The following is a 57,671-nucleotide window of genomic DNA, read 5'->3' on the forward strand; positions in this document are numbered from 1 at the left end:
CCCGCCTCGTATACGGCCAGTCCCTCGGCGGCACGGCGGGCGACCTCGGCGACGAGCCCGGGGTCCCCGGGACGCACGACGTCGGCGTGCCCCAGCAGGAAGCGGAGCAGCCACGCGCGGTCGTGATAGGCGATCTCGACGTCCAGATCGCCGTCGGGGCGGCGGACCACCGTGTGGAAGCGGAACTCGTCGAGGAACCACGCCGCGGCAGCCGGGACGCGGGCGGCCTCCAGGCGGACGTCCCCCTCGCCGTCGTCCTGTGGTTCGGGGCCGAGCGCGCGGCGCGGTCCCACCTCCTCGACCCCGCTCATCCGATCCGTGCGGAAGGTCCGCCACTGCCCGGACGAGCGGTCCACGCCGTGGAGGTAGGAGTGACCGTCGGCGACGGACAGGCGGGCGGGGTCCACGACGCGCGTGGTGGAGGTGTCAGAGCTCGCCGAGTGGTAGACGAAGCGCAGCGCCCGGCCGTCGTGCACCGCGGTCCGCACCACGTCCGCGTCGGAGTCCGCCGACTCGCGGCGCGTGTCCGCGGTGACGCGGGCGTCTTCGCCGGTGGCTGCGCGCAGCGTCGTGAGCAGGTCGCGTAGCGCGGTCTGGTCGATCACCTCGGGTTGGCCGAGGAACACGGCCAGCCCGGTCTCCAGGGTGACCGCCTCGGCGGCGGTGAGGCGCACGGGGCGGTCGATGCCGGCGGTGAACGTCACCTCGACCATCTCGGCGTCGTCGAGGTCCTCGGAGGAGAAGGCCAGGTCGATGAGATCACCGGGGCCGTAGCCGGGCAGGCCGCAGGACCACAGTTGCCACAGGGCGTCGCGGAGTTGCTTCTCGCTCATGCCGAGGTCGCGTGCGGCGTCGGTCACCCGGACGGGACCGCGGGTGTGGAAGTACGGGACAACGCTGAGCAGCGTCGCGAGCGGGACGGTGCGGGGACTCATCGGACGGCCTCCTCGGCGGCGCTGAGGATCGACACGACGCGCACCCGCAGCTCCGCCGGTCCCAGGGCGACGGCATCGGGACCCTGCGCGGCCACCAGCGCGGACAGTTCGCCCAGCGGCGCGGCGAGACCGAGATCGGCGCCCGTCCTGCCGAAGCGCTGTGCGGGCGTGGCTGACCGGGCCATCGCGCGCAGCTCGGCGGCGCGGCCGTCGGCCACCCACACGGTGGCCTCGAGCAGCGGGTTGAGGCGGGAGACGGCGTCGTCGAGCAGCGCCAGGACCTGCTCGGTGGGCGGCACGGGGACGGTCCGGGCGGCGCGCGTCGCCTTGACGTCGGAGATGCGCACGAGCCGGAAGGTGCGGGGCTCGCCGCGGTCGAGGTCGTGGCCGACGAGGTACCAGTGCCCGTGGCGGGAGCCTGTCCACCACGGTTCGACCCGGCGCGTCCGCGGGTCGGAGGCGCCTGCCGGGGTGTGCGAGAAGGTGAGGCCGGTGCCCTCGGCGACCGCCTCGGCCACCAGGGCGGCCGTGGCGAGCTCGGCGGGGTCGGCCACGGAGACGGTGGCGCCGGCGTCGTGGACGGGGTCGATCCCGGCGGCGGTGAGCTTGGCCAGCGCCCCGCCGGCGCGGGCGGCCCTCTCCCCCTCGCGCCACACCTCGGCGGCCACGGCGAGCACGCCGGCCTGCTCCGGCGTCAGCGTGATCTCGGGCAGCTCGTATCCGTGGGCGGGGATGCGGTACCCGGCGGGCGAGCCGGGCGCGAGCGACGCGCCCTGTTCGAGCGGCACGCCGACGTCACGCAGCTCCCGTTTGTCGCGTTCGAACATCCGCAGGAAGGCGTTCTCGGACTCGCAGTCGTCGTAACCCTGGACCATCCGGCGGATCTCGTCGGCCGACAGGAACGCGTTGGTCGACCTCAGACAGATGACGAGGTTGACCAGGCGTTGCGACTTCGAGGTGGACACTGCTGGAACGCTATCGTCCGAGCGCGGCGATGAGATCGTCGACACGCGGGTCGACCTCGGCGAACGGGTCGGTCAGTGCGACGGTGGGTACCGAGCCGTCGGAGAGCTTGAGGTGCACCCAGTCCACGGTGAAGTCGCGCCCGGCCTGCCGTGCGGCGGTGATGAATCGACCGCGCAGCGCGGCGCGGGTGGTCTCGGGGGCGACGCTGCGGGCGCGTTCGACGGCGGCGTCGTCGACGACGCGCGAGACCATCCCCCGGCGTTCGAGCACGGAGTGCAGCCCCCGCCCGGGCCGGATGTCGTGGTAGGTGAGGTCGATCTGCGCGAGGCGCGGGTGGTCGAGGTCGGCGCCCGTCCTGGCCTGCACCTGCCGGATGAGGCGCAGTTTGGCGGCCCAGTCGACGTCGGCGGCGATCGAGTCGTGGTCCCCGGACTCCACGGCGTCGAGGATGCGCTCCCACAGGGCCACGCAGTGTTCGACGTCCGGGCGGTCGTCGCGCTCCCATCCGCCGGCGTCGAGGTAGCGCCGGACCGCGCCCAGGAACTCGCGCTGGATCTCGAGCGCGGACATGGTTGTGCCGTCGGTGAGGGCGACGGGGCGGGTGCCGGTGAGGTCGCGGCTGATCTCGCGGATCGCGCGTATGGGGTGCGCGACGGCCATCGGCCGCAGCTCGACGCCGGCCTCGATCATCTCCAGCACGAGCCGGGTGCTGGCGATCTTGAGCAGCGTCGTGGTCTCGATCATGTTGGAGTCGCCGACGATCACGTGCATGCGCCGGAACCGCGTCGAGTCGGCGTGCGGTTCGTCGCGGGTGTTGATGAGCGGTCGCGAGCGGGTGGTCGCCGAGGACACGCCGTCCCACATGTGCTCGGCGCGCTGGGAGAAGCAGTACACCGGCTCGGAGGTCTCCCCCAGGCCCACGCCGGCTGGGATGCCGGGCAGGATCTTGCCGGCGCCGCAGATGAGCTGCCGGCTGACGAGGAACGGGAGCAGGGTGTTGGCGAGGCCCCGCACCTGGGTGCTGCGGTCGAGCAGGTAGTTCTCGTGGCATCCGTAGGAGTTGCCCACGGAGTCGGTGTTGTTCTTGAACAGGTAGACGCGGGCGTCGATGCCCTCGTCCGCGAGGGACTGTTCGGCGGCCAGGGCGAGGTCGTCGACGATCCGCTCCCCCGCCCTGTCGTGGGCGACGATCTGTCGCAGCCCGTCACATTCGGCGGTCGCGTACTCGGGGTGGGAGCCCACGTCGAGGTAGAGGCGCGCGCCGTTGTCGAGGAAGACGTTCGAGCTGCGCCAGCGCTCCACGACGGGGCGGAACAGATAGCGGGCGATCTCGTCGGCGCCGAGCCCACGAGCGCCTTCACCGCTGACGCTGGTGATTCCGAACTCGGTCTCGATCCCGACGATGCGACAGATCATGGGGGTCTACTGCCCGCCTTTCTGGACGTAGGACTTCACGAACTCCTCGGCGTTGGTCTCGAGGATGTCGTCGATCTCGTCGAGCAGCGAGTCGGCGGTGGTGGTGTCGGCGGACTTGACGAGCTGGCCGGCCTCGTCGTCCGGGTCGGCGGGTCCGCCGGCGTTCTTCTGGATCTGGGACATGGTGTCTCCTCGTGTGTCTGAGCGGGACGGGCCTGTGCGGGCCGTCAGTACGGGTACTGGTCGGGCCCGTCGGGCCCGAGGAAGTCGGGATGGGCCTCGCAGTACTCGCGGGACCCGACGTAGGGGTCGGTGAGGTCGACGTGGCGTTCGTGGCCGCGGGAGTCGACGACGACGACGTGGTCCCACCCGGCGGCGCGGATGCGGTCGCCGAGTTCGGCGAGGAAGCGTCCCCTGGCCCAGGCCCGCGTTCGTGCGGGCGGGGTCGTGACCGCGGCCTCGACCTCGTCGTCGGTGACCAGTCGGCGCATGGCGCCCTTGGCGACCAGACGGTTGTAGAGTCCACGCCGCGGGTCGATGTCGTGGTACTGGACGTCGATGAGGGCGAGCCGGGCGTGGTCCCAGTCCAGGCCGTCGCGGGTGCGGAAGCCCTCCAGCAGCCGGAGCTTGGCGGGCCAGTCCAGTCGGTCGGCGCACGACATCGGGTTCTCCTCGAGCGCGTCGAGGATCCCGCGCCACTCGCCCAGGACCTCGAGCGCCCAGCCCGGGCGGCCCGTGCCGTCGCCGATGACGCCCGCGACCCGCTCGAGGATCTCGCGCTGGAGAGCGAGGCCGGTGACGTTCCGGCCGTCGGGCAGTCCCACGGTCGCCCGGAGCGTGGGGTCGTGGCTGATGATGTGGACCGCCTCGACGGGATCGACGGGCAACAGGTCGGAGAAGTCGCCCCCCGCCTCGATCGCGTCCAGCACGAGGCAGGTGGTGCCGATCTTGAGGTAGGTGGCCAACTCGGACATGTTCGCGTCGCCGATGATGACGTGCAGGCGGCGCCACGTCTCGTCCGGGGCGTGGGGCTCGTCGCGGGTGTTGATGATCCCCCGCCGCAGGGTGGTCTCGAGCCCGGTGAGGACCTCGATGTAGTCGGCGCGCTGGGCGAGCTGGTAGCCGGCCGTCTCTCCGGACTGGCCGATCCCGACGCGGCCGGCACCGCTGAACACCTGGCGGGACAGTAGGTGCGGGGCCAGGCTCACGGTGAGCCCGTCGAAGTCGACGTCGCGGCGCACGAGGTAGTTCTCGTGGGCGCCGTAGGAGGCGCCCTTGCCGTCGACGTTGTTCTTGTAGAGCTTGAGCTCGGCGTTGCCCTCGGTGGCCGTCGACTCGACGCCCGCGCGGTGCATGATCACCTCGCCGGCCTTGTCCCAGATCACCGCGTCGCGTGGGGAGTCGACCTCGGGAGCCGAGTACTCGGGGTGTGCGTGGTCGACGTAGAAGCGGGCCCCGTTGGTCAGCACCCGGTTGGTGACCCCGAACTCGCTGGGATCGTAGGCACGTGCCGCGCCCAGGTCGAAGCCGCGGGCGTCGCGCAGGGGCGACTCCGAGCCGTAGTCCCAGCGGGCCTCGTCGGCTCCCCCGGCGGCCTCGCCCGGGTCGGTGTAGGCCTTGATCACCTGGGTCGAGGTGACCACCGAGCTGAGCAGCGGCTGCCCGACGGCGACGATCCCGAACTCGATCTCCGTGCCGATGACGCGCCCGCGCGGGTTCACCGCCCGTCTCCCCGGTTGGGGACGGAGACCTCGATGACGCGCTCACCTCGGACGCCGGTCAGGCGTGCCCACTCCTGGGGGTTGGACGTGTTGGGAAGGTCCGTGTTCTCGGCGAATTCGGCGTCGACCGCGTCGAGGAAGTCGTCGGTGGTCAGTCCCCGGCCGGTGCCGTGGACGATGTCTTTGATCGCCAGCTTCTTGGCGCGGTCGACGATGTTGCGCAGCATCGCCCCGGAGGTCAGGTCGGCGAGGTAGAGCGACGACCGGCGGCCGGAGGCGTACACGAGGTGCACGTAGGTGGTGGAGGCGTCACGGGTGTAGAGCCGGTCGACGATGCGCTCGATGAGTTCGCGGACATGGGTCTCACGGTCCGTGTCTCCGACCTCGACCGGGTCGAAGCGAAGGTCCGGGGTGATGTACTTGGCGAGGATGTCCGCAGCCGCGTTCCGGTCGGGCCGGTCGATGCGGATCTTCAGATCCAGGCGGCCGGGCCGGAGGATGGCGGGATCGATCATGTCCTCACGGTTGGAGGCGCCGATCACGATGACGTTGCGCAGGTCCTCCACGCCGTCGATCTCGGCGAGCAGCTGCGGAACGATCGTCGTCTCCATGTCCGAGGACACGCCGGACCCGCGGGTGCGGAAGATGGAGTCCATCTCGTCGAAGAAGACGATCACCGGGTTGCCCTCGGTGGCCTTCTCCCGCGCGCGTTCGAAGATCGACCGGATGTGCCGCTCGGTCTCGCCGACGTACTTGTTGAGCAGCTCGGGGCCCTTGATCGAGAGGAAGTACGAGTTCGGGTACCGGCCGTCGCTGACGTCGTCACCCCGGGCCACCGCGGCCGCACGCGCCAGCGAGTGCGCCACGGCCTTGGCGATGAGGGTCTTGCCGCATCCGGGAGGGCCGTAGAGCAGGACACCCTTCGGCGGGGCCAGGTGGAACTCGCGGTACAGGTCGTGGTGGACGAAAGGCAGCTCTATCGCGTCGCGGATCTGCTCGATCTGCGGACCCAGACCGCCGATGTCGGAGTACTCGACCGTCGGGATCTCCTCGAGGAGGAGCTCGTCGACCTCCGCCTTGGGCACCACCTCGTAGGCCACGCCGGCCTTGGGATCCACCAGGACCGCGTCGCCGGGGCGGACGGGTGCGGGGTGCTCGGCCGTGCGCGCACCGCGCAGGGCGGCGGCGAGGACGACGATGTGCTCCTCGTCGTTGCCCATGACCACTCGCGCGCGGACACCGTCGGCGAGCACGTCCCGCAGGACGGCGGTCACACCGGTGACCGGGAGCTCGCTCGAGACCTCCAGGACCGTCATGGCCTCGTTGAGGCGCACGGTCACGCCCGGGGTCAGGTCCGCGACGTCCACGCCGGGGGCGACCGTCAGGCGCATGCGGCGGCCCGCGGCCATGACCTCGACGGTGTCCGCGCCGGCGGGACGGGTGAGGACCACGCCGTAGGTGCTGGGCGGGGTGCCGAGCCGCTCGACCTCGCCCTTGAGGGCCTCGAGCTGGTCGCGTGAGTCCTTGAGCAGTTCCGCGAGCCGGACGTTGCGGGCGCCGAGGGCGTCGATCTTGATCGACTTCTCGCGGTCCGATCGGGCCCCCTCGTCCACGGCCTTGCGCAGCCGTGCGAGTTCGGCGCGGTCGACCGCGACCCTGTCCTCGCCCTGGCCGGCCGGGGAACGTCCCTCGGTCACGCGATCACCTGCCCTCCTGGTCGTCGACGGGTCTCCTCGTCGTCGTCCCCTCCACCCTATCGCCGGGGTGCCACGCGGGTGGCCGCGCCTATCGGCGGGGTGGCACGCGGGTGGGCGCGCCCGCCGCCGGGGCGGGGCACGGGCCGGCGCGCGTCTGGTCAGCCCTTACCGCTGCGACGCTTGGGCTTGAGGGTCGTCACCCCCTCGGCGAGGCGACGTGCGGTCACCAGGAACGCGGTGTGGCCCTGCATGCGGTGCTCGGGGCGCACGGCCAGGCCCACCACGTGCCACCCGCGGTTGATCGACTCCCACGCGCGGGGCTCGGTCCAGCACTGCTGGCGCCGCAGCGCCTCGACCACGTCCGACAGCTGCGTGGTCGTGGCCACGTAGGCCACCAGCACGCCGCCGGGTACCAGCACCTCGCTCACCGTCTGCAGGCACTCCCACGGCGCGAGCATGTCCAGCACCACGCGGTCGACCTGACCGCCCAGCGCCTCGACCGAGGTCTCCGCCAGGTCCGCGACGCGCAGGTCCCAGTTCTCGGGGTGCTCACCGTAGAAGGTGCGGACGTTGCGCTCGGCGTGCTCGGCGTGGTCTTCGCGGATCTCGTAGGAGAACACCCTCCCCTCCGGGCCGACCGCCCGCAGCAGCGAGCACGTCAGGGCCCCCGACCCCGCGCCGGCCTCGAGGACACGGGCGCCGGGGAACACGTCGCCCTCGTGGACGATCTGCGCGGCGTCCTTGGGATAGATCACCTGCGCGCCGCGCGGCATCGACAGCACGTAGTCCGTGAGCAGCGGGCGCAGCGCGAGGTACTGCGCGTCCTTGGTCGAGGTGATGATCGATCCCTCGGGCGCACCGATGAGATCGTCGTGGCGCACCGCCCCATGGTGGGTGAAGAACTCCGCACCCTCGACCAGCACGACGGTGTACTTGCGCCCCTTGGTGTCGGTGAGCTGGACGCGGTCACCCACGACGAACGGGCCGGATCGCTGCACGGGACCTCCAGAGGACGGGGGGTCGGTTGTCCGACCGGTTGTCTACCCTGCCAGGTGTGACGGATCCCCTCGAAATCGGTGGCATCCCGGCGGCGGGCGACGTACCCCTGCCGGAGCGCAAGCCCCTCGCCCTGTCGGCCTCTCGCGCGTCCGACTACCGGCAGTGCCCGCTGCTGTACCGGCTGCGCGCCGTGGACCGCATCCCGGAGCCCAAGACTCGCGCCCAGGTCCTCGGCACGGTCGTCCACTCCGTGCTCGAGGAGCTGTACGGACTCGAGCAGTCCGAGCGGGCGCCGCAGCGCGCCGCGGAACTCGTCCCCGCCGCCGTCGAGCGCTTCTACGCCGAGGAGGACGGCGCGACGGTGGTCCCGCTGTCCGACCGCGCCGACTTCCAGGCGCAGGTCGCGGCGCTGGTCGCGGCGCTCTACGGCGTCGAGGACCCGCAGCGCTTCTCCCCCGCCTCCTGCGAGCAGTACCTGGTCACCGCCACCGCGGCCGGCACCCCGCTGCACGGCTTCCTCGACCGGGTCGACGTCGCGCCCACCGGGGAGGTCCGGGTGGTCGACTACAAGACGGGTAAACCCCCGCACCCGCGCTTCCAGGACCAGGCGATGTTCCAGATGCGGTTCTACGCCCTGATGTACCAGCGCATCCACGGTGTGCTGCCCGCGCAGCTCAAACTCATCTATCTCAAGAACGGCAGCTGGCTCACCTTTACCCCGGATCATGCGTCGCTCGTCGAGACCGAGGCGTCCCTCGACGCGCTGTGGTCGGAGATCGAACGGGCCGGGCAGACAGGCGACTTCCGCCCCCGCACGTCCCGCCTGTGCGACTGGTGCAATCATCAGGCGCTGTGCCCGGCGTTCGGCGGCACCCCGCCCGAGTACCCGGGGTGGCCGGGGACCCGCGTGGTCCCCGCCGGCGCACACGATCTGTTGACCGGGCGAGGAGAACCGAGGAGTTCATGATGACGGAGGCCTACTTCGAGCCGCTGGGATCCGACGACGGCTGGGAGGTCTTCCGCGCGACCCCGCACACCGTCAGCGCCTGGGGCCCGGACCTGCAGCACGGAGCGCCGCCCTCGGCCATCCTCACCCGCGCCATGGAGCGCCTCGACGCCGGCAGCGGCGCACGCATCGCCCGCGTGGCCGTCGATCTGCTGGGGCCCGTCCCGCTCGGTGAACTGCGGACCCGTGCCCGCGTGGCCCGACCGGGCCGCCGGATCCAGCTGCTGGAGTCGGAGCTCGTCGCCGGCGGACGGACCGTCGCGCGGGCGAGCGCGTGGCGGCTGGCCACCGGCGACACCACCCACGTCGAGCAGGCGGCAGAGGCGCCGCGCGTACTACCGGACACCGATCACAACGGCGACTTCTTCACCCGCTGGACGAGTGGCTACATCGACTCGCTCGAGATCCGCGGCGCCGAGGACGGCACCGTCTGGGCCCGGCCCACTCTGCCGCTGGTCGCCGGGGAGGAGCCGACGCCCGTCCAGCACGTGATGTGCGTGGCCGACATCGCCAACGGGGTCGGCGCGGTCCTCGAGCCCGCCGAGTGGCGGTTCCTCAACACCGACCTCGTCACGCACCTCCACCGACCGCCCGTCGGTCGCTGGATCGGCGTGGCCGCCCGGGCGTCGATCGGGCCGGACGGGGTCGGCGCGACCTCCGGGACACTGTTCGACGAGAAGGGCGCGATCGGCGACACCCTGCAGGCCCTGCTCGTCGAGCGGGTGTGAGCCCGAGAATGTACGGACGCGGCTGGTGGACTTCAGAGCCCCGGTGTGCTGCGGTAAGTGTGCTACCTCGTCCGGTAGACCGTGACTTTGCGCGCAGTTCGTTCGAGCCAGAACTCCGTGTGGTACCGCTCGTTCTCAGTCAGCCAGTCGTCGAGCCGGGCTCGCGTCAATCCCCGTCGTTTGAATGCCGACGACTCCATCGCACAGATCTGATTGGTGGTCAGGTAGCCGCCTGGGGCGACCCGCTGGAGGCATTCACGGAGATGTTCCTCGATCGACCCGCTGTAGCTCTTATGTAGCGGAGCCGGCGTGACAGTCGAGCCCCGCGCTGTATTCGAACGGGAGGCTCGCACAGGCCGAGTTGATCGAGGTGGCGATGACGAAGGAACGGAAGCAGTCCCGATACCGCTTATTGGTGCCTTGGGAGGCTCTGTCAGACCGGCGGCTGTCTCCGCAGGCCGTTGGCAGCCGAACCCACTGGTTTCGCCGTCCGGAACGCGGGGGCCCGGGGACACCCGGGCCGGCCGGGTATCTGAGGCGGACGCAGGTTGATTTCCTGCGACCGCCGGGCCGGCCCAGAGGGAGGCCACGCGATCTGCCAACTCCCTCGCGCGTTCGAGGATTTCCGCGCTCCCCCACCGGGGATGCGAGGCGATCTCGACGTTGAGGGCAAGCTTGCTGCTACGCAGAGTCTGGCGTTTGACAGAGAAAGTGTTATTTCCTATCTCGCTGTTTAAACCGGTGAGCGTGAGGTTTCCCAAACAGTGCAGCTGCATCTCCGGATCGATCCCGTCGATCGTCAGGATGGGGGCCTCCCAAGATGACGGCGGCTTCTGCGGAAGGATGTGCTCGATAGAGAGCGACTCCGAGTTAATTAGGCCGAGCTCTTTGTGTCCGTAGGATTCCTCCAGGCCCAGCAGGACGTGACGGAGCGTCGGGTTCCTCGAGATGTTGTACAGCCGTTCGCGGACTGCGTTGTTCCGGAGCTCGTCGTCGTTCGGCCAGCGGTACTGGGGCCGCGACAGTATGAGGCGAATACGCGAAGGGACATGTTCCGCGAAGTCCAGCTCTTGAGGCAATCTAGTGAACAGCCGGTTCAGGCCAGCGGCAGTCAGCCCGGCCAGGGTCCGGCGGACCAAGAACGATTCCGCGTAGTGCAGCGCCAGCGCTACGTCGTCGTCGCTCATCTGGCCCTCCCCGCGGCCTTCGAGCAGAAACAATGCAAGTGGGTGGATGGTCTCGTTTCCGAGGCGCTTGATTCGTCGCAGTGCTGCGGCGACGGTGGGACTGTCTGACGTCTCCGGAGAGAGAATGCTCCGAAGGTAGGTACTCCGGCGACGAAGATCGCGCACGAAGTCGATCACGTCGTCCTCGTCCGCCGCTCGCCGCGTGAGCCTGTTCTTCTGGGCTTGGTAGGTGTTCTTCTTCGACAGTGTCGGAGTTCCTCGCAAGACCATATCCAGGTAAGCGAGATCCTCGATTCGATCGGAGCCAATGTTCCGCTCAATGTCCGCCCACATTGTCCTGTGGACGAGGTCTCCCTGCGTGGGCAGCATCATGAACACATGATTGCGGAGAAGGTCGCCCTGAGTCAGGGAAAGCCCCTTGTCATTCAGCGATTCGAATATTCGAAAAGTATTGTCCTCGGCCGACAGTGAGATTGCGATGATCTCCATTCGAGAGGTGATCACGTTCAGTAGCCTGGAAAGTCGGTCGTCGTCCATCGTGTCGACCAGAGCGCTGAACTCATCGAAAGCGTTGAGGATCTCAGAGGGGCCGTCCGGGCGAGTCGTGCCGTCGACCAAGTGCTCCAGCGCAGTACGGTCCAACTGTGTCGGAAGGAGCTTGAGCCGTGATTCCCCGGTCTCGTGCCGATTTATCAAGTAGACGTCGTTCGTCTTCTCGGCAGCGCCGTTCTGATCTCGCTCTCGCAACCTGTCGCGGATCGCCAGAACGAAGATGTAGAGACTGGTGAGCCTCTGCTGACCGTCCACGACTAGGAGGCGCTGGATCCCGAAGAAGCTAGAACCGGTTGCGGGCGCCAAGACGACAGATCCGAGGAAGTGGTTATCGGGCGTGTCAACATCTTCGAACTTCTCGAAGATGTCGTCGACGAGAATTGCACGTTGCTTTTTAGTCCAGCTGTAAGGGCGCTGGTACAGCGGGACAAGCAACTGCCGCTGTCCATCCACCAATTCGCTGAACGTGCGCTGCTCGGCCTTCACCCGTAGAAGTGTAACAGTGCGAACATTTCATCGAGTTGGGCCACGTTTCGGCTATCGCGGAGCGGCGCATTTCTCGCACACCTTCGGCAGCGGCGATAGTCCTATCCCATGCGGCAGGAGCGGATGTCGGTCGCGATGATCGACTTCGCGCCGGCGGCGGCCAACTCGTCCATGATCGAGTTGACCCGCTTGCGCGGCACCATCGACCGGACCGCGATCCACGCCGGGTCGGCCATCGGGGACACGGTGGGTGACTCGATCCCCGGCGTGATCGTCGAGACCTCGTCGAGGAGGCCCTTGGGGCAGTTGTAGTCCAGCATCATGTACTGCTGGGCGAAGACGACGCCCTGGAGTCGCGCGCGCATCTGCGACATCGCGGCCGTCACCTCGGCGTCCGCGCGCGAGATCAAGACGCCCGAGGAGTCACACAGCACGTCGCCGAACGCTTCGAGGCCGTGGACCTTCAGCGTCCGGCCGGACCCCACCACGTCGGCGATGCAATCGGCCACACCCAACTGGATGGAGATCTCCACGGCGCCGTCCAGGCGGATCACCTCCGCCTCGACCCCCCGCCGCTGGAGATCGCGGCGCACGATGTTCGGGTACGACGTCGCGATCCGGGCGCCGGCGAGTCGGTCGGTCGACCATCCCGCGCCGGCGGGTCCTGCGTACCGGAACGTGGAGTGGCCGAATTCGAGATCCAGGACCTCGTTCACCTCGGCCATCGAATCGGCGGCCAGGTCGCGGCCGGTGATCCCCAGGTCGAGTCGGCCGGAGCCGACGTAGACGGCGATGTCCTTGGGTCGAAGGAAGAAGAACTCGACGTCGTTGTCCGGGTCGATCAGGGTGAGGTCCTTGCTCCCCTCGTGGCGACGGCGGTAACCGGCCTCGGAGAGCATCTCGGAGGCGGACTCGGACAGTGCGCCCTTGTTGGGCAGTGCGACACGCAGCATGACGGGTCTCCGGGATCTGTGAGCGTGAGGATGGACATGGGTCGCGACCCGGACGGGCCGGACCTAGAGATGTCGGTAGACGTCCCCGAGGGTCAGTCCGCGCTTGAGCATCATGACCTGGGTCCAGTACAGGAGCTGGGAGATCTCCTCCGCCAACTCCTCGTCCGACTGGTACTCGGCCGCGATCCAGACCTCTCCGGCCTCCTCGATGACCTTCTTGCCCAGATGGTGGACGCCCTTGTCGAACGCGGCGACGGTGCCGGATCCCTCGGTGCGCGCGGTGATCCGCTCGGAGAGCTCGGCGAACAGGGAGTCGAAAGTCTTCACGCGGCCTATTGTCCCACAGCCGCGCCCACGGGTGACCCCGAGGTGAGCGCGTGGAGCCCCGCGACGTCGACCCCCTCGAGCGTCGAGTGCGTGTGGGCCCCCGCGACGTCGGGTTGACCGTCGGTGGACGGGATGTAGAGGACGCGGCACCCGGCCGCTACCGCCGCGGTGGCCCCGGTGACCGAGTCCTCGACCGCGACCGCCGACCCGGGCTGGACGCCCAGCTCAGCGCAGGCGAGCAGGTACGGGTCCGGCGCCGGTTTCCCCTCGGCCACCATGCAGCCGGTGACGACCACGTCGAACCGGGACCGGTCGATGAACTCCAGCGGCACCACGGCGACGTCGGCGGTCGTGTTGGTCACCAGGGCGACGGGGACCCCGGTCGCGGCGATGTCGGACAGCAGTTCCTCGGCACCCGGGCGCCACCGCATGTCGGTCCGCATGAGCTCCGTGACGCGCGAGTTGAGGCGATGCGCGAGACGGTCGAACTCCTCGCCCTCGATCCGGCGTCCGGTGTATTCGCCGAGGATCTCGAAGAACCCGTGCAGGGAGTTGCCCAGTGTCCGTTCGCGGGTCGCCTCGTCCAGCGGCCGTCCCATGTGCTCGGCGAGCTCGAAGACGGCGATGTCCCACAGTCGTTCGGTGTCGACGAGGGTGCCGTCCATGTCGAGACACACCGCGGCGGGGAGGTGGGCGGTAGAGGTGCTGGTCACGGCCTACTGTCTACCCGAAGCAGGTGAACCGGGGGTGACGCGCGGCAGGCCGCCGGCGGCCGCGACCGGTGACAGTGCGGCAGTCCGTGCGCCGCCCCCGGCGAGGACGGCACCCACCACGGCGAGGGCGGCGGACCCGCCGATGCTGAGCATGACGATCTCCTCAGGCCGGGTGAAGGTGATCTTACCCGCCCGGGATTCGGCCGACGCTCCGTCCGACGGCTCAGACGTTGAAGTACTTCGCCTCGGGGTGGTACAGCACGAACGCGTCCGTCGACTGCTCCGGGTGTAGCTGCAGTTCCTCGGACAGCACCACCCCGATGCGCTCGGGCTCGAGCAGGTCCACGACTACCTTGCGCGACTCCAGGTCCGGGCACGCGCCGTAGCCGAAGCTGTAGCGCGCTCCGCGGTACTTGAGGTTGAAGTAGTCCTGGATGCTGTCGGGGTCCTCGTCGGAGACCGATCCCTCGGGCAGGGTGAGCTCGTCGCGCACGCGTCGGTGCCAGAACTCCGCCAGTGCCTCCGTGAGCTGCACCGACAGTCCGTGCACCTCGAGGTAGTCCCGGTAGTTGTCCCCGGCGAACAGCTCGTTGGCGAAGTCGGCGATCGGCGACCCCATCGTCACCAGCTGGAACGGCAGGACGTCCACGGTCCCCTCCGCCTCGCAGCGCTCGCGGGAGGCCACGAAGTCCGGGATCGCCAGGAAGCGGGAGCGCTGCTGGCGCGGGAAGGCGATCTTGTGCAGCACCTCGGCGTCCGGACGCGGCTCGGCCAGGACCCAGATCTCGTCGCCGACCGAGTACGCCGGGAAGTAGCCGTAGACCACCGCAGAGTGCGACAGGATGCCCTCGGTGGTGAGACGGTCGATCCAGGCGCGCATGCGCGGCCTGCCCTCGGTCTCCACCAGCTCGTCGTAGTCCGGCCCCTCCCCGCTGCGGGTGCCACGCAGGCCCCACTGCCCGAAGTACAGCGCGCGCTCGTCCAGGTGCCCGAGGTAGTCGGCCACCGGGATGCCCTTGGCGATGCGGGTGCCCCAGAACGGCGGGGTCGCTATCGGCTGGTCCGCGGCGACGTCCGAGCGCTCGGGAATGACCACGGGCTCGGCCTCGGCCGCGCGCTTGGCCGCGATCCGCTCACTGCGGGCACGGCGCTCGCGACGCTCGGCCGCCTTGGCCGCGGCCTCCGAGGACTGAGCCATCGGCACGCCGGTCCGCTTGGCCGTCATCACCTCGTCCATCAGCCGCAGGCCCTCGAACGCGTCACGCGCGTAGAACACGTCACCCTGGTACATCCCGGCGAGGTCGACCTCGACATAGGAGCGGGTCAGGGCCGCGCCGCCGAGCAGGACGGGGAACTCACCGGCGATGCCCTCGGAGTTGAGCTCGGCGAGGTTGTCCTTCATCACCACGGTCGACTTCACCAGCAGACCGGACATGCCGATCACGTCGGCCTTGTGCTCGCGTGCCGCGGAGATGATCTCCGAGATCGGCTGCTTGATGCCGATGTTGACCACGTCGTAGCCGTTGTTGGACAGGATGATGTCAACGAGGTTCTTGCCGATGTCGTGCACGTCGCCCTTGACCGTGGCCAGGACGATCCGTCCCTTGCCGTCCTCATCGCTCGCCTCCATGTGGGGCTCGAGGTGGGCGACCGCCGCCTTCATCGTCTCGGCCGACTGCAGGACGAACGGCAGCTGCATCTGACCGGAGCCGAACAGCTCACCGACCGTCTTCATCCCACCGAGCAGGTGGGAGTTGATGATCTCCAACGGGGGGATCTCCGCCATCGCGGCGTCGAGATCCTCCTCGAGTCCCTTGCGCTCGCCGTCGACGATCCGCGCGGCCAGGCGCTCCATGAGCGGCATCGCCGCGAGCTCGGCGGCGCGGGCGTCCTTGGCGCCGGCCGCGGAGACGCCCTCGAAGAGCTCCATGAACACCTGCAGCGGGTCGTAGCCCTCGCGGCGACGGTCGTAGACCAGGTCCAGGGCCACCTCCCGCTGACGGTCGTCGATCTTGCTCATGGGAAGGATCTTGGAGCTGTGCGCGATCGCCGAATCGAGACCGGCCTGGACGCACTCGTGCAGGAACACCGAGTTGAGCACCTGGCGCGCAGCCGGGTTCAGGCCGAAGGAGATGTTCGACAGACCCAGCGTGGTGTGGATCCGCGGGTGCGCCTCGGTGAGCCGACGGATCGCCTCGATGGTCTCGATACCGTCGCGGCGGACCTCCTCCTGCCCGGTCGAGATGGGGAAGGTCAGACAGTCGATGATGATGTCCTCCTCCGCCATCCCCCAGTTCCCGGTGAGGTCGGCGATGAGCCGCTCCGCGATCTCGACCTTGCGGTCGGCGGTGCGGGCCTGGCCCTCCTCGTCGATCGTCAGACCGACGACGGCCGCGCCGTGCCGGGACACCAGACGCATGATCCGCTGGAACCGCGAGTCCGGCCCCGCGCCGTCCTCGTAGTTGACCGAGTTGACCGCGCAGCGACCGCCCAGCTTCTCCAGGCCCGCCCTGATGACCTCGGGCTCGGTCGAGTCGAGCATGATCGGCAGCGTCGAGGACGTGGCCATCCGGCCGGCCAGCTCTGCCATGTCCCCGGAGCCGTCGCGGCCGACGTAGTCGACGCAGAGGTCGACCATCTGGGCGCCGTCGCGCATCTGCTCCTTGGCGATGTCCATGCAGGTGTCCCAGTCGGAGGCCAGCATCGCCTCGCGGAACCGCTTGGAACCGTTGGCGTTGGTGCGCTCGCCGATCATGATGATGCCGGCGTCCGCGCGCAACGGCGTGGAGGTGTACAGCGAGGCGACCGCGTTGACGGGCTCCACCGTGCGCTCGGCCTTGGTCCGTGCGTTCACCTGCTCCTTGAGCCGGGTGATGTGCTCCGGCGTGGTGCCGCAGCAGCCGCCGACCATCGAGAGGCCGAACTCGGAGACGAAGTCGGCCACCTGGGGCGCGAACTCCTCGGCACCCAGCGGGTAGACGGCGCCGTGCTCCCCCAGCTCGGGCAGGCCGGCGTTGGGCATGACCGACACAGGGATCTCGGCGTGCCGCGACAGGTAGCGCAGGTGCTCGACCATCTCGGCCGGCCCCGTGGCGCAGTTCAGGCCGATCATGTCGATGCCCAGCGGCTGCAGCGCGGTCAGTGCCGCGCCGATGTCCGATCCGAGCAGCATCGTGCCGGTCGTCTCGATGGTGACGTGCGAGATGATCGGCAACCGCCGTCCCGCGGCCGCCATGCCGTCCTGGCACCCGAGGACCGCGGCTTTGACCTGCAGCAGGTCCTGGCTCGTCTCGATCAGGTACGCGTCCGCTCCCCCGCGGGCCAGCCCCTCGGCGGCCTTGGAGTACGCGTCTCGGATGTCCTCGAAGGTGGTCTGACCCAGTGAGGGCAATTTGGTCCCGGGCCCGAGCGAACCCAACACCATCCGCGGGGTCCCGTCCTCGGACGGGCCCATCTCGTCGGCGACCCCGCGCGCGATCGCCGCACCCTTCTCGGCGAGCTCGCCGATACGGTCGACGATGTCGTAGTCGCCCAGGTTGGACAGGTTGCACCCGAAGGTATTGGTCTCGACCAGGTCGGCTCCGGCCTCGAAGAAAGCACGGTGAATCCCCGACACCACGTCCGGCCGCGTCGCGTTGAGGATCTCGTTACAGCCCTCGAGACCCAGGAAGTCCTCATCCACGTCGAGGTCGACAGCCTGAAGCATCGTGCCCATCGCCCCGTCACCGATCAGTACTCGCCGACGGGCGGCGTCCAACAGGGGCGAATCGAAATCGACAGACATGGGCCCCAGTGTATGGGTGCCTCCGGATCGGAGGTACGTAGGCTGTACTAATGACTGTCGAATGGAGTCCCGACGGGCATCTCGATCTCGAGAACCCGGTGATGATCGTGGCCTTCGAGGGCTGGAACGACGCGGCGGACGTGGCGACCGGCACCATCGAACACCTCGCGCTCAACTGGGAGGCCCGCCAGATCGCCGAGGTCGGCGGAGACGAGTTCTTCGACTACCTCGAGCAGCGGCCCGTCGTCCGGTTCGCCGGCGGGGTCTCGCGCTCGGTGGAGTGGCCGCGCATCGTCGTCTCGGCGTGTCGGCCGGACGGCGTCGCCAACGACGTCCTGCTGGTGCGCGGGCCCGAGCCGGCCCTGAAGTGGCGGCGGTTCGCCTCCGAGTTCGTCGACCTCGTCGACACTCTGGGCGTCTCCCAGGTCGTGCTGCTGGGGGCCTACCTCGCCGACGTGCCGCACACCCGCCCGGTGCCACTCACCGGTGCGGCGTTCAGCCGTCAGCGGATGACGACCATGGGCGTGTCCCCCTCGGACTACGAGGGACCGACCGGGATGTCGGGCGTGCTGCAGCAGCTGCTCACCGAGGCCGGCGTGCCCACCCTGAGCCTGTTCGCGGGCGTGCCCCACTACGTGGCCTCCCCGCCCAACCCGCGCGGGACCGAGGCGATGTTGTCGTGGCTCGCCGAGAACCTCGGGATGGCCGTGCCGATGGACGCGCTCCGCGTCCAGGCCCGGACGTGGGCCGAGCGTGTCGACGCCGCGGCGAGCGAGGACGAGGACCTGCGCGACTACATCCGGTCCCTGGAGGACCGGCTGGACGAGGAGTCGGGGGTCACGCCGGGCGTGGACCCCGAGCCCGACCGCGGCCGCGCGTCCGGCGGGGAGGCGATGCCACTGGTCGACGGCGAGGCGATCGCCGCCGAGTTCGAGCGCTTCCTGCGGGGTGACCGGGACGAGCCCGACGCCGGCTGACCGGCGTCAGGCGGGGATCGTCGGGATCCCCAGCAGGGCGTCCAGTGCGGTCGCGATGCCGGCCCCGGCGGACGGGTCGGAGTCGTCGCCGTCCAGCGTGGCGGACGCCCACGCGTCGACCACCGCGAGCGCTCCGGGCGTGTCGAGGTCGTCCGCGAGGCGCTCACGCAGCTCCGCGATCACGGGCGCCGCGTCCGCGCCGACTCCGCGGGCGATGGCCCGGCACCACAGGTCGTACCGGGTGCGGGCCCGCTCGAGGAGGTCGTCGGACCACGAGCGGTCGACACGGTAGTGCCCGGCGAACAGTCCGAGCCGGATGAGGGCGGGATCCACGCCCCGGTCGCGCAGCGCCTGCACGCGCACGAGGTTGCCGAGCGACTTGCTCATCTTGACGCCGTCGAGGCCGATCATCGCGGCGTGCACGTAGAACCGCGCGAACGGTCGCCGGCCCGCCGCGGCCTCCGCGTGCGCGGCGGAGAACTCGTGGTGGGGGAACGCCAGGTCGCTGCCGCCGCCCTGGATGTCGAACTCCATCCCGAGCCGGTTGCGGGCGATCGCCGAACACTCGATGTGCCAACCCGGTCGGCCCGCCCCCCAGGGGGACGGCCACGACGGCTCGCCGGGCCGTTCGACCCGCCACAGCAGAGCATCCAGCGGGTGTTCCTTGCCGGGCCGGTCCGGGTCGCCACCGCGCTCGGCGAACGCGACCGCCATCTCGTCGTCGTCGTACCCCGACTCGTATCCGAAGTCGGCGGTGGCTCTATGCCGGTAGTACACGTCGGAGTAGCCGTCGACGTCGGGGTCGATCCGGTAGGCGTGGCCGCGGTCGAGCAGCTCGCCGACCATCTCCACCACCTCGTCGATCGTCTCGGTGGCCGCGACGTAGTCGCGCGGCGGTAGCACCCGCAGCGCCTCCATGTCCTCGCGGAACAGGTCGGTCTCCCGGTCTCCCAGCTCTCGCCAGTCGACCCCGTCACGCTCCGCGCGCTCGAACAGCGGGTCGTCGACGTCCGTGGTGTTCTGGACGTAGTGGACCTCGTGACCCGCGTCCAGCAGTTGCCGGTAGACGAGGTCGAACGTCAGGTAGGTCGCCGCGTGACCCAGGTGGGTGGTGTCGTAGGGGGTGATCCCGCAGACGTACATGCCCGCGACCAGGCCGGGCGCCACCTCGCGGACCTCACCCCCGGCCGTGTCGAACAACTTCAGGGGGACGCCGTCGCCGGGGACCGAGGGGACGACAGGCGAAGACCACGAGTGCATGGGGCCGAGTCTAGAGACCGCCCGGTCAGAAGAGCGGCCAGGGTAACGGGTAGCCCGGCCCCGGGACGGGGAACGTCCGACTCGCCAGCAAGGTGTCGACACGCTCGCACAGCGCCGCGATCTCGGCGTCGGACAGCAGGTCGGAGAGGGTGCGCCGCAGCTCCCCACCCGCCTCCAGGCCGCGACGGACGAGCTCGAGGCCCTCGACCTCGTCACCGTCCAGGGGCTGGCCCGCCCACCCCCACAGGACGGTGCGCAGCTTGGGATCGGTGTGGAACGACAGACCGTGATCGATCGCCCACACCACCCCCGCGGCGTCGACCAGCACGTGGCCGCCCTTGCGGTCGGCGTTGTTCACCACGTGGTCGAACACCGCGATCCGGCGCAGCCGACCGTCGGTGACGTGGGCGACCACCACGTCCTCACCGCGGGAACCCTCTCCGCGCAGCACCACGGCACGGCCGTGCGGCACCGAGTCGGCCGGGTGGACGTCGATCGGGTCGGGACCGGGTGCGTGCTCCCGGTCGACCTCCTCGATCCAGCGCTGCGCCATGCCCGGCCCGCCCGGCCCCTGGGCCGCGACCGTTTCGGGCACCAGGCCCCACCCCGACGCCTCGGACACGGCGTAGGCGGCGATCTCGCGCGCCGCGAGACTGCCGTCGGGGAAGTCCATCAGCGGGCGCTCCCCCGCCGACGGCTTGTACACCCAACTGTCGCCCCACTCGTCGACGCAGTGGTAGACCGCGTTGCTGCCGGACGGGATCCGCGACAGGACGGTGAGCTCGGGGCCCGCCGGGCGGTCGGTCACGGGTCGATGAGGTCGGTGAGCGCCTCCCCCGACCGCGGCAGGTACCCGTTGAGTCGGACACACAGATGACCCGTGGTGTCGATCGGCTCACCGCACAGCGGGCACGGCGCCCGGCCCGCGGAGACCACGCGCTCGCTGCGCAGGACGAACTGGCGGGCTCGCCGGGGGGTGAGGAACACCCGCAACGCGTCCGGGGCGTCCTCCGCATCCGACAGCACCACCGACTCGTCCGTGGCCGACGGGTCCATCGCCAGCAGTTCCACGACGATCTGGTTGCGCTCGCCGTCCCAGCCGAGGCCCATGGTGCCGACCTGGAACTCCGCGTCGACCGGCATCTCGAGCGGGTCGAGGTCGTCGACGTCCCCTCCTGCCGGGGGCACGGGGATGTCGGACTTGGCCGCGATCTCGTCGAGCAGGTCGCCCATCCGCTCGGACAGGATCTGCGCCTGCTGCTTCTCGCAGCGGACGGAGATCGTCCGGCCCGCCTCGGTGGCCTGGACGAAGAAGACGCGTTCGCCCGGCTGGCCGACCGTGCCCACCACGAACCGGGCCGGATCGCGGAACTCGTGGACTGCCCTGCTCATGCCGGTCGTCTCCTCGGGTGCTCGATGGTGCTGCGGATCATCAGGGTACGTTCCCGCCGGGCACCGCGTCCGAGCTGGCGTGGCCGGGCGTCGGCTCACCGACCTGGCCGGCCGGCTCCCCCCGCAGGCTGGCCAGGTCGCCGCCGGTGTCGTTGACCCGGAGGACGAACGGTCGGTGGGGTGTGTAGCGCACGACCGACATCGAGGCGGGTTCGACGACGATCCGCTGGAACTGGTCCAGGTGCATGCCGTACGCGTCGGCGAGCACGGCCTTGATGACGTCACCGTGGCTGCACGCGACCCACAGCACGTCCCGGCCGGCCTGTTCGGCGAGCCGCCGATCGTGCTTCCGGATGGCCGTCACCGATCTGCCGGCCATCCCGGCGAGCGACTCCCCCTCCGGGAAGACCGCGGACGAGGGGTGCTGCTGCACCACGGACCACATGTGCTCGGAGGCCAGGTCCTTGAGGGGGCGGCCGGTCCAGGTCCCGTAGTCCACTTCCACGAGGTCCTCCTCGAGCTCCGGTTCCACCCCGAACTGTTCGGCGAGCGGCTCGACGGTCTGCCGGCACCGCATCAGCGGCGACCGGACGACGGCCTCGACGGGCAGGCCCTCCAGTCGACGGCAGAGATCCCGCGCCTGGGCGTGACCCGTCTCGTCGAGCCCGACGCCCGGGGTACGGCCGGCCAGGGTGAGCGCGGTGTTGGCGGTGGAGCGGCCGTGCCGGAGCAGGATGACGGTCATACCGGCAGGTTACCGACGCCCCGGCCGGTGCGGTCAGGTCGCGGGGATGGTGCCGGTGCCGAGCAGGATCATCACCAGGGCGCCCAGGAGGATCCGGTAGCCGGCGAACCAGCCCAGCGAGTGGTTCTGGACGAACTTCAGGAACCAGGCGATGGCGGCGTAGCCGATGACGAACGCGACGGCCGTGCCGACGAGGAGCTGCCACCCGGTCGCGGCCTGGCCGGCGCCGGGGTCGAACGCGTCGGGCAGGCTGAAGAGCCCGGAGGCGAGCACGGCGGGGATCGCGAGGAGGAATGAGAACCGGGCGGCGGCCTCGCGCGACATGTTGAGGAAGAGACCGGCCGAGATGGTGCCCCCCGAGCGGCTGACGCCGGGGATGAGGGCCAGACACTGGGCCAGGCCCATGACGATCGCGTCCTTCATCGACAGTCCCTCGAGCGACTTCGCGTCGACCGGTCGGTCCTGCCTGCCGAACCTCTCGGCGGCCAGGAACACGAACGAGAACACGATGAGCACGATCGCGGTGATCCAGAGGTTGCGGGCGGCGTCCCGGATGAAGTCCTTGCCGACGAACCCGATGATCGCGATCGGGATCGACCCCACGATGACGAACCATCCGAGCCGGTAGTCCGGGTCGTCCCGTCGGGCGGAGTCGATCACGCCACGGAACCACGCCACCAGGATGCGGACGATGTCCTTGAAGAAGAAGACCAGGACGGCCAGTTCGGTGCCGAGCTGGACGACGGCCGTGAACGAGGCGCCGGCGTCCTCGCCGAAGAACCACGTCGAGAAGATCCTCAGGTGTCCGGACGAGGACACGGGCAGGAATTCGGTGAGTCCCTGGAGAACGGACAGGACGACGACCTGGAGCCAGGACATCCCCTCCGCGCCCTGGGCGAGGACCGATGTGTTCACGTGTGCGGTTTCCTCTCGGCTGCCGGCGGCTCGGACGCGGTCGCGTCACGGCACGCCGCGAGAGTAGTCGCCCGGACCTGGCCGGGGACCCCGGACCCGCGTGGTGGACAATGGCGGGCAGTCGAAAGGAACATCGTGCACCGACGTGTCCTCCGCCGTTCCGGCGTGCCCGCCGCCCTCATCGCTCTCGCGATCGGCCTGACCGCCTGCTCCTCGCCCACGAGCGAGCTCGAGGAGCAGGACCTCGTCGCGCAGGGTAATGCGGCCCCCGCCGAATCTCCGCAGGTCTCAGACCCGGCGGGGGGCGAAACCATCCCGGTGCCCGGGTCGGTCCGCGCCCTGGTCGCCACGGGCGACCGTGTGGCCGCGCAGATCGAGAACCCGCCGTCGCTCGAGCTGGGCCGGGTCGACGGCACCAGCTGGAGCGCGGAGGACTCCGTGCCCCTGCCGGCCGGGGCCGGGACCGCCTCCGCCGCGCACGACGGGACCGTGCTGGTCCCCCACGGCGACGGGGTCGTGCTGGTCTCCCCCGACGGTGGGGTGCGTGAACTGGCGGGCCTCGGGCCCGTCTCGGCCGCCGCCCTCACCCTCGACGGACGCCTGTTGACGGGAACCCCCGACGGCGAGATCGTCGTGCGCGACGCCGGCGGCGCGGAGCAGCACCGCATCGACGGGTTGACGTCGGTCGACGAGATCAGCGTCTCCGGCGACGGGTCCGTCACCGCCCTGAGCCGACCGGACACCGTGATCGCCAGCATCGACCTCGAGGCGGACCACGCCGGGCCGCTCCTGCGCGCGGGCAAGGGCGCGGGGCTCCTCGACGAGCTGGGGGAAGGCTCCGTGATCGCCAGTGACACCGTCGGCGGCACGCTGCTCGTCTACTCCACCTCGCCCGTCCGGCTGCACCAGCAGTTCCCCGTCGCCCCGGCCCCGTGGGCGGTGGCCGAGGACCCGACCCGTCAGGTCGTGTGGGTCGCCTCCACTGGAACGAACACCATCCAGGCGTACGATCTCGGCGACGGCGTGGGGATCCTGCGGGCGGACATCCCGACGGTCCGCCAGCCGGATTCCCTGGCGGTCACGGAGTCCGGCACCGTGGTGGTCGGGTCCGCCGACGGCGCAGGGCTGCACCTCCTCCGTCCGACCCTCACCGAGCCGGCGAGCTGATCGCACCGACGACCCACGTCCCATCGAGGAGGACCGTGTACGCACTGCTCAAGAAGGTGCTGTTCCGCTTTCCCGCGGAGCGGATCCACCACCTGGTGTTCGGCCTGCTCAAGCTGCTGACCCTGGTGCCGCCCCTGGGCGCCGTCGTGCGGCGGGTCCTGGGCGTGCGCGACCCCGTGCTTGCCCAGGAGGTCCTCGGTCGCACCTTCCCCGGCCCGCTGGGCCTCGCGGCCGGGTTCGACAAGAACGCCGCCGCCGTCGACTCGTGGGGTGCCATCGGATTCGGTTTCAGCGAGGTCGGCACGGTGACCGCGTCGCCCCAGCCGGGCAACCCGGCCCCGCGTCTGTTCCGGCTCGTGGAGGACCGCGCGATCCTCAACCGGATGGGCTTCAACAACCACGGCGCCGGCAACGCGGCCAACAACCTCCGCCGGCGCCGCAGCAGCGATCCCGTGGGGATCAACATAGGTAAGACCAAGGTGGTGCCCGCGGAGGACGCGGTCCGCGACTACGTGGCCTCGGCGACGATGCTCACCGGCCTGGCCGACTACCTCGTCGTCAACGTCAGTTCCCCCAACACCCCCGGCCTGCGTGACCTGCAGGCCGTCGAGTCGCTGCGCCCGATCCTCGCCGCGGTCCGGGACGTGGCGACGATCCCCGTGCTCGTCAAGATCGCGCCCGACCTGGACGACGCCGACATCGACGCGGTCACCGACCTGGTGCTCGACCTGGGGCTGGCCGGCATCGTCGCCACCAACACCACCATCTCGCGGGACGGCCTGCGTACCCCCGCCGCGCACGTCGAGGCCCTGGGGGCGGGCGGCATCTCCGGCGCGCCGGTGGCCGCGCGCTCGCGCGAGGTGCTCGCCCGGATCCGCGCGCGCGCGGGGGGACGCCTGGTGATCATCTCGGTCGGCGGCATCGAGACCCCCGAGGACGTGTGGGACCGCATCACCCACGGGGCGCACCTCGTGCAGACCTACACCGGGTTCATCTTCACCGGCCCGTCGCTCGTGCGCGGCACCAACCGCCTGGTGGCCAGGCGCCTCCGCCAGGGCGGGTTCGGCTCGCTGGCGGAGGCGGTCGGCTCGGCGGTGCGCTGAGCGCCGCCGCGCTCGAGCGCAGTGGCGCCGTGGCGCTATATCGCTACTGCTCGTAGATGCCCGTCACGGTGCCACGGGCCAGTCCCTGACCGAACAGGTTGAAACCGACGAACGCACACGAGGCGTCGTCGCCCAACTCGATCTCGTCGCCCACCGCATGGACGGCGAGGATGTAGCGGTGCGGGCCGTGACCCGCCGGCGGCGCCGCGCCCACGAAACCCTTGAAGCCGGCGTCGTTGCGCACCACGACGGCACCCTCCGGCAGGCCCGAGGTGTCGTCACCCGTACACGCGCCCTCGGGCAGCGACGTCACGTCCGCGGGGATGTTGGCGACGGACCAGTGCCAGAAACCCGACGCCGTGGGCGCGTCCGGATCGAACACCGTCACCACGTACGTCTTGGTGCCCTCGGGGCCGGCGCTCCAGCTCACCTGGGGCGACTTGTCCTGGCCGCCCTCGACGCCCATCTTCCCGCCGAGCTGCGCGGCCGACAGTGTGGCGCCCTCGGTGAACGACTCGCTGGTCACCTCCAGAGCGGGCAGATCCGGAAGGGCGGCATACGGGTCGGGCACGCGGAACTGGGTCATCGTTCTCCTCCTGCGATCGGACGGTGTGGATTGGTCCTCCAGCCGGTCACGTCCCTGTCTACCAGCGATGACCGCCCCGCGCGCCCCGCGGCGGGACCGCGATTTGGTCCCGGGTCCGGGCATCGGCTAATGTCATTCCTCGCACGGCCAAGGCGGACGAGATCCGCCGAAGGCAGCCAGTGTGCGAGCGCGAGTGGCGGAATGGCAGACGCGCTAGCTTGAGGTGCTAGTGTCCTATTAACGGACGTGGGGGTTCAAGTCCCCCCTCGCGCACACTGTGTCGAGACAGTAGAAGGGCCCCGGATCCGCGAGGAACCGGGGCCCGCTCTCGTCTCACGGGAAGGTTCCGACAGATGGCCCGGACGCCGGTACCCGTCGATTCAGCCGGTCGCGTCCCGGACGCGCTGGGCCGTGCGCTGGGCGCCGTCGCCCGTGCGGCCGACCGCCGGCTCGACGCCCTCGGCCTGGCCCCGCCGCCGCTCGACCTGCCGCCCGGGGTCCGCACGGATCTCCGCGCGTTCTTCGCCGGAACCGTCGACCCCACGGCCGTAACGATCCGGCGTGGCCACGTCCCCGGGATCCCGCACCCGCGTGCGTTCGCGTTGCCCGGGCTGATCTACCTCGGCGCCGACCCCGGCGTTGTCGGCATCGCGGGCCTCGACGGCGCCGTCCGCCCACGGGCGACCCCGACCCTGGTCCACGAGCTTGTCCACATCTGGCAGGGGCGTTTCCTCGGCCCGCGGTCCGTCGTCCGGGCCCTGGGCGAACAGATCCGGCTCGGGCGCCGGGCGTACGACTGGCGGGCCGTGCTCGACCAGCGGGCCGCTCTGCCGGTGGAGGCCCACGCCCAGCTCGTGTCCGACGCCTACGCCGCCCGCTACGGCCCGCCCCGGCAGCCGGCCCTCTCCGGGCGGGAGGAGCACATGCGGGCGGTGGAGGACGTGGTGACCGGTCTGCGCGCCGGTGACGCGAGCACCCTGCGGGGGCGGACGGTTTAGGGACTGACCACCTCGTCGTCGTACCGTATCTGTCGTGACCGGCACCAACCCAGACGGTATCCCCGCAGACGGTATCGACCCCGACGACCTCGAGACGTGCCTGCGCGTCCTCGACCGGGCCGCGGCGCTCGGCGAGGACCATCCCGACTCCATCCGGGTGCAGCGGTCGGTGGGCCACATGTTCAAGCTCCTCAAGAAGGCGCGGCGCGCCGAGGTCCGCCGCGCGCGCCAGGAGGCCGACAAGGCCGTCATCGAGGCCACGGCCACCGGCTCCCCCACGCGCATCGACGACGAGACCGCCGGCATCCGTCTGGTCTCCAACACGCCGGGCGCCGTCGCCGGCCACCTGCAGCGCGCGGTCGCCTGCTACGTGTGCAAGCAGCTCTACACCCAGGTCGACGCCTTCTACCACCAGCTGTGCCCGGCCTGCGCGGCGGTGAACCGCGCCAAGCGCGACCCGCACATGGACCTCACCGGCCGGCGGGCCCTGCTCACCGGCGGCCGCGCCAAGATCGGTATGTACATCGCGCTGATGCTGCTGCGCGCGGGCGCCGACGTCACCATCACCACCCGCTTCCCGCGCGACGCCGTGCGCCGCTTCGCGCAGATGGACGACTACCCCGACTGGGCGGACCGCGTCCACGTGATCGGCGTGGACCTACGCGACCCCGCGCAGGTGGTGGCGCTGGCCGACGAGGTGGCCGCCGGCGGGCCGCTGGACATCCTCATCAACAACGCCGCGCAGACGGTGCGCCGCTCCCCCGGCTCCTACTCGGGCCTGGTGGAGGGCGAGTCCGCGCCCATCACCGGCCGCGCCGCGGACATCCCCATGGTCACCATGGGCCGCACCTCCGAGCTGCACCCCGCCGCGCTCATGGGCGGCGAGTCCGCGCTCATCGGGTCCGAGGAGGCCGAACGCGAGGCCGACCACATCGCGACCCTCGCGCTGCAGGGCGGCTCGGCGTCGCTGGAGCGCATGGCCGCCGGCACCGCGATCGACGCCGGCGGGCTGCTGCCGGACGTGGTGGACCACAACAGCTGGGTGGCCACGGTCGAGCAGGTCGAGCCGATGGAGATGCTCGAGGTGCAGCTGTGCAACTCGGTCGCCCCGTTCATCCTCGTCTCCCGCCTGCGCCCGGCACTGGCGGCCTCGAAGGCACGCCGCAAGTACGTCGTCAACGTCTCGGCCATGGAGGGCCAGTTCTCGCGCCGCTACAAGGGCGCCGGCCACCCGCACACCAACATGGCCAAGGCGGGCCTCAACATGCTCACCCGCACCTCCGCGGAGGAGATGTTCACCGAGCACGGCATCCTCATGACCGCCGTGGACACCGGGTGGATCACCGACGAGCGCCCGCATGTGACCAAGGTCCGCCTCCACGAGGAGGGCTTCCACGCCCCGCTGGACCTGGTCGACGGCGCCGCCCGCGTGGTGGACCCGATCGTGCGCGGCGAGGCCGGCGAGGACCTTTACGGATGCTTCCTCAAGGACTTCGAGCCGAGCCCGTGGTGAGCGTCGACGCCGTCCACCGGATCCTGGCCGGGGACCTGCTGCCCACGATCCGCGCCGCCGTGGCCGACCTCGGCGGTGACGAGCCCGGCTCGCTCGTGCACACCCGTCCGACGCCCGCGGGCTCCGGGTGGCCCACCAACTCCGCCGCCGTGCTCGTCCACCACCTGTGCGGGGTCCTGACCTCGTGGGGCGCGGCGTGCCTCGGCGGCGAGACCATCTCCCGCGACCGCGGGGCGGAGTTCGCCTACACCGGCCCCGTGGAGCCCGAACTCGACCGCCTCGCCGCGCTCGTCGACCGGCTGCCCGGCTGGCTCGCCGCGGCGGTCGAGCGCGGAGACCTCGCCGATCCCGCCGGCACCACGGTCGACGTCGGCCGCGCCCGTGCGGCGGGGACCTTCACCCCGGACTGGGTGGTGGCCCACATCCTTCACGAGGTCGCCGCGCACACCGGCCAGCTGCAGGTGACGCGCGACGTGCTGGCCCCGCGGGGCTCCTCGCAGTGAGCCCCGTCCCGGTCCTGCTCGACTGCGACCCGGGCATCGACGACGCGCTGGCCATCGCCTACCTGGTCGCCGAGCACCGGGCCGGGCGGATCGACCTCGCCGGGCTGGTGTGCACGGCCGGCAACGTCGGACTCGACGACACGGTCGCCAACGCCCTGGCGTGGCTGGACCTGGCTGGCGCGCCTCCGGTGCCCGTGGCCGCCGGTGCACCCGGCCCGATCGCCGTCCCCCACGTGCTGACCCCCGAGACGCACGGCCCCCGCGGGGCGGGGCACGCGGAACTGACGACGACGACGAGGGCGCTCGACCCCCGCGACGGCGCCCGCCTCTGGGTGGAGCTGGCGCGCGCACATCCGGGTGAGCTGGTGGGGATCGTGACCGGTCCCTCGTCCAGCCTGGCCCGGGCGGTGGCGCTCGACCCCGCCCTCCCCGGTCTGTTGGCGCGCCTGGTCGTGATGGGTGGGACGTTCCGGGGGCACCCGGGCAACACCACCCCGGTCAGCGAGTGGAATGTCGACGTCGACCCCGAGGCCGCCGATCGGATCTGCCGGGTCTGGGAGAACGCGCGGGCCGCCGATCCCGCCGTCACCGCCCCGCTGTGGTGCGGCCTGAACCTCACCGAGCGGGCGGTGTGGACGCCCGAGCGCTCGCGGGAGCTGCTCGCCGCCGCCGACACGCCCCTGACCCGCGCCCTGGTGGACGCGCTGCGGTTCTACTTCGAGTTCCACGAGTCCGTCGGCGAGGGCTACCTGGCGCAGGTGCACGATCCGTTGGTCGCCTGGCTCGCGCTGCACCCGGGGTCCGAGGTGTCCGAGCCCGCGCACGTGCGGGTCGAGTGCGCCGGCGAGCACACGCGCGGGATGACGGTCGCGGACGTGCGTGGTCAGCGCGGGCGGGTCGACAACGCGCGCGTCGCGACCGACCTGCTCCTGCCGGGCGGGGCGGGCGCCGTGCTCGACGAGGTCTGCGCGGCGATCGTCTCGATGGCCGGCCCACAGGACTGAGTCGGCCGGGCTGCCCGCCGGCGTCAGTTGTCGGGCCGGGTGAAGTTCCGCGTCGGTGGCGCCGGGTCCGGGACGCACTCCTCGGTGTCGTGCCCGCGCAGCGAGGTCGCGCACGCCACCCCGGCCGCCGCGCCGGTGCCCACGGCGATCGGCACCAACTGCAGGCCGGTCACGATGTCGCCGGCCGCGTACACCCCCGCGACGTTCGTCAGCTGCAGCGAGTTGACGATGAGGCCCCCGTGTTCGTCCATCTCGCAGCCCAGTGCCTCCGCGAGTTCGTTGGTCGGGTGGTGTGCGTAGGAGAAGAACACCTTCGACCCCTCGATCACCCTCCCGTCGTCGAGCCGCACCCCCTCCAGCGCGCCGGGGGCGCCGACCAGCTCGCGGGCGACGCCGTCGACCACCTCGATGCTGTGCTCGGCGCACGCGGCGCGCTGGTCGTCATCGAAGGTCGGGTCCGCGTCGCTCTCGGTGACGATCACCACCTCGGACGCCCAGTCGAGCAGCTCGGAGGCGTACGCCGGCACGTGGGCGCCGACGCCCAGCACGATGATGCGCTGGCCCGCCGCGGTGAGGCCGTCGCAGGCCGGGCAGTGGTGCACGTCGACCCCGTAGTGCTCGTCGATCCCGGCGAGCTCCGGCAGCCGGTCGCGTACGCCGGTGGCGAGGATGATCCGCTTGGCCGTGACGGTGATCATGTCGTCCGCGCCGCCGTTCGAGGCGTTCGCCGGGGTGACGCGGGCGACGAACCTCTCGTCGGTTTCCTTCTCCAGCTCGGCGACGATGCCGTCGAGCCGGCGGACGGTCGGATATCCCTCGAGACCCTCGTGGATGTCGGCATAGAACTCCGCGGGCGTAGTGGGCCCGGTGCCGAGCATGCCGTGGATCTCCGTCGCGGCGAGGTTGCGCTGGTGGCCGGCGTCGACGAGCAGGGTCGAGCGCTGATACCGGCCGACCCACGTCGCGGCGGACAGCCCGGCCGGGCCCCCGCCGATGACGAGGACGTCCACCGACTCGGGAACCGGCTCTTCCGAGGAGTCGGTCAGGGGGCCGGTGTGGGTGTCGCTCATGTCTGTCCTCTCGCGGGCGGCCGGGTGACGCCACCCTACGGAAAAGGTCGGGCGGCCACCGTGTACGCCGGTGACGGAACTAGAACCGGTGCTAGGCTCCACCGGATGTCCGACGGCTCAGAAGGGGTCCGGACACGCGTTGTCGTCCCCTGTCACCGCCCTGGGAGAGTCCATGAGGTCTGTCGCTGCCGCCCTGATCGTCGCCGCGGGTGGCGCGGTCGCCGCCCGCGCCGCGGTGTGGGCGACCGCGCGTCGTCGGGCGGGCCGGCCGGTGTTCACGATGGCGGGTCCGGGCGCCGCGACCCCTGGTTCCGTCCACCCGGTCGACACCACGACATCGGTCGCGGCCGCGGGGTCCGGCTCTGCGCGTGCGGGACACACCCCGGGGACCCCGGGCCCGGGCGGCGCGATACGCCCTCCGGCTGGCGCCAAGGGCTTCGTCCCGGCGCTCGAGGGGATCCGCGGCCTCGCCGCCGTCGGCGTGCTCACCACGCACGTCGCGTTCGTCACGCGGTCGTCCACCGGCTCGCCGATCAAGAGACTGTTCGGCCGTCTCGACCTGGCCGTCGCGGTGTTCTTCGCCAAGTCCGGTTTCCTGTTGTGGCGTGCGCACGCCGATCACGCCCGCCGGGACAGGCCGGGAACGGCGAGGCCCACACGCGAGTACCTGCGCTCGCGGCTCGTGCGGATCATGCCGGCCTACGCCGTGCTGGTCGCCGCCGCGATGCTGCTGCTCGAGCAGAACCACGTCAACGGGCCCGCCTCGTGGATCGCCAACCTGACCCTCACGCAGATCTACACGTCGAACTTCCTCGTCGCCGGCCTCACCCATGCATGGTCGCTCGCGGTGGAGATGGCGTACTACCTCGCGTTCCCACTGCTGTGGACCGCGCTGAGGGGCCTGCGCGGCGACGCCGCGAAGTGGCGGATCCCGGCCATCGCCGCGTTCGGCGCGTCCGGTCTGGTGTTCCCCATGATCCCGTGGCACGCGCTCGGCCTCCTGCCGACCGATGTCAACGTGCAGATCCTCCCACCGTCGTTCACCGCCTGGTTCGCCGCGGGGATGCTGCTGGCCGAGATCGTGACGGCCCCGCCCGGCACGCTCGTCCGGGCGTGTCGCGATCGACTCGCGCGCTGGGGCTGGTGGATCGCCGGCGGGGCGGCACTGGTCGTCACCACCGTGCCGGCGTGGTTCTCCGAGGGCTTCGTCCATCCGGGGCCGCTCGAGTTCGCCGCCCGCACCGGGCTGGCGGGCACGATGGCGTTCCTCGTCCTGGCCCCTGTCGTCCTGGCGCCGGAGGGCACACGGTTCCCCGTGCTGGAATCGGCTCCGCTGCAGAAGGTCGGTACCTGGTCGTACGGGATCTTCCTGTGGCACCAACTCGTGCTGCACGCCGCGTTCCCCTTCACCCGCACCCCGCTGTGGGCGCCGCGCATGGCGGTCATCTGGCCGGTCACCGTCGCGGGTTCACTGGCGGCGGGCGCAGCGAGTCACCGATTCCTCGAGGAGCCCGCGCGCAGGGCACTCGAACGACGCTGACCGCCGGCGCGGACGTCCCACGACGTGGCGTGTCCCGGCGCGCCCGCGAGAAGAAACTTCTGCGGAGGTGTCGATCCCGGTCGCTCCCGTTCGTCATCATGGTGTCGGCGCACTCCGGCGACCGGCGTCCACCACGAACGGCCAGGTGATACCAATGAAATACGTACTACTGCTCTTCGGAAACCTCGACGACGCGCGCTGCGGGGAGCCCGGCAACGACGACGCCGAGCAGGGCCCCGGCCCGGAGGCGTTCATGGCGTTCGACGCGGAGCTCGACAAGGCCGGCGTGCTGGCCGGAGGGTTCGCCCTCGAGGATCCGGAGACAGGTGTGAGCGTCGCGTGCCCGCCCGGAGGCGCGGAGCCGGTGGTCACCTCGGGTCCGCTCCCCGAGAGCCGGGAATTCGTCGGTGGGACCATCGTCATCGACGTCGCGGACATCGACGAGGCGCTGGCCTGGGCCGCGAGGTGCCCCGGCGTGCACGGTGGTCGGGTCGAGGTCCGAGCGATCGCGGAGTACTGATGAGAATCCGCCGGGCGGCGAGCGGAACCGGGGCCCCGCCGTGACCGCCGGACGCCCGGCGCTCCCCGACGCGCTGCTCCGGATCCGGCAGGAGGAGCGCGCGCGGCTGCTGGCGGCGCTGGTCTCGCGATTCGGCGACCTGGGCCTCGCGGAGGACGCCGCGCAGGACGCGCTCGTCGCCGCGGCGGAGTCATGGCCGCGTACCGGAGTACCGGACCGCCCGCTGGCCTGGCTCATGACCACGGCCACCCGCAAGGCGATCGACCGGCTTCGTCGGGAGCGCGCCCTCACCGAGAGGCTCGCTCGACTCAAGGTGGAGCAGGACCCGCGCCGCCTGCCCGCCGCGGCGCTCTCCCCCGCCGATCCCGATGAGATCCCGGACGACCGACTCGAGCTCTTCTTCGCCTGCTGCCACCCCACCCTGAGGGTCGAGGAACAGGTGGTGTTGTGCCTGCGCCACCTCGCCGGGCTGACGACCGTGGAGATCGCGCACGCGTTCCTGGTTCCGGTCGCCACCATGCAGCAGCGGCTCGTGCGCGCCAAGAAGCGGATGCGGGTCACCCGCATCCCCGTACGGGTACCCGAGGCGTCCGAAATCCCCCGCCGTCTTCCCGCCGTGCTCGCCGTCATCTACCTCATCTTCACGGAGGGGTACGCGGCGACCGGGGGCACCGCCCACATCAGGTCGGACCTGACGGCGGAGGCGATCCGGTTGGCACGGATCATCCACCGGCTCCTGCCGGGGGTCGGAGAGGTGACGGGACTGCTGGCCCTGATGCTGCTCACCCAGGCGCGCGCGCCCGCCCGCGCCGGTCCCGGCGGGACGCCCGTCCCGCTGGGAGAGCAGGATCGCGCGTCCTGGGATCCGCTACTCCTCGATGAGGGGCTGGCGCTGGCCCGCGAGGCCGCGTCCGGCGGGCCGGGGCCGTACGCCGTTCAGGCGGCCATCGCGGCCGTGCACGCCGAGGCCACGACCTTCGACAGCACCGACTGGCCCCAGATCGCCGTCCTGTATGACGCTCTGGCCCGCATCGCGCCCGGTCCGACGGTACGTCTGGGCAGGGCGGTGGCCCGCGGACGCCGCGACGGGCCGGCGGTCGGGATCGCCGAACTCGAGGCGCTGTCCGCCGACCCCGCGCTCCGGCGGCATCACCCGTTCCACGAGGCCCGCGCGGTCACGCTCGAGATGCTCGGCCGGTCAGAGGAGGCTCGAGAGGCGTGGTCACGCGCTCACGAGCTCGCCCTCAACGACGCCGAGCGCGCGTATCTGCGGAAGCGGTGGTGGGGCGCCTGACCGTGCCGCTCGACGCCGCGCGGTCCGGGCTCTCTGCGATCGGTCAGGAATCGAAGGCGTCGATGATCGCCTGTGCGGCGAGGGCCGCCGTGAGCGTGCCGTCGCGGACCTGCTGCTCGACCTCGGGCGCCACCCTCTTGACGTCGGGATCCGCGGCCAGGCGTGCCATGAGGGTCTCGTGCACCATCGACCAGGTCCAGTCGACCTGCTGCTGCGACCGGCGGGCCTCGAACTCACCGATTTCGGCCATCGTCTGCTGGTGCTTGCGGACCGCGTCCCAGAAGCCGTCGAGGCCCTCGCCCTCGAGGCCTGACATCGTGAGGACGGGGACCTTCCACACCGCATCGGCCGGCCTGACCAGGCGCAGCGCGGCTCCCAGCTCGCGGGCGGCCCGCTGGGCGTCCTTCACGTGCGGCCCGTCGGCCTTGTTGACGGCCACCACGTCCGCGAGCTCGAGGACGCCCTTCTTGATGCCCTGCAGCTGATCACCCGTCCGCGCGAGCGTGAGGAAGGTGAAGCAGTCGACCATGCCGGCCACGGTCACCTCGGACTGGCCCACGCCGACCGTCTCGACGAGGATGACGTCGAACCCGGCGGCCTCGAGCAGGACCATCGTCTCCCGCGTCGCCTTCGCGACGCCGCCGAGCGTGCCGGAGGTCGGCGAGGGCCGGATGTAGGCCCGCGGCTCGGTGGAGAGGGTGGCCATGCGGGTCTTGTCACCGAGGATCGAGCCTCCCGTGCGGGTGGAGGAGGGGTCGACGGCGAGGACCGCCACCTTGTGGCCCTGCTCCACCAGATAGAGGCCGAACGACTCGATGAACGTCGACTTGCCGACCCCGGGGACGCCGGTGATGCCGATCCTCAGGGCCCCGCCGGCGTGCGGCAGGGCGCCGAGGAGCAGCTGCTGGGCCTTCTCCCGGTGGGCCGGATTGGTGGACTCGAGCAGGGTGATCGCGCGGGCCAGCACGGGCCGCCGGTCCTCCAGCACACCCTCCAGGAGGGCGTCGACGTCGATCTCGCGGCGGGGGCGCGGCCCGGTCGACCTGGGCACCGGACCCCGCGGGGCGCCGGTGCCCGCCGTGGTGGACATGGCGCCCAGGGGGTTCCCCGAACCCGCCGGATCAGGTCCCGAGCCGAGCCGTGCCACGTCCGATCAGGCCTCCGTGGCGTCGGTGGCCGCCGACGACAGGTCGTAGCCGAGCTCGCCGGCGAGGGTGTCGAGGAGCCCGATCGCGGCCTCGGCGATGACCGTGCCGGGCGGGTAGATCGCGGCGGCGCCGGCGTCGTAGAGCTCCTGGAAGTCGCCGGGTGGGATGACGCCGCCGACGGTGACCATGATGTCCTCGCGCCCCACCTCGGCCAGAGCCGAACGCAGCGCCGGCACGAGCGTGAGGTGCCCGGCCGCGAGCGAGGACACGCCCACCACGTGGACGTCGGCGTCGGCGGCCTGCTGGGCCACCTCCTCCGGCGTCTGGAACAGCGGTCCCATGTCCACGTCGAAGCCGAGGTCGGCGAACGCGGTACCGACGACCTTCTGGCCGCGGTCGTGACCGTCCTGGCCCATCTTGGCCAGCAGGATCCGCGGGCGGCGCCCGTCCTGCTCGGCGAACGCATCGGCCATCCGCATCGCCCGGGTGACGTTGTCCACGGCGCCCTCCTTGGTGACCTCCTGTCGGTACACACCGGACAGGGTCTTGATCTCGGCCTTATGACGACCGTAGACCTTCTCCAGCGCGTCGGAGATCTCACCGATGCTGGCGTGGGCCCGGGCGGCGTCGATGGCCAGCGCGAGGAGGTTGTTCTCCAGGTCGCTGCTGGGGCCACCGGAGGCGGCCTCCGTCAGTCGGGCGAGGGCGGCCTGGCAGGCGTCCTCGTCGCGCTCGGCCCGCAGCTTCTCCAGCTTGGCGAGCTGCTCGGAGCGCACGCGCGAGTTGTCGACCTTGAGGACCTCGATCTCCTGGTCCTCGGTGACGACGTACTTGTTCACGCCGATGACAGGCTGGCGGCCGGAGTCGATGCGCGCCTGCGTGCGGGCCGCGGCCTCCTCGATGCGCAGCTTGGGGATGCCCTCGCCGATGGCCTGCGCCATGCCGCCGGCCTCCTCGATCTCCAGCAGGTGGAGGCGGGCCTTGTCGGCGAGCTGGGCCGTGAGCCACTCGATGTAGTACGAGCCGGCCCACGGGTCGATCGGACGGGTGGTGCCCGACTCCTGCTGCAGCAGCAGCTGGGTGTTGCGGGCGATGCGCGCGGAGAAGTCGGTCGGCAGCGCGAGCGCCTCGTCGAGAGCGTTGGTGTGCAGCGACTGGGTGTGGCCCTGCGTGGAGGCCATGGCCTCGATGCAGGTGCGGGCGACGTTGTTGAACACGTCCTGGGCCGTCAGCGACCAGCCCGAGGTCTGAGAGTGGGTCCGCAGCGACTTGGACTTGGGGTTCTTCGGACCGAACTTCTCGACGAGCTCACTCCACAGCAGACGACCGGCGCGCAGCTTGGCGATCTCCATGGAGAAGTTCATGCCGATCGCCCAGAAGAACGACAACCGCGGGGCGAACTTGTCGATGTCCAAGCCCGCGTCCAGGCCCGCACGTAGGTACTCGACACCGTCGGCCAGCGTGTACGCGAGCTCGAGATCGGCCGTCGCCCCGGCCTCCTGGATGTGATACCCGGAGATCGAGATGGAGTTGAAGCGCGGCATCTTCTGGGAGGTGTAGGCGAAGATGTCCGAGATGATCCGCATGGACGGCTTGGGCGGGTAGATGTAGGTGTTGCGGACCATGAACTCCTTGAGGATGTCGTTCTGGATGGTCCCCGCGAGCTGCTCCGGCGTCACCCCCTGCTCCTCGGCCGCGACCACGTAGAACGCCAGGATCGGGAGGACCGCACCGTTCATGGTCATCGACACCGACACCGACGAGAGGTCGATGCCGTCGAACAGCTCCCGCATATCGAGGATGGAGTCGATCGCCACGCCGGCCATGCCCACGTCACCGGCCACGCGCGGGTGGTCGGAGTCGTAACCGCGGTGGGTGGCGAGGTCGAACGCCACGGACAGGCCCTTCTGCCCGGCGGCGAGGTTGCGGCGGTAGAAGGCGTTGGACTCGGCAGCGGTGGAGAAGCCGGCGTACTGGCGGATGGTCCACGGCTGGTTCACGTACATCGACGGGTACGGCCCGCGGAGGAACGGAGCCGCACCGGGCACGGTGTCCAACGGGAAGGGGGTGATCTTCTCGCCGTCGTCGGTCGGGGCGGTGCCGGCCTCGACGGCGTCACGGTCGGCCTTGGTGTAGACGCGCTTGACGTCGATACCCTCGGGCGTCTCCCAGTGCGCGTCGGAGGCGATGCCGTCCTCGACCGCCACGGCGGCCGCCCGGGCGTCGGGGCCGTCGGTGTCGCGGAGGGAGGCGGTGCTGAAATCGGGGAAGGTCGTCATATCACTTCACTCCCAGCTGGTCGAGGAGGGTGGTCAGGGCGGCGACGGCGTCGATGCCGAGCGCCAGGTAGCCGTCCGGGCGGTCGGTGGCGCCCACCGGGAAGCCCTTCTCGGCCCCGGCGAGGTAGACGGTCGACACGCCCGCGTCGCGGAGTGCGCGCACGGCGGCCTCCCCCTCGGTGGCGTAGCGCTTGTCGGCGCCGCAGAGCACGGCGATGTCCTCACCCTCGCGGGCGGTGGCGTACTGGCCGGCCTCGGTGACACCCGGGTTGCGCGCCTCGATGCCGCCGGCGGCGAGCAGGTTGGCCACGAACGTCACACGCGGCGTCGTCTCGGCCTGCGGGCCCAGACCCGCCAACAGGACGGTCGGCCGGGACCCGGTCGCCTCCAGGTGCGCGTCGGAGCGGTCACGCAGGTCCTCGAACGCGCGGCCGTACCGGTAGTCGTCGCCGCCGCGCCGGGAGGCGTCGAGCGGCTGCTCGGCCAGGTTCGGGAACTCGGACACTCCCGTGACAGGCGCCGTGCGGTGGGCGATGTCGGTGTCGCGGGCCTCACGGACCCGCGCGATCGCCTCGCGGACGGTCCCCGACTCGATCGCCGCGACCAGGCCGCCCTCGGCCTCGATGGTCTGCAGGGCCGACCACGCGGCGTCCGCGAGGGAGTCGGTGATCGACTCGACGTACCAGGAGCCGCCCGCCGGGTCCACGACGTGGCCCAGGTGGGACTCCTCGAGGAGCAGGAGCTGGGTGTTGCGGGCCATGCGCTCGGCGAACGAGCGGGAGGTGCTCTCGAGCCCGCCGGGAATGGAGGCGTCGAAGGGCAGGACCGTCACGGAGGTGGCCCCGCCCACGCCGGCGCCGAATGCGGCCAGTGTCGTGCGCAGCATGTTCACCCACGGGTCGCGGCGCGACATCATGGCGGCGGAGGTCACGGCGTGCTGCGGCGCGCCGCCGGCCTCGGGGGCGTCCAGCAGTTCGGCGACGCGGGCCCACATGAGGCGGCCGGCGCGGAACTTGGCGATCGAGGCGAACTGGTCGTCGGTCGCGGACAACCGGAACGAGACCTGGCGCAGCGCGGCCGCGGCGGGCACGCCCGCCGAGACGAGCGCGCGTACGTATTCGAGGCCCGCGGCCACCGCGTAGGCCAGCTCCTGGGCGTCACCGGCACCGTCGCCGTGGAAGACCGTGCCGTCGGCGACGAAGGTCCGGATGGTCTCCTCACGCTCGGACATCCGGGCGGCGAGTGCGACCGCGGCCTCGAGTCCGATCGAGTCGGCACCGGCGTAAGCGGCGGTGACCGGGGCGGCGCCCAGGTCGGCGATGACCGCGGCACGGTCGGCGACCCCGTCACCGGCCGAGCGGCGCTGGTCCAGCAGGTCCAGGAACGCGCCGGCGACCTCGTCGAGGTCCGCGCCCGCGTCGAAGGTGACCGGGGCCAGATCGAGGTAGACGTCCTTGAGGACCCCTGCGAGGTCCGCGGCGGGCACGGACAGCCAGAGCGCCGAGACGCCCTGGTTCAGCAGGTCCAGGACCTCGGTGTTGAGCTCGGAGGCCTCCCCCGTCGCCTCGACGCGGGCGCTGACGTGCCAGCCGCTCTCCGGCAGGCCCGACCGGTCCCCGCCGCGGACGAACGGGAACCGCCCCGGTGCGGGGCGTTCCGCGATCTCGTCGACCCGGGTGTAGAGCGGGTTGATCTCGATGCCGTCCCGGGTGGTGGCCACGAGGGCGCGCCACGCGTCCACCGGCATGTCGGCGGGATCCTTGCGGGCGGCCTTCGCGAGGACGGCTCCCACAGAGGCGTACCAGGAGTGAAGGTCAGGACCTGTGGTCGGACTGGTCACCGGTACCTCGTTCTCGTGTGGAGTGAAGGGGGTCACTGTCGGACTTTAGCCGAGCCCTGTTCGCAGAGGGAACGCGGCAATACCCGCTGGCCCGCACGCGGGGGAAGGCGTCCGCCCGCACGCCGGACGGGTTGGCCGGTACGCGTGGACTACAGTCGCCCGCGTGCGGGGACGGGTGATCGCGTGGGTGGGGGCCGTGGCGCTCGTCGTGCTGGTCGCTACCTTCGTGCCGACGCCGGGCCTCGAGCAACTGCGCGAGTGGGCCGCGCAGTTCGGGCCGTGGTTCGCCGCGGCGTTCTTCGCCGCCTACGCCGTCGTCACCGTCGCGCCGATCCCGCGTTCGACCTTCACCTATTCGGCGGCCGTGTTGTTCACCCCGGCCGTGGCGATCCCGTGTTCCCTGGTCGCCACCGGCGTCGCGGCGGCACTGTCGTTCGTCGCGGTGCGGCGGCTCGGTCACGAACGGACGGCCGCGCTGCGGGCGCACCCCCGCGTGGCCGCCGTGGACGCCCGACTCCGTCGACGCGGGTGGTTGTCCGTGGGGAGCCTGCGACTGGTGCCGGCCGCGCCGTTCTCGGTGGTGAACTACGCCGCCGCCCTCACCTCGATCCCCTACCCGCAGTTCATCGCGGCCACGGTGATCGGTAGCGCCCCGGGAACCGTCGCCGCGGTCCTGCTGGGCGACTCGCTCACGTCCGGCGATGGTGCGGCCGCACTGTGGGCCACGGTCGGGTTCGCCGCCGTCGGACTCGCCGGGATGGTGCTCGACGCCCGGTTGCCGGTCAGGCCGGCTCCGTGACGAAATCGACCAGCCGCTCCACCGCGCCGAGCAGCGCCGGCTCGACGTCACGGTAGGAACTCACCGCCGCCAGTACCCGGCGGAATCCATCGGCGGGCTCGCCCCAGCCCAGTCGCCGGCAGATGCCCGTCTTCCAGTCCTCGCCGCGTGGCACCACCGGCCACTCGCGGATGCCCACCGCGGACGGCTTCACCGCCTGCCAGATGTCGACGTACGGGTGGCCGGTGACCAGGACGTTCTCGCCCAGGCCGGCGACGATCCTCGACTCCTTGCTGCCCTCGACCAGATGGTCCACGAGCACTCCGAGGCGCGCCGAGGGTGTGGGTCCGAACTCGGCGACCAGCGCGGCCAGGTCATCGATGCCGTGGAGCGGCTCCACGACGACACCCTCGACCCGGAGGTCGTGGCCCCAGATCTTCTCGACCAGAGCAGCGTCGTGGATGCCCTCCACCCAGATGCGGCCCGCCCGGGCCGTGCGGGCGCGCAGACCCTCGACCTTCCGCGACCCGGAGGCCGTGACCGCGGGCCCGCGACGGGCGGCCGGGACCGGCTTGCGCAGGGTCACCGGTGAGCCGTCGATGAGGAAGGCCGAGGGCGTCATCGCGAAGAGGCGGACCCGACCGTGCCGGTCCTCGAGTTTGACGAACTCGCCGTCGTAACTCCGGTCGAAACCCACCACCGCGCCGCAGAACCCGGACTCGGCGTCCTCCACCACCAGGTCCCGCTCGGCGTCGACGACGGGGACCTCCGGGCGGCGGCGCCGCGCCGTCCCGGACAGGATGTCGGAGCCGTACATGTCTGCCATGGCCAGACACCGTAGCCGCAGTCGTGCCGGGGGTACCGGCGGCGCACCGTCGGTAAGATCGATCATCATGTCCCGACCCCTCACCCGTGACTCCGTGCTGTCCCCGGCGTGGCCGTTGCCCCTCCACCTGCTCCGGACCGCGTGGGCGGATCAACCCTTCGACGAACTGACCGGGTATGTCTCCGGTTTCGCCGGGTCCCATCTGCTCGACATCGTCGGCGAGCCGGTGCGGATGCTGGACGGGCTCTCCCCCGCCGGCGGTCCCACGGGTCTGCTGCCGGACCTGGTGACCACCCTGCGGCGCGCGGGCCGTGAGCACCCGGCGCCCGAGGTCCTGTCGCTGCTCACGACAGCGCCCGGTGACTCGTCGAGCCTGCCCCTGATCCCCTCGGTCCGGGCGGACGTGGCAGACGCCGGCTGGGGTGTGCTCGTCCGCGATCCCGCCTCCCGCGAGGCGGTGTGTCTGACCTGCGTCCAGCCCCATCCGGACGTGCTGCGCTGGCGGGCGCGCGGGGTGCTCGACTGCCCGGTGGCGCCCCAGCCGGCGGGTCCGTCCGAGGCACTGGCCGAACTCGGTCGCGCAGTCATGGACGCCGCCGAACTCATCGAACGGACCGCGGTGCGGACCGGCCCGAGCACGCACGTGGACATCCACGGCCACGTCACGCGGTTGCCGGCCGGGCTCCCCTCGCGGGTGGTGGAGCTCGTCGACCGGATCGACCGGGTCGAGGCGATCATCGCCGTCGCCCTGGCCCAGCCGGACGTCGGCGCGGACCCTGCCGCGCGCGAACCGGTGCTCCGGCGGCTGATCGCGGTCAAGGACGCGGCGCGCCGGTCCGCCGTGGCCGCGGCCGGCGACGCCGCTCTCCGGGCGCGCTAGTCGGCCGCCGTCAGCCCCCGCAGCAGCCGAGGGCGCAGCGGGCGCCGTCGCGGTTCCGGCCGAGGGCGGGTACGGAACCGGGGCGGTCCTGAGCAGACCCGGTCTCGACCTCGTCGAGGAGCTCGAGCACCATCCGGGCGAACTCTCGGCTCGGACCCGGCGTGGCGCACCGCGTGACCGTGACCCCCAGCTCGCGGACCTCGTCGACGAGCTCGGTGTCCAGGTCCCAGATGACCTCGACATGATCGGAGATGAATCCGATCGGGACGATCACCACGTCCGTGACGCCGTTCGAGGTGGCCAGCTCGCTCACGTGGTCCACGACGTCCGGCTCGAGCCACGGCACGCTCGGCGGACCGGAGCGGGACTGCCAGACCAGGTCGTAGTCGGCGACGCCCGCCGCCTCGGCGACGAGACGCGACGCCTCCGCGACCTGACGGCTGTAGAGGTGGCCGCCGAGGGACGGCGGACCGGCCGCCTCGTCCGCCGACGTGGGCACGGAGTGGGCGGTGAAGATCACCCGGGCCCCCGGCGCGGCGGAGGCGATGGCCTCCCGCAGGTCGGAGGCGAACCGCTCGATGAACAGCGGGTGATCGTAGAACTGGCGGAGCCGCACCATGGTGGGCGCGCCCTCGACCTGCTCGCGGGCGCGGGCGATGTCCTCCTGGTACTGCGCGCAGCCGGAGTACCCGCCCCACGCGGAGGTGGCGAAGACGGCGGCGTTGCGGACCCCGTCCGCGACCATCTGTCGGACGGTGTCCTCGGCCATCGGCGTCCAGTTGCGGTTGCCGAAGTACACGGGCAGGTCGCGGCCGCGGTCCGCCAGCTCGGCCTCGACGTTGGCGATGATCTCGCGGTTGAGGTCGTTGATGGGGCTGCGACCGCCGAGGTGCCGGTAGTGCGTGGCCACCTCCTCGAGGCGCTCGCGCGGGATCCCGCGGCCGCGGGTGACGTTCTCGAGGAACGGGATGACGTCGTCCTGGCCTTCGGGGCCGCCGAACGAGAGCACCAGCAGGGCGTCCACCTGCCCTGAGGTGGCGCCCGGGGTGGAGGGGGCGTCGGTCGATGCGGTCATACAGATCACTCCTGTCCGCTGAAGGAAACGGTCCCGGCGCCGCCGTCGGCGTAGATGACGGTGCCGGTCGTGGCGGCCATGAGGTCGGAGAGCAGGGCGACGGCCGTCGTCGCCACAGGTGTGGGGTCGTCCACGTCCCAGCCGAGCGGCGCCCGCCGGTCCCACTCGTCCTGCATCCTGTCCAGTTCGCCGCCGGGGCCGAGCGCCTCACCGGCGATCGCCTTGGCCGCGAGAGTCTTGACGGGGCCGGCGGCGATGAGGTTGGACCGCACGCCGTCGGCGCCGAGTTCGCGGGCGACGTAACGATTGACGGCCTCGAGCGCGTTCTTGGCGACCGACATCCAGTTGTAGAAGGGCATGGAGAACCGCGGATCGAAGTCGAGGCCGATGATCGACGCGCCCCGGTTGAGCAGTGGCCTGGTGGCTTTGGCGAGGGCGGCGTACGAGTAGGCCGAGACCTCGAGCGCGACGGCCACGTCCTTCCAGGGTGCGTCGAGGAACGGGTCCCCGAGGCAGCTGGGCGGCGCGAAGCCGATCGAGTGCACTACGCCGTCGAGCGAATCGGCGTGTTCGCGGATCCGGTCGGCCAGCGCGGCGAGGTCGTCCTCGCTCTGCACGTCCAGTTCGATCACCGGGGGGCGTTCGGGCAGGCGCTTGGCGATCGCCTTGACGAGGGAGGGCCGACCGTACGCGGTGAGGATGACCTTCGCGCCGTGCAGCTGGCAGTGTTTGGCGATGTGGAAGGCGATCGAGGCGTCGGTGATGACGCCCGTGACGAGGATCGTCCGGCCGGCCAGCAGTCCGCCGCCGGTCGCGGGTGTATCGCCGGAGGCGACCGTGGCGTCCGTCTCGTTCCGGCTCATGTCAGTGCCCCATTCCCATTCCGCCGTCGACCGGGATCACGGCCCCGGAGATGTATCCGGCGTCGTCGCCGGCAAGAAAGCTCACGGTCCCGGCCACGTCGTCGGCCGAGCCCTTGCGTCCGAGCGGGATGGCCGCGACGGCCATCTCCTGCGTCTTGTCGTCCAGCCCCGCGGTCATGTCGGTGTCGATGAAACCCGGTGCGACGACGTTTGCCGTGATGCCCCGCGAACCCAGCTCGCGGGTGAGCGAACGGGCCATCCCGATGAGCCCGGCCTTGGACGAGGCGTAGTTGACCTGACCGGCGGTGCCGGACTGGCCCACGACGGAGCCGATGAAGATCAGGCGGCCGAAGCGGGCGCGCAGCATCCCGCGCGAGGCGCGCTTGGCCACACGGAACGCCCCCGCGAGGTTGGCGTCGAGCACGCGGGTGAACTGCTCGTCCTTCATGCGCATGAGCAGGGTGTCCTCGGTGGTGCCCGCATTGGCCACGACCACCTCGACCGGCCCGTACTCGGCCTCGACCGCGGTGAACGCCGCGTCGACGGAGTCGGGGTCGGTGACGTCGCACCGCACCCCGAACAGTCCGTCGGGGGCGCCGGAGCCCCGGTGGGTGACGGCGACCCGGTGGCCGTCGGCGTGGAGCCTGGCGGCGACGGCGCGTCCGATCCCGCGGTTGCCCCCGGTCACGAGGACTGTCCGTGGGGTGGTGCCGTGCGTGCTCTCGGAAACCATGCCCCCCACCCTAGCGAGCCGGGCCGGCGGGCCCGGCGCTGGTGCGTTCGGCCGGCCCGCCGGGCCTCACGGGATCCGGCGGTGTGCGGTCAGCGATCCCGCCGCCGCCGTCATGGCGAGTAGCGAGCCGATGATGAGCCACGGCCGCGAGGCGTCGGCCTTCTTCCACTCGTAGCCGATCTGCTCCTCGAGGGTGCGGTACACCGAGTCCAGTTCCTCGAGGGTCGACGCCGTGAAGAAGTCGCCGCCGGACAGCTCGGCGATCGTGCGCAGGGAGGCGTCGTCGACGGGGACCGGTTGGGGCCGGCCCTGGATGTCGACGGTGCCGTAGAGGGTGCCGAACGAGATCGTGGAGACGGGGATCCCGGCCTCGGCCGCGCGCTCGGCGGCGGTGAACGCGCCGCGCTCCTCGGTGGGGTCGGCGGGGACGGTCTCCTTGCCATCGGAGAGGAGGACGATCCGGGCTGGTGGGGCCTGGTCGGGGCCGCCGAGGCTCTCGGTGAAGGTGGTGATCGCCTGGGTGGCGGTGTAGATGGCCTCGCCGGTGGCGGTGCGCTCGTCGAGGCTGAGCCGGTCGACGGCGCGGACGACCGGACCCCGGTCCGTGGTGGGGGCCACGAGCATCGAGGCAGTCCCGGCGTAGGAGACGAGGCCCAGGTTGACGCCGGGGGTGAGGTTGTTGGCGAAGGTCGTGGCGGCCTGCTGCGCGGCCTCGAGGCGCGAGGGTGAGACGTCGGTGGACTCCATGGACAGGGAGACGTCGACGACGAGCATGACAGTGGCCCGGTTCCGTGGGACCTTCTGTTCCCTCTGTGGGCCGGCCAGTGCCACGACGAGCGCCAGCAAAGAGAGCACCAGGAGCGCCGCCGGGACGTGCGTGAACCAGCGGCGACCGCGGCGGTCGACTGTACGCAGGGTGCCGAAGTTGCCGAAGCGGACGGTGCGCCGTTTCTTCGAGCGCAGCGCGATGGCGTACCCGACGGCGAGGGCGACCGGGACGATCAGCAGGATCAGCCACAGCGGGTGCTGGAACTCGGACAGGCTCATCGGCTCGTCACCTCCCCCGCCGGGCGGTGGTCGTCGGGTAGATCCCGGGTCACGCTGTCGCCGGTCGGCAGCCCGCCGCGGCGTCGGATGCCGACGAAGTCGATGACGTCGCGGATCCAGTCGCGGTCGGTGCGCAGCGCGAGGACCGGCGCACCGCACCGTCGCAGCGCGGAGTGGACGCGCTCGCGGTGTTCGCCGGCCGCGCGACGGTAGTCGGCCGCGAGGGCGTCGTCGACGTCCAGTTCCAGGACCTCGCCGGTGGCGGGGTCCTGGAGGAGGGCCGCGCCGACGACCGGCAGGGCGATGTCGAGCGGGTCGGCCACGTGGACGGCGAGGAACTCGTGCCGGGTGCCGAGCACGCGCAGGGAGCGCTCCCAGTCCACCTCGGACAGGAAGTCGGAGATGACCACCACGAGACCGTGGCGGCGGGCGGCGTTGCGGACCGCGTGGAGGCAGTCGTCGAGCGCGCCCCCGGGCGAGACACCGGTCGCGGCCCGGGAGACCTCCTCGAGGAGCCGCCGGACGTGGTCGCGTCCTCCGGTGGCCGGGAGGACCCGCGGCCGCCCGTCGCCGGTGAGGACCATCCCCACGCGGCTGCCGCCGCCGGCGGAGAGGAACCCGACGGTCGCGACCGCCGCCTCGACCAGGCGCCTCTTCACGCCGTGGCGGCCCTGCACGTCGAGACTCGGCGTGAGGTCGACGACGAGCCAGGTCTCGAGCTCGCGGTCCGCGATTGTCTGCCTGATGTGGGGCACGGTGGTCCTGGCGGTGACCGACCAGTCCATCGTGCGGACGTCGTCGCCCGGTTCGTAGGCGCGCGCCTCCCCCGGTTCGGTGCCCGGCCCCGGGAGCAGCCCCCGGTGGTCGCCGTTGAGGACGCCGTCGAGGCGGCGGGTGACGAGCAGCTCGAGCTGGGTCAGGGCCGCGCGGGAGGACGCGTCGACCGGGTCGTCGCGTCTGCCCTCGTCCGCGGTGGTCACCGTGACGGCGGCGGGCCGGCCTGGGCGGGGACCGCGCTGATCTGCGGGAGGGGAACCGCCTCGAGCACCCGGCGGACGACCGTGTCGGCGGAGACCTCGTCGGCCAGCGCGTCGTAGGTGAGCACGAGTCGGTGGCGGAGCACGGCCGGCAGGACGTCCACGACATCCTGGGGGACGACGTAGTCGCGGCCCCGCACCAGGGCGAGGGCACGTGCGGCGGTGACGGCGCCGAGGGTGGCGCGCGGCGAGGCGCCGTAGGACAGCCACCGGGCGACGTCCTCGAGTCCGTGCCGGGCGGGTTCGCGGGTGGCGACGGTGACGCGGACGACGTAGTCGACCAGCGCGTGGTGGACGAACACCTCGCGGACCGCGCTCTGCAGTCGCACGAGCGCGTCCACGCCGAGGACCTGCGTGGGCGTCGGCGGGGTGGAACCCATCCGATAGACGATCTCGCGTTCCTCCTCGGGGCTCGGGTAGTCCACCACGAGTTTGAACAGGAAGCGGTCGCGCTGGGCTTCCGGGAGTTGGTAGACACCCTCGCTCTCGATGGGGTTCTGCGTGGCCATCACGAGGAACGGGCTCGGCATGGGGAAGGTCTGCCCGCCGATGGAGACGTGCCCCTCCGCCATCACCTCCAGCAGTGCCGACTGGACCTTCGCCGGGGCGCGGTTGATCTCGTCCGCCAGGACGAAGTTGGCGAGGATCGGACCGAGCTCGACCTCGAACTCCTCGCGGCCCTGGCGGTAGATGCGGGTGCCCACGATGTCCGCGGGGACGAGGTCCGGGGTGAACTGCAGACGGCGGAAGCTCCCGCCCACCACGGCGGCGAAAGTCTCCACGGTCAGCGTCTTGGCGACGCCCGGCACGCCCTCGAGCAGGATGTGGCCGCGAGAGAGCAGGCCGACCAGGATCATCTCGATCAGGCGGTCCTGGCCCACGACGACCTTCTTGACCTCGTAGACCGCGCGCTCGAGGAGCCGGGCGTCCTCGGCGGCGGTCGAGGCGCTCACCGCGGGGGACGCGGCGGCCTGGGTCGGGTGGTCGGGGTGGGGATCGCTCACCGCGGAGGGCTCCTTCGCGTGGTCGGGTGGTCCGGGCGCCCCGCCCGGGCCGTCCGAACGGGCTGGGGACGACAGTACCGCTGCGCGGCTCAGACCAGCCGGACCACCATGGGTGAGATGCCGGCCATGCGGACGGGCGAGATCTTCACGACGTCCCCCGACTGCGGGGCCTCGACCATCTTGCCGTCGCCGAGGTACAGCGCCACGTGGCCGGGCCAGAACAGCATGTCGCCCCGCTGGCGGGTGGCCACCGGGTACTGCGGGCCGGCGGTGTACTGGTAGCCCGTGTAGTGCGGCAGGGCCTTCCCGATTCCGGCGAACGCGTAGATCATCAGGCCGGAGCAGTCGAACCCGATCTTGTTGTAGTCGCCGTGACTGTCGGCGACGCCGCCGTCGCGGATGCCGCGCGTGGGTCCGTTCGCGTCTCCCCCTCCCCAGGCATACGGGACGCCGAGCTGGGAGAGTGCACGGTTGACGACGGTCTCCACCCTGGCGTTGCCCGAGGGCGTGCCCGGGTCCCCGCCGTGGCCGGTGCCCGGGGACGCGGGCCCCTGGGCGATCGACCCGAGGTCGGCGCGGCCGATCGCGTCGGCGACCTGCTGCACGATCGCCTCCGTGTCGCCGCGGATGCCCGCGTCGACGGCGGCACCCACGCTGCCCGCGTCGACCGCGCCCCCCACCGCCCCGCCGAGAGCGCGGGTGGCCTGGTCCGACGACCCGCCGGCGAACTGGCGCACGGCGCCGAGGTCGAGGTGGGCGGGTAGGGCGGACGCGATGTCGGCAGCCTGCTCGCCCGCCCCCGGATCGGCGGCGAGGACCTGCAGGGCCTCGGCGCGCATCGCTTCGGCCTCGGCATCGATCCCCGGGGTGGGGCCCGACGGGGGCCCCGCCGGCGTGGCCCCGGACTCCGCGAGCGCGGCGCGGTGGTTCTCGAGTTCGCGGGTCAGCGCCGCGACCCGCTCCTCCAGTCCGGCGACCTCGGCGGCAACCCGGGACACCTCCGCCTCGGCGGCGTCGCGACGGGCGGCGGCGTCGGAGTACCGCTGCTGTGCCGCGTCGCGGGCGGTGACCGCCTCGGCCTCCCGGCGGGCGGCCTCGTCGGCCGCGGCGACCATCTCCCCGACCACGTGACGCTGGTCGGCCGCCGCGCGACGGAGGTACTCCTGGCGCAGGCCGGCCTCGCCGGGCCCGCCCGGGTCGAGGATCGCCGACGCGGCGCCGGGAGCTGTGCCCTGCCGGTGCAGCAGTCGCGAGTAGTCGTCGAGTGTGCCGCGCGCGGTCTCGACGCCGGAGTCGGCCTGCGCGCGCTCGGCGGACGTGCGATCGGCGTCGGCGATCGCACGATCGAGGTCGATCCGGGCCATCTGGAGATCGACGAGGGTCTTGTTCACACCCTCGCGCTTGACCGCGATCGCCTCGCGGGTGCCGTCCAGCCTCGCGGTGGCGTCGGCGACGGCCCGGATGAGACCCGAGATGTCGCCCGGGGCGACGGCGGAGACCCCCTGCGCACCCGCGGCCGGGGGCTGCAGCAACCCGGAGGCCGTTCCCAACACGAGCGCCGCGGCCAGGGCCGCGCGCCCTGCCGCCCTCGACGGGCTCTTCGGTGGCCGTGCCACCGGGGCACGGCGGGACGAATGCTCAGGCTCCACTTTTCACCTTCCGCTGACCGCACGGGGGTGCGGCTGACCGCGCGCTCCGCACGGCGGGACGCGTGACCGGGGCGGCGCGTGCTCCGGTGATGCCTTCCCCTGCGCCACTGGAGTTCGTTACCGCCTCGGGAGAACCGATGGTTCCTTAAGCACCGTAAGTCACAGCGAACACATGTGAAACAGCGGGCAGCAAAATACACTGCTGTAACTCAATGCACAGTTGTGTCCGCGGCGTGTCCGCGGCGTGTCAGTAGACGCGTGTCAGTGGGCGCGGCGGCGCAGGACGATGGCGAACGCGACCATCGCCACCACGGCCAGGACGAGGGTCACCGCGGTGACGGCCCCCCACGGCGGGGTCGGTGCCGTGATCTTGTGGGCGAAGACCGCGGCGGAGGCGACCGGGTCGAACTCCTCCCAGGCGTCGTCCTGGCCGGCTTCGAGCTGGTGCCTCGGGATCGTGTCGCTGGAGCTGCCGATGAAGGCGGGTGTGCGGACGAGGATCGTGCCCCCGTACTCCTCGTTGAGGAAGGTCGCCACGTCGCGCGCGTCCGTGTAGACCGCCGCGGGGGCCTCCGTGTAGACCACCTTGAGGTCGAGCCCGCGATCCGCCGCCTCCTCGACCACGGTCCGCAGACCCTCGACGAAGGGCTCCGGGGCCGACACCCCGTCGTCGGCGAGATCCGCCACGACCGCCGGGAAGTCCAGCCATTGCGGTACCTCGTCCTCGCCCAACGACGGGACCGGCCCGGCCTCGCGGGCGAGCGTCATCACGGCATCGTCGGGGTTGTCCACGCCCGATATGGTGCCATCTCGTCGTCGTCGCACCGAACCCACGCGCCGACGGCGCGACAACCGCAGTGCCGTTCCCACGTTCGGACGTGCCGGGTTTATACAGAACGTCCGTACTGGTAAATTGGGGGCCGCAGACGTATGGCAGGGTCCACAATGGACCGTGTGTCCACCCCGGCGTCGCCGCCCGACACACACGAGGTGACGGCTCCGGGAGGGATGACGAATCGACATAGACACCACGAGTGGAGCTGACGTGACAGCAAGCATTGACAGCTTCGGCGCCAAGGGGACCCTTGAGGTCGGCGACGAGGCCTACGACATCTACCGCCTGTCGGCGGTCCCGGGAGCGGAGAAGCTCCCTTACTCCCTCAAGGTCCTCACCGAGAACCTCCTGCGCACCGAGGACGGTAAGAACGTCACCAAGGCGCACATCGACGCCCTGGCGAACTGGGATCCCAATGCCGAGCCCGACACGGAGATCCAGTTCACGCCGGCGCGCGTGATCATGCAGGACTTCACCGGCGTGCCCTGCATCGTCGACCTCGCCACCATGCGCGAGGCCGTCGAGAAGCTCGGCGGCGACCCGGACAAGGTCAACCCGCTGGCCCCCGCCGAGATGGTCATCGACCACTCCGTCATCATCGAGTCCTTCGGTGACCACAGCTCGTTCGACAAGAACGTCGAGATCGAGTACCAGCGCAACGAAGAGCGCTACCAGTTCCTCCGCTGGGGCCAGGGCGCGTTCGACGACTTCAAGGTCGTCCCCCCGGGCACCGGCATCGTGCACCAGGTCAACATCGAGTACCTGGCCCGCACGGTGATGGTCCGCGACGGCGTCGCCTACCCCGACACCTGCGTGGGCACCGACTCCCACACCACCATGGAGAACGGCCTCGGCGTTCTCGGCTGGGGCGTCGGCGGCATCGAGGCCGAGGCCGCCATGCTCGGCCAGCCGATCTCCATGCTCATCCCGCGCGTCGTGGGCTTCAAGCTCACCGGCTCGATCAAGCCCGGCGTGACCGCTACCGACGTCGTCCTCACGATCACCGAGATGCTGCGCAAGCACGGCGTCGTCGGCAAGTTCGTCGAGTTCTACGGCGCGGGCGTCGCCGCCGTGCCGCTGGCCAACCGCGCGACCATCGGCAACATGAGCCCGGAGTTCGGCTCCACCTGTGCCATGTTCCCGATCGACGGCGAGACCATCGACTACCTGCGCCTCACGGGCCGCGACGAGGAGCAGCTCGCTCTGGTCGAGGCCTACGCCAAGGAGCAGGGCATGTGGCTCGACCCCGAGGCCCCCGAGCCCGCGTTCTCGGAGTACCTCGAGCTGGACCTGGGCGAGGTCGTCCCGTCGATCGCCGGCCCCAAGCGCCCGCAGGACCGCATCGAGCTGTCCGATTCCAAGAGCGCGTTCCGGAAGGACATCCACAACTACGTGGGCGACGACGCGACGACGCTCGAGGACACCCAGAAGGGCTCCACGCAGTACGGTGACGCCCCGGCCGAGGGTGCCACGCTCGTCCACGCCGAGGAGGGCTCGGTCCGCGCCGACGCCTCCGCCGGCGCCGAGGGCCGGCCCTCCAAGCCGGTCGAGGTCACCGTCGAGGGCAAGGAGATGGTGCTCGACCACGGCATCGTCTCGATCGCGTCGATCACCTCGTGCACCAACACGTCCAACCCGTCGGTCATGATCGGCGCGGGCCTGCTCGCCCGTAAGGCCCACGAGAAGGGCCTGACCGCCAAGCCGTGGGTCAAGACCTCGATGGCTCCGGGCTCGCAGGTCGTCACCGAGTACTACGAGCGCGCCGGCCTGTGGCCCGACCTCGAGTCCCTCGGCTTCCACCTCGTGGGCTACGGCTGCACCACGTGCATCGGCAACTCCGGCCCGCTGCCCGAGGAGATCTCCAACGCGATCCAGGAGAACGACCTCACCGCGACCGCCGTCCTGTCCGGCAACCGCAACTTCGAGGGCCGGATCAACCAGGACGTCAAGATGAACTACCTGGCGTCCCCGCCGCTGGTCATCGCTTACGCGATCGCCGGCACGATGGATTTCGACTTCTCCAGCGACTCGCTGGGCAAGGACCACGACGGCAACGACGTCTACCTCAAGGACATCTGGCCCACCTCCGAGGAGATCGAGGAGACCATCAAGGCCTCCATCTCCTCCAACGAGTACAAGTCGAAGTACGCCGACGTGTTCGCCGGTGACGAGCGCTGGCGCGGCCTCAACACCCCCGACGGCAAGACCTTCGAGTGGGATGAGAAGTCGACCTACGTCCGCAAGGCCCCGTACTTCGACGGCATGGAGATGGAGCCGGAGCCCGTCAAGGACATCAAGGGCGCCCGCGTCCTGGCCAAGCTCGGCGACTCGGTCACCACCGACCACATCTCGCCGGCCTCGACCATCAAGCCGGGCACCCCGGCGGCGCAGTACCTGGACGCCAACGGTGTGGAGCGTAAGGACTACAACTCCTTCGGCTCCCGCCGCGGCAACCACGAGGTCATGATCCGCGGCACGTTCGCCAACATCCGTCTGCAGAACCAGTTGCTGGACGGAGTGACGGGCGGCTACACCCGCGACTTCACCCAGGAGGGCGCGCCGCAGGCGTTCATCTACGACGCCGCCCAGAACTACGCCGAGCAGGACATCCCGCTCGTCGTGCTGGGTGGTAAGGAGTACGGCACCGGCTCCTCGCGTGACTGGGCCGCCAAGGGCACCCGCCTGCTCGGCGTCCGCGCCGTGATCACCGAGTCCTTCGAGCGCATCCACCGCTCGAACCTCATCGGCATGGGCGTCATCCCGCTGCAGTTCCCCGAGGGCGAGTCCCACGAGACCCTCGGCCTGGACGGCACGGAGACCTTCGACATCGCGGGCATCGAGGAGCTGAACAACGGCACCACGCCCAAGACGGTGAAGGTCACCGCGACCAAGGAGGACGGCTCCACCGTCGAGTTCGACGCCACCGTGCGCATCGACACCCCCGGTGAGGCGGACTACTACCGCAACGGCGGCATCCTGCAGTACGTGCTGCGCAACATGATCAAGGGCTGATCCCCTCTCACATCGTCGGCGGTGCGCGGTACCCCCTGAATCGGGCGGGGAACTGCGCACCGCCGCGGTGTATCCGCGAGAAAGGTTGTGAGATGCCCAGGGTCAGCCAGGACCACATGGACGCCCGACGCCGGCAGATCCTGTCCGGCGCCCGTGAGTGCTTTGCCGAGTACGGGTTCGAGGGGGCCACCGTGCGCCGGCTGGAGGAGGCCACCGGCATGAGCCGCGGCGCCATCTTCCACCACTTCGACGACAAGGACGCCCTCTTCCTCGCCCTGGCCCACGACGACGCCGCGGCGATGGCCGCCACGGTCGCCGAGCAGGGCCTCGTCCAGGTGATGAGGGAGATACTCGCGGACCCCGACGAGTTCTCGTGGCTCGGCACCCGGCTGGAGATCGCCCGTCGGATCCGCACCGACCCGGACTTCCGGGAACGGTGGACGGACCGGCAGGCGGAGGTGGACGCGGCGATCGTCGCTCGACTCCGCGAGCAGAAGGCCTCCGGTCGGATGCGCACTGACATCCCGGCCGACGTTCTGCGCGTCTACCTCGACATCATCCTCGACGGACTCATCACGCACCTGGCCACCGGCCGCGGCACCGAGCACGTCAGCGAGATGCTGGACCTCGTGGAGGCGTCGCTGCGCACCGGTCAGGGGTGACAACGCGCGCCGGGGCGTACGTTGTAGCGCATGAGCACACCCCAGACGACCATCCCCACGATCGCCCTCGCCGACGGGCGGTCCATCCCCCAGCTCGGCTTCGGTACGTTCCAGGTCCCGCCCGCCGACACCGAGAAGGTCGTCACCGACGCGATCGACGCCGGGTACCGCCACCTCGACACCGCGCAGATGTACGGCAACGAAGAGGGCGTCGGTCGGGCGGTGGCCGCCTCCGGGATCCCGCGCGAGGAATTCTGGATCACGACCAAGCTCAACAACACCTTCCACGAGCGCACGGCCGCCCGTGAGGCCACTGAGCGGTCGCTCGAGGCGCTCGGCGGGCGGATCGACCTGTACCTCGTCCACTGGCCGCTGGCCATGCACGACGATGTCGCGAGGGTCTGGGAGGTCATGGAGGAGATCAGCTCCGACCTGCCAGTCGACTCGATCGGCGTCTCCAACTTCACGGAGGCGAACCTCGCGCGCCTCGCCGAGGCCGGCCTGAGCACCCCGACGGTCAACCAGATCGAGTCGAACCCGTACTTCGTCAACGACGAGCTCCGCGCCGCCTGCGTCGAGCGCGGGATCGCGGTCGAGGCGTGGAGCCCGCTCGCCCAGGGGACGGTCTTCGGCGACCCGCAGCTCACGGCGCTGGCCGAGCAGGTCGGGCGCACCGTCTCCCAGGTGGTGCTTCGCTGGGTGCTGCAGCGCGGGGACATCGTGTTCCCCAAGTCCTCCAGCCCCGCGCGGATGCGGGAGAACCTCGAGCTGTTCGACTTCGAGTTGACCGACGAGCAGATGGCCTCGGTATCGGCGCTGCACAACGGCACGCGCTCCGGCCCGGACCCGGACGTCTTCGACTGGCGCGGCTGAGGGCCAACCGTCCGCATACCGGCGAGCGGCTCGCGCTGTCGCCCGTCAGCCGTCACTTAGGTCAGCATTTCCCCAGGAGACCCGACCGCAGAACGTACCGAAGTGACGGTCCTTCGCTCTAGGGCTGCGCTGCCAGCGTCGAGAAGTCAGTTCCGCACACGTCTGCCGAGAGGCGCGTGTGCGGAACGCTCTTTTCAACGGCGGGATCGGGCTGGCGCGTCCTAGAGTCGGTCCATGACCACCACCGGCGCGCACGACGCGGCCGACGCCCACGGCGCGGCCGGCGCGCACGACGCGGCCGGCGCGCACGACGCGGCTGACGCGGCCGCCGCCCACGACGCACTGGGCCGGACGGCGCGCGATCGCGCCACTACGGCCCCGGTCCTGGCCTCGTACGCAGCGGGCAGCCTGGGTACGGGCGCGTTCGGCACGCTGCCCGGCCTGGTGTTGGCGTACTACCTCACGGACTCGATCGGGGTCGCCGCGGCGGTGGCGACGGTACTCGTGCTGGTGCCGAAGGTGGTCGACGTGCTCGCCTACCCGCTGATCGGCGCGATCTCCGACCGCGCGTCGCACCGCACCGGCTACCGCACGGGGCTGATGCTGTCCGGCGCGCTGGCGCTTCCGGTGCTCTTCGTGGCGACGTTCGCCGCGCCGACGGGCTGGAGCACGGGCGCGGCGGGCGTGTGGGTGATGGGCTTCTTCCTGCTGGCCTCGCTCGCGTACTCGTGTTTCCAGGTGCCGTACCTCGCGCTGCCGGCCGAGCTCACCGAGGACGCCGCCGCCCGCGTGACGGTGTTGGCGTGGCGGGTGGCGGTGCTCGCCGCGGCGATACTGCTCACCGGCGGTGGCGGCCCGGCGCTGCGGGACGCGGCCGGTGGCGGGGCGACCGGGTACGTGGTGATGGCCGCGGGCGTCGCCGCCGTGATGCTGGTGGGGATGTTGTGGTCGACGTTCGTGGCCGGCCGCCGCACGATCATGCGCGCCGACGCACCCGCGGGTGGCCTCGCCCACGAGTACCGCGACGGCCTCGACGCGCTGCGGACGACGCGGCCGTTCCGGCTGCTCGTGGTGGTGTTCTGCCTGCAGGCGGTGGCCACGGCGGTGATGCTGGCGGGTGGTCAGTACGTGGCGACGTACGTGTTGGGTGACGAGACCGCGCTGACCGGGCTGTTCCTGGCCCTGGTGGGGCCGGCGTTGTTGGTGATGCCGCTGTGGGCGCGGCTCGCGCACGCGCGGGGCAAGGTGCCCGCACTCGCCGCGGCGACGGTCGTGTTCACGGTGGCCACACTTCTGCTCGTCCCGGCCGGTTTCGCGCCCGGTGGGTGGGTGCACGTGCCGGTGGCGTTGGCGGGCGTCGCGTACGCGGGTATGCAGGCGCTTCCGATGTCGATGCTGCCGGATTGCACCGACCTGGATCGCACATTGGGGGGACGACGACGAAGTGGCGCCATGAGCGGCCTGTGGACGGCCTCCGAGACGGGCGCGATGGCGTTGGGGCCGGTGGTCGTCCTCGCCCTGTTGGCGGTCGGTGGGTTCCGCTCCGGCGGGGTGGCCGGTCAGCCGGGGTCGGCGCACTGGGCGATCGTCCTGGCGTTCTCCGTGGTCCCCGCGGTCCTCGCGGGCGCTAGCCTGCTGCTGATCCGGACTCTCGGCCGGTCCTATCCCCGATGGACGGAGCGCACATGACCCCCGATCCCCTGGCCCTCGAGATCGCCGACCGCGGAGAGCACGCCCTGGCCCGGTTGGCCGCGCTCCGGGCGCTGGATCCGCCGACGACCGGCGGCCGGGTCCTGTCGTACGTGTACGACTCGGGACTGGAGGAACTCGACGAGTTGGCGACCCGCGCCGCCCGGTTGGCGCACGGGGTCAACGGTCTCGACCCCACGGTGTTCGCCTCGGTCGCCGCGATCCACGGGGGGATCGTCGACCGTGTCCGGGCGATCCTCGGCGGCACGTCGGAGACGGTCTACGGCAGCGTCACTTCCGGCGGGACCGAGAGCTGCATGCTCGCCTGCCTAGCCGCCCGGGAGGTGTCCGGCCGGGAGCCCGGCGGCGGCGGGGCGATCGTCGCCCCGGTCACCGTGCACGCCGCGTTCCGCAAGGCCGCGCACCTGCTGGGTCTGCGGTTCGTCGGCGTCGAGGTGGACCCGGCGACGGGCAGGGTGTCCGCCAACGAGCTCCTCGCGGCGGTCGATGACCGGACGGTGCTCGTCGTGTGCTCGGCCCCGGCGTACCCGAACGGGGTGATCGACCCTGTGGCCGAGGTCGCTGCAGGGCTCGAGGCACGCCACGACCCGCGGATCGGGCTGCACGTCGACGCCTGCCTCGGCGGGCTGGTGCTGCCGTTCTGGCCCCAGGCCGCGCGGGCCGAACCGGGCGGGTCGCAGGTGGCGACGCGGTGGGACCTGCGCGTGCCGCGCGTCACGAGCATCTCGGCGGACCTGCACAAGTACGGCTTCGCACCCAAGGGCACCTCGGTTCTGCTCAGCCGCGGCCGGGAACGCCACCGCGCCGCGTGGTTCGCCACCGTGGACTGGCCGGGCTACCCCGTGGTCAACCCCACCCTCGCCGGCTCCAAGCCGCTGGAGCCCGCCGCCGCGGCGTGGACGGTTCTCGAGGCGCTCGGCGACGACGGACAGCGGGAACTCGTCGCCCGCACCGCTCGCGCCACCGATCGCCTGGTCGAGGGATTGTCCGCCATCGAGGGGCTGCGGGTTCTCGACCGGGACCCCGGACCGCTGCTCGCAGTCGCCACCGACGACACCGTCGATGACGGCCGACGCGTCCACCCCCACCTCTGGGCCGACGCCTGTGGCCGGAGGGGCATCTCCGTCCAGGCGCAGCCGGCCCACCGCCAGGAGCGGGGCCTCTTGTCGTCGTCGTCCCACCTCACCGTCACCCCGGTGACCGAACGGCTGGTCGACGACATCCTCCGGGTGGCGCGCGAGGCGGCCGACGAGGCGCGCGGTCGGGGCGCACCGACGCCGCCGGCCGCGTTCGGCGACGTCCTCGCCGCACTGGATTCCGGCGCCCTCTCCCCCGGCGATCTGCTCGCGCTGCCCGAGGACGA

General features: G+C 71.3%; 50 protein-coding genes and 1 tRNA gene (1 of these 51 running past the window's edge). 20 read left to right on the forward strand and 31 right to left on the reverse strand.

Annotated features, from left to right (window positions below):
- The 7 genes from DPA01S_RS07370 to DPA01S_RS07400 all read right to left on the reverse strand — a co-directional run.
- A partial coding sequence (locus DPA01S_RS07370; RefSeq protein WP_061915028.1) for a helix-turn-helix transcriptional regulator occupies positions 1 to 935 on the reverse strand: 935 nt, incomplete at its 3' end.
- Positions 932 to 1,900: a helix-turn-helix transcriptional regulator gene (locus DPA01S_RS07375; RefSeq protein ID WP_061228727.1), complete on the reverse strand. Its 969-nt coding sequence runs from the start codon at positions 1,898 to 1,900 to the stop codon at positions 932 to 934. The genes DPA01S_RS07375 and DPA01S_RS07370, both read right to left, overlap by 4 nt.
- Positions 1,901 to 1,910: 10 nt before the next feature.
- Positions 1,911 to 3,317 carry a Pup--protein ligase gene (pafA, locus tag DPA01S_RS07380; protein WP_061915031.1) on the reverse strand — a complete coding sequence of 469 codons (1,407 nt, stop codon included), beginning with the start codon at positions 3,315 to 3,317 and terminating at the stop codon, positions 1,911 to 1,913.
- Positions 3,318 to 3,323: 6 nt separating this feature from the next.
- Positions 3,324 to 3,500 carry a ubiquitin-like protein Pup gene (locus DPA01S_RS07385; protein WP_061228725.1) on the reverse strand — a complete coding sequence of 59 codons (177 nt, stop codon included), beginning with the start codon at positions 3,498 to 3,500 and terminating at the stop codon, positions 3,324 to 3,326.
- A 44-nt stretch (positions 3,501 to 3,544) separates the two neighbouring features.
- Positions 3,545 to 5,038, reverse strand: coding sequence for a depupylase/deamidase Dop (gene dop / locus DPA01S_RS07390; RefSeq protein WP_061228724.1), 1,494 nt, complete (start codon positions 5,036 to 5,038; stop codon positions 3,545 to 3,547).
- Positions 5,035 to 6,735 (reverse strand): proteasome ATPase, encoded by a 1,701-nt coding sequence (gene arc / locus DPA01S_RS07395; protein WP_061915033.1) that lies wholly within the window; start codon positions 6,733 to 6,735, stop codon positions 5,035 to 5,037. The genes dop and arc overlap by 4 nt, the downstream gene beginning before the upstream one ends.
- Positions 6,736 to 6,893: 158 nt before the next feature.
- The gene (locus DPA01S_RS07400; protein ID WP_061915036.1) at positions 6,894 to 7,733 is read right to left on the reverse strand and encodes a tRNA (adenine-N1)-methyltransferase; all 840 of its coding nucleotides are present in this window, start codon (positions 7,731 to 7,733) and stop codon (positions 6,894 to 6,896) included.
- 56 nt (positions 7,734 to 7,789) lie between these two features.
- On the opposite strand from DPA01S_RS07400, the gene DPA01S_RS07405 reads away from it, so the two are divergent.
- Both DPA01S_RS07405 and DPA01S_RS07410 read left to right on the forward strand, forming a co-directional pair.
- Complete coding sequence (locus DPA01S_RS07405; protein WP_061915041.1) at positions 7,790 to 8,701, forward strand: RecB family exonuclease; 912 nt, start codon at positions 7,790 to 7,792, stop codon at positions 8,699 to 8,701.
- A complete protein-coding gene (locus DPA01S_RS07410; protein ID WP_061915045.1) occupies positions 8,701 to 9,468 on the forward strand; it encodes a thioesterase family protein in 768 nt (255 codons plus the stop codon). The genes DPA01S_RS07405 and DPA01S_RS07410 overlap by 1 nt, the downstream gene beginning before the upstream one ends.
- 62 nt (positions 9,469 to 9,530) lie before the next feature.
- On the opposite strand, the gene DPA01S_RS07415 is transcribed toward DPA01S_RS07410, so the two are convergent.
- From DPA01S_RS07415 to metH, 5 genes are all read right to left on the reverse strand, one after another.
- The gene (locus DPA01S_RS07415; protein ID WP_061915048.1) at positions 9,531 to 11,693 is read right to left on the reverse strand and encodes a DUF262 domain-containing protein; all 2,163 of its coding nucleotides are present in this window, start codon (positions 11,691 to 11,693) and stop codon (positions 9,531 to 9,533) included.
- A gap of 101 nt (positions 11,694 to 11,794) precedes the next feature.
- The gene (gene hisG / locus DPA01S_RS07420; protein WP_061228718.1) at positions 11,795 to 12,646 is read right to left on the reverse strand and encodes an ATP phosphoribosyltransferase; all 852 of its coding nucleotides are present in this window, start codon (positions 12,644 to 12,646) and stop codon (positions 11,795 to 11,797) included.
- 63 nt (positions 12,647 to 12,709) lie between these two features.
- On the reverse strand, positions 12,710 to 12,973 hold the full coding sequence (locus DPA01S_RS07425; protein ID WP_061228717.1) for a phosphoribosyl-ATP diphosphatase: 264 nt from the start codon (positions 12,971 to 12,973) through the stop codon (positions 12,710 to 12,712).
- A gap of 5 nt (positions 12,974 to 12,978) precedes the next feature.
- Positions 12,979 to 13,686, reverse strand: a complete 708-nt coding sequence (locus DPA01S_RS07430; RefSeq protein WP_061228716.1) for an HAD family hydrolase — start codon at positions 13,684 to 13,686, stop codon at positions 12,979 to 12,981.
- A 223-nt stretch (positions 13,687 to 13,909) separates the two neighbouring features.
- The gene (metH, locus tag DPA01S_RS07435) at positions 13,910 to 17,470 is read right to left on the reverse strand and encodes a methionine synthase (protein ID WP_061915051.1); all 3,561 of its coding nucleotides are present in this window, start codon (positions 17,468 to 17,470) and stop codon (positions 13,910 to 13,912) included.
- Positions 17,471 to 17,520: 50 nt separating this feature from the next.
- Here metH and DPA01S_RS07440 point away from each other — a divergent pair, with 50 nt between their 5' ends.
- A complete protein-coding gene (locus DPA01S_RS07440) occupies positions 17,521 to 18,447 on the forward strand; it encodes a PAC2 family protein (RefSeq protein ID WP_061915054.1) in 927 nt (308 codons plus the stop codon).
- Positions 18,448 to 18,453: 6 nt separating this feature from the next.
- Here the strand turns inward: DPA01S_RS07440 and mshC are convergent, their stop codons facing one another.
- From mshC to DPA01S_RS07465, 5 genes are read right to left on the reverse strand one after another with little or no spacing between them, the layout of a single operon-like run.
- Entirely contained in the window at positions 18,454 to 19,707 is a 1,254-nt protein-coding gene (mshC, locus tag DPA01S_RS07445; protein WP_061915057.1) for a cysteine--1-D-myo-inosityl 2-amino-2-deoxy-alpha-D-glucopyranoside ligase, read from the reverse strand.
- Between the two features lie 25 nt (positions 19,708 to 19,732).
- Positions 19,733 to 20,515: an SCO1664 family protein gene (locus DPA01S_RS07450; RefSeq protein ID WP_061915060.1), complete on the reverse strand. Its 783-nt coding sequence runs from the start codon at positions 20,513 to 20,515 to the stop codon at positions 19,733 to 19,735.
- A complete protein-coding gene (locus DPA01S_RS07455; protein ID WP_061915063.1) occupies positions 20,512 to 21,099 on the reverse strand; it encodes a DUF3090 domain-containing protein in 588 nt (195 codons plus the stop codon). The genes DPA01S_RS07450 and DPA01S_RS07455 overlap by 4 nt, the downstream gene beginning before the upstream one ends.
- Positions 21,100 to 21,139: 40 nt before the next feature.
- Positions 21,140 to 21,844: a histidine phosphatase family protein gene (locus DPA01S_RS07460; protein ID WP_061915067.1), complete on the reverse strand. Its 705-nt coding sequence runs from the start codon at positions 21,842 to 21,844 to the stop codon at positions 21,140 to 21,142.
- Positions 21,845 to 21,877: 33 nt separating this feature from the next.
- Positions 21,878 to 22,723, reverse strand: coding sequence for an undecaprenyl-diphosphate phosphatase (locus DPA01S_RS07465; protein ID WP_081470520.1), 846 nt, complete (start codon positions 22,721 to 22,723; stop codon positions 21,878 to 21,880).
- 171 nt (positions 22,724 to 22,894) lie between these two features.
- On the opposite strand from DPA01S_RS07465, the gene DPA01S_RS07470 reads away from it, so the two are divergent.
- Together DPA01S_RS07470 and DPA01S_RS07475 are read left to right on the forward strand one after the other, a co-directional pair.
- Entirely contained in the window at positions 22,895 to 23,926 is a 1,032-nt protein-coding gene (locus tag DPA01S_RS07470; RefSeq protein ID WP_061915071.1) for a YncE family protein, read from the forward strand.
- A 35-nt stretch (positions 23,927 to 23,961) separates the two neighbouring features.
- A complete protein-coding gene (locus DPA01S_RS07475) occupies positions 23,962 to 25,029 on the forward strand; it encodes a quinone-dependent dihydroorotate dehydrogenase (RefSeq protein WP_061915074.1) in 1,068 nt (355 codons plus the stop codon).
- Positions 25,030 to 25,072: 43 nt separating this feature from the next.
- On the opposite strand, the gene DPA01S_RS07480 is transcribed toward DPA01S_RS07475, so the two are convergent.
- On the reverse strand, positions 25,073 to 25,615 hold the full coding sequence (locus tag DPA01S_RS07480) for a YbhB/YbcL family Raf kinase inhibitor-like protein (protein ID WP_061915078.1): 543 nt from the start codon (positions 25,613 to 25,615) through the stop codon (positions 25,073 to 25,075).
- Positions 25,616 to 25,802: 187 nt separating this feature from the next.
- Here DPA01S_RS07480 and DPA01S_RS07485 point away from each other — a divergent pair.
- From DPA01S_RS07485 to DPA01S_RS07505, 5 genes are all read left to right on the forward strand, one after another.
- A tRNA-Leu gene (locus DPA01S_RS07485) sits at positions 25,803 to 25,888 on the forward strand.
- An 80-nt stretch (positions 25,889 to 25,968) separates the two neighbouring features.
- Positions 25,969 to 26,613 (forward strand): hypothetical protein, encoded by a 645-nt coding sequence (locus DPA01S_RS07490; protein WP_061915081.1) that lies wholly within the window; start codon positions 25,969 to 25,971, stop codon positions 26,611 to 26,613.
- Between the two features lie 34 nt (positions 26,614 to 26,647).
- Positions 26,648 to 28,126, forward strand: a complete 1,479-nt coding sequence (locus DPA01S_RS07495) for an SDR family NAD(P)-dependent oxidoreductase (RefSeq protein WP_181365959.1) — start codon at positions 26,648 to 26,650, stop codon at positions 28,124 to 28,126.
- Entirely contained in the window at positions 28,120 to 28,629 is a 510-nt protein-coding gene (locus DPA01S_RS07500; RefSeq protein ID WP_061915085.1) for a mycothiol transferase, read from the forward strand. Before DPA01S_RS07495 ends, DPA01S_RS07500 begins: the two co-directional genes overlap by 7 nt.
- A complete protein-coding gene (locus tag DPA01S_RS07505; protein ID WP_061915090.1) occupies positions 28,626 to 29,633 on the forward strand; it encodes a nucleoside hydrolase in 1,008 nt (335 codons plus the stop codon). The genes DPA01S_RS07500 and DPA01S_RS07505 overlap by 4 nt, the downstream gene beginning before the upstream one ends.
- 23 nt (positions 29,634 to 29,656) lie before the next feature.
- Here the strand turns inward: DPA01S_RS07505 and DPA01S_RS07510 are convergent, their stop codons facing one another.
- The gene (locus tag DPA01S_RS07510; protein ID WP_061915095.1) at positions 29,657 to 30,703 is read right to left on the reverse strand and encodes an NAD(P)/FAD-dependent oxidoreductase; all 1,047 of its coding nucleotides are present in this window, start codon (positions 30,701 to 30,703) and stop codon (positions 29,657 to 29,659) included.
- Positions 30,704 to 30,875: 172 nt separating this feature from the next.
- On the opposite strand from DPA01S_RS07510, the gene DPA01S_RS07515 reads away from it, so the two are divergent.
- The 3 genes from DPA01S_RS07515 (at position 30,876) to DPA01S_RS07525 (ending at position 34,057) form a co-directional block, all read left to right on the forward strand.
- A complete protein-coding gene (locus DPA01S_RS07515) occupies positions 30,876 to 32,243 on the forward strand; it encodes an acyltransferase family protein (protein WP_083961617.1) in 1,368 nt (455 codons plus the stop codon).
- Between the two features lie 154 nt (positions 32,244 to 32,397).
- On the forward strand, positions 32,398 to 32,763 hold the full coding sequence (locus DPA01S_RS07520) for a YciI family protein (RefSeq protein ID WP_061915099.1): 366 nt from the start codon (positions 32,398 to 32,400) through the stop codon (positions 32,761 to 32,763).
- Between the two features lie 40 nt (positions 32,764 to 32,803).
- Complete coding sequence (locus tag DPA01S_RS07525; RefSeq protein WP_061915102.1) at positions 32,804 to 34,057, forward strand: RNA polymerase sigma factor; 1,254 nt, start codon at positions 32,804 to 32,806, stop codon at positions 34,055 to 34,057.
- Between the two features lie 43 nt (positions 34,058 to 34,100).
- Here the strand turns inward: DPA01S_RS07525 and meaB are convergent, their stop codons facing one another.
- The 3 genes from meaB to DPA01S_RS07540 all read right to left on the reverse strand — a co-directional run bounded on the left by meaB (position 34,101) and on the right by DPA01S_RS07540 (position 39,324).
- On the reverse strand, positions 34,101 to 35,147 hold the full coding sequence (gene meaB / locus DPA01S_RS07530) for a methylmalonyl Co-A mutase-associated GTPase MeaB (RefSeq protein ID WP_231889055.1): 1,047 nt from the start codon (positions 35,145 to 35,147) through the stop codon (positions 34,101 to 34,103).
- 63 nt (positions 35,148 to 35,210) lie between these two features.
- Positions 35,211 to 37,484 (reverse strand): methylmalonyl-CoA mutase, encoded by a 2,274-nt coding sequence (gene scpA, locus DPA01S_RS07535; RefSeq protein ID WP_061915106.1) that lies wholly within the window; start codon positions 37,482 to 37,484, stop codon positions 35,211 to 35,213.
- A gap of 1 nt (position 37,485) precedes the next feature.
- Entirely contained in the window at positions 37,486 to 39,324 is a 1,839-nt protein-coding gene (locus DPA01S_RS07540) for a methylmalonyl-CoA mutase family protein (RefSeq protein ID WP_061915109.1), read from the reverse strand.
- Positions 39,325 to 39,487: 163 nt separating this feature from the next.
- On the opposite strand from DPA01S_RS07540, the gene DPA01S_RS07545 reads away from it, so the two are divergent.
- On the forward strand, positions 39,488 to 40,123 hold the full coding sequence (locus DPA01S_RS07545) for a TVP38/TMEM64 family protein (RefSeq protein WP_232303057.1): 636 nt from the start codon (positions 39,488 to 39,490) through the stop codon (positions 40,121 to 40,123).
- Here the strand turns inward: DPA01S_RS07545 and DPA01S_RS07550 are convergent.
- Positions 40,107 to 40,919, reverse strand: coding sequence for a DUF3097 domain-containing protein (locus DPA01S_RS07550; RefSeq protein WP_061228697.1), 813 nt, complete (start codon positions 40,917 to 40,919; stop codon positions 40,107 to 40,109). The genes DPA01S_RS07545 and DPA01S_RS07550 overlap by 17 nt on opposite strands.
- A gap of 76 nt (positions 40,920 to 40,995) precedes the next feature.
- Between DPA01S_RS07550 and DPA01S_RS07555 the strand changes: the two genes are divergently transcribed.
- On the forward strand, positions 40,996 to 41,808 hold the full coding sequence (locus DPA01S_RS07555) for an Rv1486c family protein (protein ID WP_061915115.1): 813 nt from the start codon (positions 40,996 to 40,998) through the stop codon (positions 41,806 to 41,808).
- Between the two features lie 10 nt (positions 41,809 to 41,818).
- Here the strand turns inward: DPA01S_RS07555 and DPA01S_RS07560 are convergent, their stop codons facing one another.
- The 8 genes from DPA01S_RS07560 to DPA01S_RS07595 form a co-directional block, all read right to left on the reverse strand.
- Entirely contained in the window at positions 41,819 to 42,883 is a 1,065-nt protein-coding gene (locus DPA01S_RS07560) for a ferrochelatase (RefSeq protein WP_061915118.1), read from the reverse strand.
- A 5-nt stretch (positions 42,884 to 42,888) separates the two neighbouring features.
- Positions 42,889 to 43,746 (reverse strand): NADH-dependent enoyl-ACP reductase InhA, encoded by an 858-nt coding sequence (inhA, locus tag DPA01S_RS07565; protein ID WP_061915121.1) that lies wholly within the window; start codon positions 43,744 to 43,746, stop codon positions 42,889 to 42,891.
- Position 43,747: 1 nt separating this feature from the next.
- Complete coding sequence (fabG1, locus tag DPA01S_RS07570; RefSeq protein WP_061915124.1) at positions 43,748 to 44,479, reverse strand: 3-oxoacyl-ACP reductase FabG1; 732 nt, start codon at positions 44,477 to 44,479, stop codon at positions 43,748 to 43,750.
- 66 nt (positions 44,480 to 44,545) lie between these two features.
- Entirely contained in the window at positions 44,546 to 45,526 is a 981-nt protein-coding gene (locus DPA01S_RS07575) for a VWA domain-containing protein (protein WP_061915127.1), read from the reverse strand.
- Complete coding sequence (locus DPA01S_RS07580) at positions 45,523 to 46,506, reverse strand: DUF58 domain-containing protein (RefSeq protein WP_061915130.1); 984 nt, start codon at positions 46,504 to 46,506, stop codon at positions 45,523 to 45,525. The genes DPA01S_RS07575 and DPA01S_RS07580 overlap by 4 nt, the downstream gene beginning before the upstream one ends.
- Positions 46,503 to 47,642, reverse strand: a complete 1,140-nt coding sequence (locus DPA01S_RS07585; protein WP_375545829.1) for an AAA family ATPase — start codon at positions 47,640 to 47,642, stop codon at positions 46,503 to 46,505. The genes DPA01S_RS07580 and DPA01S_RS07585 overlap by 4 nt, the downstream gene beginning before the upstream one ends.
- A 14-nt stretch (positions 47,643 to 47,656) precedes the next feature.
- Positions 47,657 to 49,183, reverse strand: a complete 1,527-nt coding sequence (locus DPA01S_RS17280) for an NlpC/P60 family protein (RefSeq protein ID WP_232303058.1) — start codon at positions 49,181 to 49,183, stop codon at positions 47,657 to 47,659.
- 294 nt (positions 49,184 to 49,477) lie between these two features.
- A complete protein-coding gene (locus DPA01S_RS07595; RefSeq protein ID WP_061915133.1) occupies positions 49,478 to 50,008 on the reverse strand; it encodes an Rv1476 family membrane protein in 531 nt (176 codons plus the stop codon).
- Positions 50,009 to 50,261: 253 nt separating this feature from the next.
- Between DPA01S_RS07595 and acnA the strand changes: the two genes are divergently transcribed.
- The 5 genes from acnA to DPA01S_RS07620 all read left to right on the forward strand — a co-directional run.
- Positions 50,262 to 53,063 carry an aconitate hydratase AcnA gene (gene acnA / locus DPA01S_RS07600; protein ID WP_061229591.1) on the forward strand — a complete coding sequence of 934 codons (2,802 nt, stop codon included), beginning with the start codon at positions 50,262 to 50,264 and terminating at the stop codon, positions 53,061 to 53,063.
- 92 nt (positions 53,064 to 53,155) lie between these two features.
- Complete coding sequence (locus DPA01S_RS07605) at positions 53,156 to 53,725, forward strand: TetR/AcrR family transcriptional regulator (protein WP_061229590.1); 570 nt, start codon at positions 53,156 to 53,158, stop codon at positions 53,723 to 53,725.
- A 30-nt stretch (positions 53,726 to 53,755) separates the two neighbouring features.
- Complete coding sequence (locus tag DPA01S_RS07610; RefSeq protein WP_061915136.1) at positions 53,756 to 54,598, forward strand: aldo/keto reductase; 843 nt, start codon at positions 53,756 to 53,758, stop codon at positions 54,596 to 54,598.
- 234 nt (positions 54,599 to 54,832) lie between these two features.
- Complete coding sequence (locus DPA01S_RS07615) at positions 54,833 to 56,287, forward strand: MFS transporter (RefSeq protein WP_232303059.1); 1,455 nt, start codon at positions 54,833 to 54,835, stop codon at positions 56,285 to 56,287.
- Positions 56,284 to 57,671 carry the 5' portion of a pyridoxal phosphate-dependent decarboxylase family protein gene (locus DPA01S_RS07620; protein WP_061915140.1) on the forward strand. 151 nt of this gene lie beyond the right edge of the window, so only the first 1,388 of its 1,539 coding nucleotides appear in the window; it begins with the start codon at positions 56,284 to 56,286; the stop codon falls past the right edge of the window. Before DPA01S_RS07615 ends, DPA01S_RS07620 begins: the two co-directional genes overlap by 4 nt.

Origin of the sequence: Dietzia papillomatosis NBRC 105045 (assembly GCF_001570845.1) — a bacterium.
In the GTDB taxonomy this organism is placed as follows: domain Bacteria; phylum Actinomycetota; class Actinomycetes; order Mycobacteriales; family Mycobacteriaceae; genus Dietzia; species Dietzia cinnamea.

Excerpts from the sequence above, each read along its gene's own strand:
- pafA (WP_061915031.1), bottom strand. The coding sequence starts at position 3,317 with ATGATCTGTCGCATCGTCGGGATCGAGACCGAGTTCGGAATCACCAGC.
- DPA01S_RS07385 (WP_061228725.1), bottom strand. The coding sequence starts at position 3,500 with ATGTCCCAGATCCAGAAGAACGCCGGCGGACCCGCCGACCCGGACGAC.
- DPA01S_RS07410 (WP_061915045.1), top strand. The coding sequence starts at position 8,701 with ATGACGGAGGCCTACTTCGAGCCGCTGGGATCCGACGACGGCTGGGAG.
- hisG (WP_061228718.1), bottom strand. The coding sequence starts at position 12,646 with ATGCTGCGTGTCGCACTGCCCAACAAGGGCGCACTGTCCGAGTCCGCC.
- metH (WP_061915051.1), bottom strand. The coding sequence starts at position 17,470 with ATGTCTGTCGATTTCGATTCGCCCCTGTTGGACGCCGCCCGTCGGCGA.
- DPA01S_RS07440 (WP_061915054.1), top strand. The coding sequence starts at position 17,521 with ATGACTGTCGAATGGAGTCCCGACGGGCATCTCGATCTCGAGAACCCG.
- mshC (WP_061915057.1), bottom strand. The coding sequence starts at position 19,707 with ATGCACTCGTGGTCTTCGCCTGTCGTCCCCTCGGTCCCCGGCGACGGC.
- DPA01S_RS07455 (WP_061915063.1), bottom strand. The coding sequence starts at position 21,099 with ATGAGCAGGGCAGTCCACGAGTTCCGCGATCCGGCCCGGTTCGTGGTG.
- DPA01S_RS07460 (WP_061915067.1), bottom strand. The coding sequence starts at position 21,844 with ATGACCGTCATCCTGCTCCGGCACGGCCGCTCCACCGCCAACACCGCG.
- DPA01S_RS07465 (WP_081470520.1), bottom strand. The coding sequence starts at position 22,723 with ATGTCCTGGCTCCAGGTCGTCGTCCTGTCCGTTCTCCAGGGACTCACC.
- DPA01S_RS07480 (WP_061915078.1), bottom strand. The coding sequence starts at position 25,615 with ATGACCCAGTTCCGCGTGCCCGACCCGTATGCCGCCCTTCCGGATCTG.
- DPA01S_RS07490 (WP_061915081.1), top strand. The coding sequence starts at position 25,969 with ATGGCCCGGACGCCGGTACCCGTCGATTCAGCCGGTCGCGTCCCGGAC.
- DPA01S_RS07510 (WP_061915095.1), bottom strand. The coding sequence starts at position 30,703 with ATGAGCGACACCCACACCGGCCCCCTGACCGACTCCTCGGAAGAGCCG.
- DPA01S_RS07515 (WP_083961617.1), top strand. The coding sequence starts at position 30,876 with ATGAGGTCTGTCGCTGCCGCCCTGATCGTCGCCGCGGGTGGCGCGGTC.
- DPA01S_RS07520 (WP_061915099.1), top strand. The coding sequence starts at position 32,398 with ATGAAATACGTACTACTGCTCTTCGGAAACCTCGACGACGCGCGCTGC.
- meaB (WP_231889055.1), bottom strand. The coding sequence starts at position 35,147 with ATGTCCACCACGGCGGGCACCGGCGCCCCGCGGGGTCCGGTGCCCAGG.
- scpA (WP_061915106.1), bottom strand. The coding sequence starts at position 37,484 with ATGACGACCTTCCCCGATTTCAGCACCGCCTCCCTCCGCGACACCGAC.
- DPA01S_RS07550 (WP_061228697.1), bottom strand. The coding sequence starts at position 40,919 with ATGTACGGCTCCGACATCCTGTCCGGGACGGCGCGGCGCCGCCGCCCG.
- DPA01S_RS07555 (WP_061915115.1), top strand. The coding sequence starts at position 40,996 with ATGTCCCGACCCCTCACCCGTGACTCCGTGCTGTCCCCGGCGTGGCCG.
- DPA01S_RS07560 (WP_061915118.1), bottom strand. The coding sequence starts at position 42,883 with ATGACCGCATCGACCGACGCCCCCTCCACCCCGGGCGCCACCTCAGGG.
- inhA (WP_061915121.1), bottom strand. The coding sequence starts at position 43,746 with ATGAGCCGGAACGAGACGGACGCCACGGTCGCCTCCGGCGATACACCC.
- fabG1 (WP_061915124.1), bottom strand. The coding sequence starts at position 44,479 with ATGGTTTCCGAGAGCACGCACGGCACCACCCCACGGACAGTCCTCGTG.
- DPA01S_RS07575 (WP_061915127.1), bottom strand. The coding sequence starts at position 45,526 with ATGAGCCTGTCCGAGTTCCAGCACCCGCTGTGGCTGATCCTGCTGATC.
- DPA01S_RS07605 (WP_061229590.1), top strand. The coding sequence starts at position 53,156 with ATGCCCAGGGTCAGCCAGGACCACATGGACGCCCGACGCCGGCAGATC.
- DPA01S_RS07610 (WP_061915136.1), top strand. The coding sequence starts at position 53,756 with ATGAGCACACCCCAGACGACCATCCCCACGATCGCCCTCGCCGACGGG.
- DPA01S_RS07615 (WP_232303059.1), top strand. The coding sequence starts at position 54,833 with ATGACCACCACCGGCGCGCACGACGCGGCCGACGCCCACGGCGCGGCC.